Genomic DNA, 42504 nt, shown 5'->3' with positions numbered 1-42504 from the left:
TAGCTCGTCAGCAGGGTTTTGACATCACTGTTAGTGGTTGGCAGTATGGCTAATTGAGAATGGTGCAAGATCTCAGTAAAAACGGACTAACTAGGTTAACGCTCAAACAGGGAACTCCAAGAACTCCCGGCAGCAACCACCCTCATGTAGAGCTAAAAAATGCTAAAGGCAGTAGAATCGATCTACAAGGAAAGCTCGTTAACAGAAAAAGTCCAGCTAATCATACTCCTATTGATTGGGACATTTAACAATGGAACGCTTAAACTACTGGCAGTTTCCGGGATTTGAAAATATTTATCTAGAGGATAGCTATGTACTTAGCATTAATGCTAAAACATCTATACAAATCCTCTTGGAAGCTGTCCTCACTGAAAATCACTCTCTCTACACTCAGCCCTTACCAGGGGAACAGTATTGTTATCGGCGGATGACCGTCAATTTTCCCCACCCTCAAACCTACGATTTGGTTCTGAACAACATCAGCCCAATTGCAGATCCAGATGGTGGAGTTGATTACGGGAACATAGACGAATTTTTTAGGGCGGAGGACAAATACTATTTAAGAGGGGAATGGGGAGAACTTACTATAGTTTCCGATCCACCCCTACTTTTTGATGAAAACTATTTAATTGTCAGAAACGGCGAGAATTTTATTCAAATTAATAAGGATAAAATCAGTCTTTGTGAATGGAAAAGGGAAAGGGAAGGAGTAATCAGCTTAGTTTACGAAAACGATTTTGGAAGTGATTTATGTGTTCAAATTGAGGCAGAGCAAGATCCCGAAGGCTTTGAAGCAGCTTTGGGGTATATGAACGAACTTGACACAGGTCATACAACTGATATTACAGGAGGAGGCGAACTGACATTTGACAAAATCAAGCAGTTTTATGCCCATAATTTTAATCAGGAAAATGTGCAAGCATTTTCTGTTAAGTTTCCTAGCTCAGCGGGCCATAAATATTCGATTTCGGCAATTACTTCCGACAATAAATTAGTGCAGGCTTTTGCATCTAGCCTAGAATAATTTAAAATTTGGATCTACTGCTAATCGTCGATCGCCCCATCTAAAATTAATCTAAAAAATTAAAAGGTGAAAAATTAATTTTTCACCTTTTAACTCTCGACTTCCAAATTACCCGCTACTGAACAAACTTCTTGAATGCCAGTGTCACGTTGTGGCCGCCAAATCCAAAAGAATTCGACAGCGCCACATCAACTTTTAGATCGCGACTTGTATGAGGAACATAGTCTAAATCGCACTCAGGATCGGGATTTTCCAAATTAATTGTCGGCGGGATTTTGTCATTGGCGATCGCCATTACCGTCGCCACCGCTTCAATTCCCCCAGAACCGCCCAAAAGATGACCGGTCATTGACTTGGTAGAACTAATTGCTACTTTGTAAGCATGGTCTCCCAAAGTCTTTTTAATCGCTTTCGTTTCCGTAGAATCGTTGGGAAGCGTGCTCGTGCCGTGAGCATTGATATAGCTCACCATATCCGGTGTCAAACCCCCATCTTTGAGCGCTAAAGCCATTGCTCGCGATGCACCTTCGCCCCCGGGTACTGGGGAAGTCATGTGATACGCATCGCAAGTTAAACCGTAGCCAACGATTTCTGCGTAAATCTTCGCGCCACGGGCCAGAGCGTATTCCATTTCTTCTAGAATCAGAATGCCAGCACCTTCGCCGATCACAAAACCATCACGATCGCGATCGAACGGACGAGAAGCATGAGTCGGGTCATCGTTGCGAGTCGAAAGCGCCCTCGCCGCAGCAAAACCCGCCACGGACAAAGGTGTCACCGCAGCTTCCGTACCACCGCAAATCATCGCTTGCGCGTAACCCCCTTGAACTAAGCGAAAGGCATCACCCACGGCATTTGACCCGGCAGCGCAGGCCGTCACGGGGCAAGAGTTCGGTCCTTTAGCACCCGTTTGAATCGCTGTCAGGCCCGCGGCCATATTCGCAATCATCATGGGAATCATAAACGGGCTGCATCGATCGGGGCCGCGATTCAGATAGATCTCTTGCTGGTCTTCCAAAACCTTCAGGCCGCCAATGCCAGTGCCAAGAATGACACCCACCTGTTCTGCGTTCAGGTCGTTAATCTCAAACTTTGCATCAGCAACAGCTTGTTTGCTGGCTGACACCCCAAATTGAGCAAAGCGATCCATCCGCTTTGCTTCCTTGCGCTCTAAATAGTCGTGTGGGTCGTAACCCTTCACCTCTGCGGCAAAGCGGCAGTCGTGTCGCGACGCGTCGAATAAGGTGATCGGGCCTATACCATTCTTCCCGGCAAGCAACCCGTCCCAATATTCGGACAAGGTATTGCCGATCGGTGTAATCGCGCCGAGACCCGTGATAACAACGCGCTTACGCTCTAAATTTGTCATGATTTCAGTTTCAAAAAATTAAACACCCAGAACGCAGAACAAAAGAGGAGTTTGCAGTTTTCTAACTTCTCTCCTCTTAGGGGAAAAGACAGGTATTTTATGCTTTTGGAGCTGTAAGTTTGCTGCTGATGAAATCTACAGAAGCTTGAACCGTAGTAATTCCTTCGGCTGCTTCGTCGGGAATTTCAATATCAAACTCTTCTTCCAAGGCCATGACCAGCTCTACTGTATCTAAGGAATCTGCTCCTAAATCGTTAGCAAAGTTGGCTTCGGGCTTAACTTCGCTCTTATCGACTTCCAGTTGCTCTGCCACAATTTTCTGGACTCTAGCAAAAATGTCGTCTTGGCTCATAACATCGTGTCCTCATTGGTTGCTGCGTATCTAATCTTATCCGAAAGGGGGATCGACAAGAGAAAGGCTGGCCGCTTTTCTAAGTGACACGGGCCAGCGACAATTGGAACACGGACGATCGCAGCAACTTTAGGACTAAAGCAAAAAAACCCCAATAGCCCAAAATCAATCATCTCGTTTAGCCACCTGATAACGTTGAGGAACCGGATTTATGGTCGATGGTGTGTCCGTCATCAACTCAAAATGCTTGAGAAAAGCTGACACTTGACTCCTAGCTAGGCGGTGATACGTTAATGATAAAGAGGGAAAACTAAGCAGGAAGCCTCCCGACTTCGATGGCTCAAGTTTCTTTTCCCGAACCTTGTGTCCCCAGCAGAAACAACTATGCCATCCCAAACTCTCAGATATGCTTACTTTCCCGGTTGCGTTGCCCAAGGGGCGGCCCGCGAACTTTACTTGTCTACAATGGCGCTAACTCAAGCGTTGGGGATTGAACTGGTGGAACTCAAAAAAGCTGCCTGCTGCGGTTCTGGCACTTTCAAAGAAGATTCGCAGTTACTCGAAGATACTGTCAACGCTCGCAATATTGCTTTGGCTGAGGAACTGAATCTGCCTTTGCTGACGCATTGCAGCACTTGTCAAGGGGTAATCGGTCATGTAGACGATCGCCTCAAGGATTGCCAAAAAACCGATCCAAACTACGTAGATAAAGTTAACGATTTACTAAAAAAACAAGGTTGTTCGCCTTATCAAGGCAGTACCGAGGTGAAACATCTGTTGTGGGCGATCGTTGCAGATTACGGGCTCGACGAGGTGCAGAAGCGAGTCACCCGCAAGCTTTCGGGTTTGAAGTGCGCGTCTTTTTACGGGTGCTATCTGCTGCGAGCTCAGGATAAGCTGCTTTACGATGACCCCCACCAACCCGAATCGATGGAAAATATATTTCGGGCGATCGGGGCAACTCCGGTTTATTATCGAGGCCGGACGCAGTGCTGCGGCTGGCCGTTGGCGAGTTATGCCACTAACCAATCTTTTCAGATGGCAGGCAAACATATTCAAGATGCTCTTGACAAGGGCGCTGATTGTATGGTAACTCCTTGTCCTCTCTGTCACTTGAACTTGGATTCGCGGCAGCCGGAGGTGGAAAAAGTAATCGGGCGCAAATTGGGTTTGCCCGTGCTGCATTTGTCGCAATTGGTGGCTTTGGCTTTGGGTGTGGAGCCAAAAAAACTAGGGCTCGATCGACATATCGTGTCAACTAAGCCCGTGTTAGAAAAATTAGGCTTTTAGTCGATCGATTTGCGCGGCTTTGTAGTAAAGACTTTACTCCTTTCTAATATCAAATCCCGTTAGAGCGGAATTATACCCGAGTGCTAGCGGGAAGCTCGATCGCGCTCATACACTCTTGAGTTGATAGAAGATACCGTCCACAATTTGTCGTTTTGTCCCCAGAGGTGGTCTAGTCTTCTTCTTGTGGGGCAGCAATCGCGCTGCGGAGTTATCACCCGTTGTCGGTGAAGTTACTCGACAATGCCATTTATTTCTGATCTTAGCTCGTCATCAGAGAGCCCAAATGGGTTCTTTAAGCTATTGACACCACCAAAAGATGAAGCGGTCTAACGACGGGGGCTTCAGCGAACGGCGTTGCACGGTGGCTACACCACTGATAACCGATGCCTCAGTTCCTTTGCCAGCCATTGTTAGACTGCGATCACTCTCTTCGCATTCCATAGCCCGGATCTACACTCCAAAGCAAGTGTGGTGGTTGGTAGGTTAATATGCAGACAACAGAAACAAAAGTTGTATACAATTACACAAAATAGTTTTTTAAGAGTTCCTAACTGCCTAGTTATGGATAAGGAATCAGCAATGAAACGAAACCCAGTAAATCTCACACGTTCGGTATTCCTATGGGCAATGCTAGGAATCATTTGTGGTTTGTTTGCTGCAAGTTATTGGATATTTTTGTCTTACATGATGGTTGGATTTGAATATTTTAGTGGACTTTCTCTACTAATCATCATGCCGCTTGCCGGCTTGCTCATCGGTTTGCTCATTCATTGGCTGGGAAATCCTGGCGAAATAGGGTTGATTATTGACAATATTCATCTCAATGGCGGGCGGTTACCAATGAACGAGAATCCTTCGATGATTCTGTCGTCGCTAATCAGTATTGCAAGTGGAGGCAGTGCTGGTCCAGAAGCACCAATGGTGCAAGTCACAGGTTCAATTGGTACGTGGTTAGCCGATCGCTTTCAATTGGGTGGAGAGGCACTACGAACTTTGAGTATTGCTGGCATGGCATCTGGTTTTACAGTTTTGTTCGGCGCTCCATTGGGTGGTACTTTTTTTGCTTTAGAAATCCTGCATCATCAGAATGTTGTGGAGTATTTTGAAGCAATATTGCCTGCGGTTGTGGCAAGTTGTGCAAGTTACACCATCTTTGTAGCAATTACCCAGCTAGGAATTGGTCCTACCTGGCATTTTCCTCAATACAATGTGGACAGCCTTTATGACTTTGGCGCAGCGATTGCTTATGGAATTGTAGGGGCGATTATGGGGTGGTTTTTTATCGCTGTATTTCGCACTGTTGGTCGCTTGTTTGATTCAATACCCAGCCCAATCTATGTGCGAACTACTTTAGCCGGGCTAGCACTTGGTGTGTTATCAGCTTTATTTCCGCTCACTCGTTTCTTTGGTGAACATCAAATTGAAAAAATTGTTGAGGGCAACTTTTCTTTGGGAGTTGTCTTAACTTTAGTTATTGCTAAAGTTTTTGCCATTAGTACGACCGTAAATGGAGGCTGGCGGGGGGGGATTATCATCCCACTGTTTTTTATAGGAGCCTGTTTAGGAAAGGCAATCGCTATCATTAGTCCCGCCTCCAACGAGACTTTGGCAATGATTTGTGTAATGGCTGCTCTGAATTCAACAGTTACTCGCACTCCAATTAGTACAACTCTGCTACTTGCCAAGTTGACAGGATTCAGCACTTTTACACCGATTCTCTTCGCTAGTCTTGTGGGTTTCTTTTTGGCTCCCCGATCTCCCTTCATTAGCTCACAGCGTAAAGTTGATTAACAAACGGCTAGAATTCCTCTAATAACTCCGTGTAGCGGTGAAAAATACGTGCATTTTGCGAGTATAGGCTCTAAAGGCTTCTGCCATTACAAATGCACCAATGGCATCAAACAACATCTAGCCGTTGATACCAGTCAGCTTGCCGTTTTTTATCCATTGCACAAAAGCCAGTGTGTCCGATGACTGTGGCTTGATTGAAATGTTGAGTCACAACCTCGATTATTTTCACACTCGGGCCCGTCAATATTCCGAAGATTACCATCCTGCAAGGGTAAGGGGTATCACCCGGATAAGATCATCGCAGTTTGGTCAAGAACTTTGAACCCACTCTCACCAATCCTACTGCTAAACTCAATTTGTATTTAATCAGGCTGATGCTCAAACGGTTGGCGAATGATACAGATCCCAAAAGGGTTCCATAAGACTCCCAGGGTGAATAACTGTGAAGTTTTGTCGCTTTTTCGCGAAGTGCTTCCAGGCACTGCGGTAGACTAACCTTTAATTCTCTGTGCAGGCTATAGCGGTGGCACCTCACCGTCAAATCTGTTAATTCGCAGAGGCAGCAAATTTTTAGTGACTCGTTGGGAGCCTTTATTCAATGTCTCATTCAGTCAAAATTTACGATACTTGCATCGGCTGCACTCAATGCGTCCGCGCTTGTCCGACTGACGTTTTGGAGATGGTGCCCTGGGATGGCTGCAAAGCAGCTCAGATTGCCTCCTCTCCCCGCACCGAAGACTGTGTAGGCTGCAAGCGGTGCGAAACTGCTTGCCCCACCGATTTTCTGAGCATCCGGGTTTACCTGGGAGCAGAAACCACTCGCAGTATGGGTCTAGCCTACTAAATATCGATCGACACGCCGATCGAAATTACGGGCACAAGAGAGGGGGCAATTTAATCGCCCCCTCTTTTTTGTAGCGGAATCGGCATTCGGGGGCCGGAAGAAGGTAAAAATGATAAAACTTAAGTTTTATTGCGATCGCTAAGCAGGAGTAGTACGTTAAATGTGCGGAATCGTTGGCTATATCGGCACGCAAGCAGCAAGCGAGATTTTGCTAGCAGGATTGGAGAAACTAGAATATCGGGGCTACGATTCAGCGGGTCTCGCTACCATCTCGGAAGGACAAATTACCTGCATCCGAGCCAAGGGCAAATTGCACAACCTCCGGGAAAAGCTAGCAGAGATAGACTCTCCGGCTCCCATCGGCATTGGACACACCCGCTGGGCAACTCACGGCAAGCCTGAAGAATATAACGCTCACCCTCACCTAGATAATAGCGGGCGAATTGCGGTAGTTCAAAATGGAATTGTCGAAAATTATCGCGAGTTGCGGAAAGAATTGAAAGCGAAGGGACATAAATTTGTTTCGGATACCGATACAGAAGTTATTCCTCATTTAATAGCTGAATTTTTGAAAGAAGCAAGAAGGGAGAAGGAAGAAGCAAAAGATAAAAAAACCGAGAAAATTGCTGATTTATCGTTTTTGGAAACTGTTTTAAAGGCGGTAAATAAATTAGAAGGAGCTTTTGCGATCGCCGTTATCTGTGCAGATTTTCCAGAGGAGATAATTGTCGCCAGACAGCAAGCTCCTTTGGTGATTGGCTTTGGTGCAGGCGAATTTTTCTGCGCTTCCGACACGCCAGCCTTAGTATCTCACACCCGCACTGTTTTGTCCTTGGAAAATGGCGAATTGGCAAGACTAACTTCGATGGGAGTGGAAGTTTACAGCTTTGCAGGAGAAAGGCTGAAAAAAAGCCCGCGCATCCTTGGTTGGAGTCCGGTTTTAGTCGAAAAGCAAGGCTTCAAACACTTCATGCACAAGGAGATTTACGAACAGCCAGCGGTAGTCCGAGCTTGTTTAGAGGCTTACTTAGACAGCGATTGGCAGCCAGGAAATCCGCGCTCTCCCATCAATCTCAACTTGCCGAAGGAACTTTGCGCCGATGTCGAACAAATTTCAATTCTCGCCTGCGGAACGAGCTGGCACGCCTCGCTAATTGGCAAATATTTGTTAGAACAATTAGCTAATATTCCCACTGCGGTGCAGTACGCTTCGGAGTACCGCTATGCACCGCCACCGCTGACAGCAAATACTTTAACTATCGGGGTAACTCAGTCGGGAGAAACGGCGGACACGCTGGCTGCTTTGGGGATGGAACAGCAGCGCCGCGCGGGTTTTACTGATAAATTCCGGGCGAGAATGTTAGGCATTACTAACAGGACTGAAAGTTCGATCGCCCACATGATGCCGCACGTGATCAATACCCACGCTGGTATAGAAATCGGCGTTGCTGCGACTAAAACTTTTGTCACTCAGTTGATGGCATTTTATTTCTTAGCTTTGGATTTGGCGCACCAGCGACAAACAATTAGCACGGAGAGATTGGCAGAAATTATTACTGGTTTGCGCCAGTTACCGACAGAAATTGAGAAGTTTTTGGAGATTCAAGAACAGTATGTCGAGGAATTGTCCCACCAGTTTACAGACACCCAAGATTTTATCTTTTTGGGGCGGGGAATTAACTTTCCAATTGCTTTGGAAGGGGCGCTGAAACTGAAGGAAATTAGCTACATTCACGCTGAAGGATATCCGGCGGGAGAGATGAAACACGGCCCGATCGCCCTTTTGGATGCTAAAGTGCCTGTAGTGGCGATCGCCATGCCCGGTAGCGTCTACGAAAAAGTGCTTTCCAACGCTCAGGAAGCGAAGGCGCGCGACGCCCGTTTAATTGGCGTAACGCCCAAGCAAGGTGTGGCGGAAGCCGATATTTTTGACCACATTTTGCCGGTGCCTTTGGTGGATGAATTGTTGTCACCGATTGTAACAGTGATTCCGCTGCAATTGTTGGCTTATCACATTGCGGCGCGTCGGGGTTTGGATGTGGATCAGCCACGCAATTTGGCGAAGTCGGTGACGGTAGAATAAAAGAATTCAGTTGGCAGTTGGCAGTTGACTGTTGACTGTTGACTGTTGACTGTTGACTGTTAGCAGTTGTTATTGGTTATTTGTGATCAATAACCTTCCAGGCTCTGCCTCCAATGCGCGATCGCCTATTCCCTCTCGCTGACTCCGCAAATTGCGGCTAACAGCAACCAGCTTGTAGTATTGAGTCGAAAATCAAACAGCGTCACATCTACAGTGTTAAAAAGCGTACAGGCGGCGAAGGCTAATAAATAACTGAAAAAAATTAGGCGATCGGTCGATCTTACCTCTTGACAAAATAGCTTATTTTTGCTAGTAATTATAGATTTTTGATTGATCGCTAAAGCATTTTCCGCTACCTCCTGTGTTGCTATTTGCTCGTGTTTGATATCCGCAGGAAAAAGCGGCCAATTCGCCAGCAGCAAAACACCCCTAGCCAAAACCCAACCAACTAAACCAAAAAACAAAAGCGTTGTGGGTATTCCCGTTTCCGCAGTCAACATCAGTATCAAACTGTGAGGATGACCGAGCCATTCTTGCATTTGAGCTTGATAGAGAGGTGTAAAATTTCGCAATCCCCAACCAGTCCAAGGACGCTGCTGAGTCATAGACCAAGCAAATTCCCACTGAGTTTTTCTCAAAGTAGCAGTCGGCCGATTTGGGAACATCTCGTCGGTGAGTCTAGCCCAAAAGAAAGCCGGAACAATTCTTCGTAAAGATTGCCGCAGTGGTTCCGGCCCAAAGGCCGACAAAAAAATTGTGCTAGCCACACTCAAAACCCCAGCTAATAATTTTTTATAACCCACATAAAATGCAAAAGCCCAAACTGCGACAACTGCCAGTCCCCAAGCATTGCGAGAATTAGTAAAAATCAAAGCAACAGCATTTCCGATCACTGCACAACTTAAAAATAGGAATCGGAAATTGGGAATCGGAAATTGCGAATCGGGAATCAGCGGTTCATTAATTGTTTCCTTTTTTCCTCTTTCCTCTTCCCTCAAAATCGAGCGGGTAAATCCGTTAAATCCCTTACCTGGAGCGTTCCCGAACCCTTCTCCCATCCACAGTCCTAGTGCTAAAATAAAAGCAATTGTCAGATAGCAAGCTAAAATATTAGCGTACATAAATACAGAAGCCATACGGCCGGGGGGATTGCCTTGGGGTGCAAGTACCCAGCCAAAAACAGGCTGCAATTGATCGATGCCGCTCCAGCCTAAAAATTGCTGTCCCAGGCCTAAAATTATCACTGGAATTGAACTAATTACAATCATCCAAGACAATTGCCGCAATTGAGACAAAGTTTGAATTAAACTGCTGAAAGCGGCAAACAATATAAAGAACGGCAAGAAATTGTACAACCCTATAAAAGCCTCAATGCGGTTGTGGGCAAAAACGGCTGTGATGACTAGCAGCGCGCTCAGAATTGCGAATCCTCGATTCAACGGGCGGCGACTAATTTGACGGAACTTTTGCTTACAAGTGCCGGCCAATCCCAGGAATAAACCTAAAGCTCCCAAAATCGGAATTAAGGGAAAAATCAGCATCCCTACTTGAGCGAAATTCCAAGGGATTTGCAGGCGGGGATCTGGATGTTTTTGGAGGCGAGACTTGAGATTTTCGGCTGTCTGTTTGGCAGCTAATTTCAACCGATTTTTGATATTCACCAACACTCCCAATCTCAAATCTAAAATCTACAATTTACAATCGTTAAGCTAGTTCCCAAACGCATTCCGATCGCGTCAGGCGTATTTGAGCTAAGGCAAAAATGGTCGGGATAATCCTACCGTAGTTCGTGGAGATTGATCGCCAACCTAAATCAGCAAAAAACCAAGTCCACATCACCGGGCCGAGCAACGAAAATACGCTCCGCGTCGCACCGTAACGAGCCGCACTCACCGCCATACCGCGCCGCGCCGTCTGAATTGCGACATAATTTTGAAACTGGGTTGCTGCGGTTGCCGTGCCTGCAAGCACTCCTTGTTTTGCCATTTGATAGGTGGCAAAATGCAGCGCAAATTGATTGGCCATTAGTTTGAGCAGCATTGGTTTTAAGATGGAACTAACAGCTAAAGCGCTGCCACCTTTGAACAGTAAACCCAGCGGGTCTTTTTCAGCAGAAATTGGCAGGGGTTCTGAGAGTTTGGACTCAACGATGGCTCGCTGTACGCGCAGTGTCAGCGCTTGCTGTTCATCTGCCGGTAAACGCTTCCACGCGCGGCCCATTAAGTGCAGAAATACTTCTGCCTCTAAGTCAGTGGTTGACAACTGTCTGGGATAAGGGATTTTGAGATAGCGACAAACTTGAATTAGTGCTTGTCTGTAAGTCACTTGTTCGGTTCGCCCTCTGAGTACCGTCAAACCGTCGGCTGCAAGATAGCGAAATCGCTGTTCTACAGCGTCGAGCCATGCTTGGCGATCGCGGCTTTGTACATCTATGGGTGCGGGGGTTTGCACGTAATCTAAAGGGTTAAACTTGCGGCTGAACAGAAGTTCTGTTAGTTGCTGCAATTCTTCTTCTGTTGTCAATTCGAGTGCTGCTCTGAGTTCGTCCAAAATTTTGCCCTCCCATATTCGATTTTAGATTTTAGATTTTAGATTTTAGATTGCTGCTGGTTGATAACCATTAGGATTTAGGATTTACCTACAGTGGCATTTTTTGATCTGGTCTTAATCATGGATTCGTGCTGTCCTTTATTCTACTACTTGGTGCAGGGCGATGGCCTCTGGTCCCGCAAGCTACGGGTCTTTTGAGTCATCGGTAAGGTACAAATTCAGCTCGCAGCCTTTAAGCTGATGTTTAGATTCACAAGGCTGACTGATTGATTATGTTCGATGTTGCGGTGATTGGTGCGGGTATGGCGGGGCTGAGTTGCGCTCAACGGTTGCGTCAAGCTGGTTATTCTGTGGGGGTTGTTGAGAAATCTCGCGGCGCGGGGGGACGTGTTGCTACCCGCCGCGTACAGGGTACTAGGGCCGATCACGGGGCGCGGTATCTGGAAGCGCAGGGGGATGCGGTGCAGGGGTTAATTGAGGTTTTGCTCGATCGGCACATCCTCAAACTCTGGACTGATACTGTCTGGGAATTTCGACAGGGAAAACTTTCTGCTATTCCTAGTTCTTGTTATGTCGCACCTGCTGGAATGAATGCTGTGGGTAAGTATCTGGCGGCGGGTTTAGAAATTTGGTACGGCCGCCGCGTACAAGCTATTTCTCGTACTGACAGTCAAATGTGGCAGCTTTCTCTGGAAGTTACCGACGACAATTTAGACATACCTCAAGAATTGATTGCTAAGGCTGTGGTTGTGGCAATTCCGGCTCCTCAAGCTTTAATATTTTTGAATTCGGAAATTGGTTTTAAACCTGATTTTCTTGAAAAATTGCGTTCTGTGGAGTACGACCCTTGTATTACCGTTATGGCTGGCTATTCTGCGACAAAACAGAAAGATTTAAGTAATCTAAATCCGCAGTGGAAATCTGTTTCTTTTCCAGATCATGCTGATTTAGGTTGGGTTGGTTTAGATAGTAGCAAGCGACTAGATCCGCAGCAGCCGGTGTTTGTGATTCACAGCAGCGCAAATTTTGCAGAACGCCATCTAGAATCAGTTGATTTGCCAACAGTCGGTCAAGAATTGCTCGATCGCACTTCTGAATATTTAATCCCTTGGCTGAAACAGCCGGAATGGTTGCAGGTTCACCGCTGGCGCTATGCTTTTTGTAGAAATCCTTTGGCTGTTTCTTGTTTGCCTGCTGGCGGGAATTTGCCGCTGGTTTGTGCGGGGGATTTGTGCGGCGAAGGTCAAATAGAAGGTGCTTTGCGATCGGGTTTGGCGGCGGCTAATTGGGTTAATTCCCAATTGGAGGATTTGCCCTTAGATGCAAGCCTAAATTGGTAATAGGGCTAAAATTAAGGTATCGATTTTGGCTCTAACGCTATGATTGCCATCCCGTCTGGGTTTAGCCCCCAAAATTACCTTGCCCTCGAAGGTGATAATACCGTTCTGCATGAATATCGGCGGCGTTTGGTGTACGCGATGGCGGGAGGTAGCGATGACCACAGCCGTGTCTGTATTAATTTTATAACTGCGATTAACCTTCACCTGCGCGATATAGTTATGAAAAATCTATCTAATGACTTACAAAAAAAGGGAAAAATGGTGTAAATGGCAAATTTTCCACATGGTTATTTTTGGGCTGTTTCCTGATGTTGTAACTCTTGTTCTTGCATTTGCAATAACTCGGGAACGGTTACGAAAATGTACCCTTCTTTTCTCAATCGAGCAATAACATCAGGCAAAACTTTTACAGTTCTCGATCGATTGCCACCGCCGTCGTGCATCAACACAATCCCGCCGGAATTTGCCTGCCTCATCACGTTGTCCATCAAAGATTCCGTAAGACTGCGCCAATCAAAAGAATCAGCAGACCACATCACAACCGCATAATTTTTCTTTTGAGCGTAAGCTGCCAATCCATTGTTTAAAATGCCTCCTGGCGGGCGGAACATCGATGTTTGGATGCCGGTCAACTGCTCAATTAAGGATGAAGTGCGATCGATCTCGCGAGCTGCACCGTCTTCGTTATACTTAATGTATTCGTGGCTCCAAGTGTGGTTGCCGATCGCGTGACCGGCTTGTGCGACCTGTTTGCCAATTTCGGGATAAGTTTGCAGGTATTTTCCTACCCAGAAAAATGTAGCCTTAATATTGTTTTCCTTGAGAATATCTAGGATTTGTGTAGTTGTTGTCGGCCAGGGGCCGTCGTCAAATGTCAGGGCGATCGCCTTGTGCTGGGAGTCGAGTTTTGCCTCACGAATAGTTGTACCTTGAAACTGCGACGGTACCCCTGATTGAAAGCGAATTTCTTGCAATTGGGCTAGAGCCTGTTCGGAAAGCTCAACTCGATGGGCGATCGCCTGCGAGAACTGATTAATATTGGATATTGGCTGTTCTTCTTGGGAGTGGGATACGGCCAAGACTTGCGCCTGAATCGGTGCCAATGGCTGATTTGCCCGCAAGTTCATCGGCAACGTCACACCCAGCAAAAAACTTCCTGTGGCGGCGATAAAAGCAACGATTAATGTTTTTCGCCTCATCAACAGCCGTTTCAATTTTGTCACGTCATTCTCTCCTTCACACTTTGCACAGTTAATTTTAGATTTTATGTTGATATCAAGTTAATCCACTTAAGAGGATAATCTTAAATTGGACTACCCGTAAAAATGCTACTGGACATAACTCAGCGCGGGGAAGTCCCTCCGGATAAAAAAAATTAAGATTTGTGCGCCAGAAATCCCCTAACCCATGAAAATGCCGGATGGTTGAACTTTTTCCCCAGCCAGGCGGACGGCGCTCAAATCGGATTAATGGCACGATATTCTTAGGGACTCAGCCCGGATCGACCCGCGTCCCTACCTGACACTGCAAGATGTGAGTTTAACCTGAGATGTTGCAATATTCTCAATAAGCTTTTTATGAATAGGCCGGAAAGCCTGTTCCAAAAGAAAATTTACTATTTGTGGAACAGGCATCTTGCCGATTCTTGAGAATGGTGAAACATCTCAGGTTTAACCAGATTTGATATGAGGGGCGATCGCCCGCCCGCCACTCCTAAAATTAACTTTTAGGGCCGATTCTCTCTTTGTACAAGCCGACAATTTGATCGATAACTTCGGCAACAGTCAGATTGTCTGTTTGAATTTCCACAGCATCGGCCGCTTTACGCAAAGGTGCAACCTCGCGGGTGCTGTCCTTTTCGTCCCGCAGGGCGATGTCTTGTTCCAATTGGGCCAAGCTAATATTAGCCCGATCGGTATCTTTAAGTTCTAACAGCCGCCTGCGCGATCGCTCTTGTACCGAAGCTGTCAAAAAAATCTTTAGTTCCGCATCGGGAAACACGTTAGTGCCGATATCGCGGCCTTCTGCTATAATTCCGCCTTTTGTGCCGCAGCGCCGCTGTTCCTCCACCAGAAACTGGCGCACGGCAGGAATCGCCGCCATTTCCGAGACGCGGGATGTCACTTCCAAACTGCGAATTGCCTCGGTTACGTCTTCGCCGTTGATCTTCAGCATTAAAGATGCGGGATCGAGGTTGTATTCCAAATAACTGGAACTGATTAATTCGGCGATCGCGCATTCGTCGGAAATCGGCGTGGCTGTTTTCAATGCCAGCCAAGTCAGCGCCCGATACATCGCGCCGGTATCCAGATAAAACAAGTTCAAAGCCGTTGCTGCTTGGCGAGTGACGGTAGATTTGCCTGCTCCCGCCGGTCCGTCGATCGCCACAATTGGCCGGCGATTCCTGAGAATTATATTGTCAATCAACCTAGTAGAGCCAACTCTGGCTGCTACGGCTAAAAGTCCCGCTGTTTCCACAACCTGCAAGGGCGTCAAAGTGTCGGGATCGACGAGTTCGGCGTATTCGAGCTTTACTGTGGGCTCTCCTGCGACTGCTGCGTGGGCAGCAGCGAGTGCGGCCGCTGCGGTGCGATCCCCTGAAGCAAACGTTTTCGAGGCTTGTTGCAGGGCGCGGTAGAGTACGGAGGCTTGCTGTTTTTGCTCTGTCGTTAAATACTGATTGCGAGAACTCATTGCCAGTCCCGACTCTTCGCGGACGATCTGACAAGCGACAATCTCTACAGGCAAGTTAAAATCAAAGACCAGTTTCCGAATAATTGCTAGCTGCTGGGCGTCTTTTTGACCGAAATAAGCTTTTGTCGGCTGCACCAAACTCAAAAGTTTAGTAACAATTCCCGCGACGCCTTGAAAATGACCGGGCCTTGCTTTGCCGCACAAAACCGATGTCATCGCCGGTGGCGGCACTACTTGAGTTAAGGATGAAAGGTGAATCTCTATCTGTTTTTGGGCGGTTTGCTCTGTTTCTGTGGGCTCGACCGCTTGGTTGCCGAACATTTCCGTTGCTGAGGGAGCAAATATGGCATCAACCCCAGCTTGTTCGCACAACAGCCGATCTTGCTCGACATTCCGAGGATAATCTTGAAAATCTTCTGTTGGCCCAAATTGCAGCGGGTTGACAAAAATGCTGACCAGGGCGATCGCATTTTCTTGTCTTGCCCGCTGGATCAAGCTCAGATGTCCTGCGTGCAAAGCTCCCATCGTCGGCACCAAACCGACTGTCAAATGAGGTGCAGTAGACTTTTGTGAATTTAAGTAGCAGCGAAGTGCTGCAATGGTAGTAAACAGGCGCACCGGTAGAATCTCCTGAAGGCATTCTGCAGAAGGCAGAATTTGTGTGTCGGAATTTGTTCGACTTGACATCTTCCACCATCCTCCCTTAACAGGCTTTCGGGCCTCTTCCACAAAGAATGGTGGAAGATGTCAGTTTTATTCTACTTTCTGCTTTCTCAAGTTCGGATAACTTTTGTATTCTGCCTTACAGTACCGTTCAGCGTTCAACTGTTGTTTGCTGCGGCGGTTCGATCACTTCGATTTCGACTCTCGCAACGCCACTACCCATCATTCCCAGTACGCTGGCGGCGCCGGCGGACAAGTCAATAAGCCGATCGCCCACATAGGGGCCGCGGTCATTAATGCGGACGACTACGGTGCGGCCGTTGTCGAGATTTCTCACCATGACTTTAGTTCCGAATGGCAAATTGCGGTGGGCTGCGGTCAAATCATTTTGGTTGAAACGCTCGCCGCTGGCGCTGAGGTTGCCGTCAAATCCCGGGCCGTACCAGGAAGCCCAGCCGCTGAGGCGCAATTGAACTGGGCCCAGAGACAGCAAGGGGGGTTCTGGTTGGGGTTGGCCTGCGACTTCTTCCAGGGGTGGGGCGTTGCCCAGAAGCCGGCGGAGGCGATTGGTTGCTTGCAGGGCGTCTCGGCTAAAGTCGCTGGTGGTGTCGGGGAGGATGGTTTCGGCGTTGATGTTTACCAAGTCCTCGCCGTTTGCCTGGATAATGTAGCGATCGCCTTTTTCCCACTTAACGGTAATGCTGTTGGGATCGATGTTGTTGCGGGCTAGCTGATTGAGTCTTGCTGCTAAGGTTGATGCCCGCCAAACTGGATCAAGTTCTTGGTTGCTGGATTTGCTGGCAATATTTCCGACTTTGGGATTTTCTCTGGCGCCCGCTACTTTGGACGGACTGCTAGCACCGGCTTGGCTGTTGCCAGTTTCTCCCATTTTCGTGTTTGTTTCCGGATTGGCGTTCAGAAAGGTGATGACTGGAATGTTTCGCACGTAGACTGTCGCTGCTTGTCGCCCGCCTAAGTCGTGGGGCTGAATTTTGGCGATCGAGTCTCGGGCAATTTCAGCTCTGGCTTGATACTGATACTGTCCGACTTTTTGCGCTTCGACCCGACTTGCGTTTAACTGCCGGGACGGTTGGGTGGCAATTACTTGCTCGGAAACCGGAGAGTTTTGGTTGTCGGCACCTGTTGCTTGTGCGTGACAAGAGGATGCCGTTCCTACCACAGGAACTAACAGGACAGCGAGTAGACCACCAACAAATTTTTCCTTCATACGTCCATTTTTGTGAATAGCCATTGCCAACCGAGATTGGAGGATTGGCCATTTGGCGGCGGGCGTCAAGGATTTCTCTCTTGCCCTTCGCCATTCCCCCGTGAGTCACAGCAAAGTATCCGGGTGCGTTTTTGCTTTAATGTTTCCCCCCCAAAAAAAATTGGCGGAAACTTCCCTGACATTTGACAACTCGTACTCGATCCGCAATTTGTGTTTTGTTCACGAACTGCAACAGACTACCACAAACTTTTGCGGTTGGGGATCGCTGCGATCGCGCTTTTCACCAAATTTTCCTCAAATTTTGTCAAAACCCTCTATCATAAAATCCTTTAGTTCCAGTGCTTACAGCCGTTTCAGTTATTCCCGAAAAATTTACAAAAATTTACAAAAATTTAGTGTATTTTGTGGGCTGCCGAATGGCTAGTGTGAAAAAAGCTGTTTGTCAACTGTTATGGGAATAAACTAAAAACTGGAAATCGATTTGGCGGACTTATGGATTATCGAGAAGCAGGTGTGGATGTTGAGGCGGGCAGAGCTTTTGTCTCGCGCATCGGGAGTATGGTCAAGAGCACGCACCGATCGGGAGTTTTGGGCGGATTCGGCGGGTTTAGCGGGTTTTTCAGCGTTCCGGAGGGTTTAAAAGAGCCGATTATGGTTTCGGGTACTGACGGCGTTGGGACTAAGTTGAAATTGGCCCACAATCTCGATCGGCACGACACGGTAGGTATCGACTTGGTGGCGATGTGCGTCAACGACGTGCTGACATCCGGGGCCGAACCCCTCTTTTTTCTTGATTATTTAGCGACGGGAAAGTTAAATCCCGAACAATTAGCTGCGGTGGTGGCCGGGATAGCTGACGGTTGCAAGCAAGCGGGCTGTGCTTTGTTGGGCGGGGAAACGGCAGAAATGCCCGGTTTTTACCAAGCGGGAGAGTACGATTTAGCTGGTTTTTGCGTGGGAATTGTCGAAAAGAGCAAATTGTTGGACGGTTCGAGGGTGCAGGTGGGAGATGTGGCTGTGGGGCTGGCAAGTTCCGGCGTGCACAGCAACGGTTTTAGTTTGGTGAGAAAAATTGCGGGCGATCGGGGTTTTGACTGGAATTCCCAACCCGAAAAGTTAGGCGGCAAAAGTTTAGGAGAAGTGCTGCTAACTCCGACTAAAATTTATGTTAAACCAGTCCTCGAAGCAATTAAAAGCGGTTTAGATATTCACGGCATGGCTCACATTACGGGCGGCGGTTTGTCGGAAAATTTGCCCCGGTGTTTGGGAGTTAATCAATCTGTAAAAATTGATAGCAATAGCTGGCCAAATTTGCCCATTTTTCAGTGGATTGCTGAAGCGGGCCAAGTTGCCACAGCCGATATGTTCAATACTTTTAATATGGGGATTGGGTTTGTGCTTTTGCTCGATCGCACAGAAGTCGATCGGGCTATTACATGGTTTGAATCTCAGGGAATGGGTGCGTTCGCGATCGGGGAAGTGATTGAGGGGAAAGGAGAATTGAGCATGGATAATGGGTAATTAGTAGGAAGCAATCGCAGGGTGTGAAGATTGCTTCGCTTTGTGCAATAACAGACAATATCAATCTACATTCATCATCAATCTGCGTACATCTGCGGTTAAATTTATACTTTTGAAAGTAACCGCAGAGGACACAGAGGAAGAAAGACAAAAATAAATTCACAACTGCTGACTCGTTGCTACAATTTTAAATGAAATTTAAATAAGCTATTATGCCTTTAAATACGGTATAATTCCCAATTTTTTCCGTCACCACTGAGTGCAAAAGTAGCCGCTCAAAAGTATCTGAATCCAAAACAACTAGAGCAACTGCAATCAGCATTAAAATAGCAAGAAAAAGGAGATATTAGAGGAAAATTATGATTATGTTATTGCTAAATCACGGAAATAATCAAGCTAAAATTGCTGATTTTTTGGGTTGCATCGTAAATAAGGTGTTTCATTGGTGCATTCAGGGATATCCAGAGAATCTAGACACGTAACCAACTTGATGATTTTGAGGACTGAATTCCTGACTTATTAATAGGCTGCCATTAGACTTTTTGCAAAAATAGATAATATCTGCGTTCATCTGCGGTTAAAAACAGAAAATCCATAAATCTTGCAAAAAGTCTAACCACCAATCTTATTTAGTCTTGTCCAAATTACGCGACTCCAACCAAATAGGAATTGCAATCCAAGCAACTGCTAACAGCAAAGCAAATACCGCAAATTGAGCTGCCCAAGCTACCAATTTCTCTAAAGACACAACTTGTCCCAAGAAGTAGGATAAACTCACCATTACCGATGCCCAGCTTGCAGCACCCAGAACATTGAACAGCGAAAATTTCCAAAAAGGCATTTCTGCAATACCCGCTAGGGGGCTAGCAAAAATTCGCAGCAATGCGATAAAACGGCCCAAAAATACGGCTTTAGCTGCATTTTTGCTAAACTGTTCTTTTAAGTCAAACAGTTGTTCTTCTCGAAAGCGGAAAAATTGTCCCAGCTTCAGCAGCAGTGGCCAGCCACCGTACCTGCCGATCGCATAACCAAGGTTTCCGCCCACAGTCGCACCACCGATCGCACTGCCGAGTACAAACCAGTAATTCAGCTCCCCGCTGCCAGCTAAAAACCCGCCAGCAATCGTAATAGTCTCGCCGGGAAGAGGAACTCCCAGATTTTCCAGCAAAATTCCCAGAAATACTGCCCAGTAGCCGTAATCACGCGCAAACTGCTGAATAGTCTCTAACGATAAAAACTCAAAAGACATTCGATACTGCCTTCGTAAACTTTTGCAAAGCTCAATACATTTATATATTGGCTCGATTCAGCCAATAGTGCAATCTTTCGGTGTGATGAAGAACACACTGTTGTCGCGATCGCTGGCTAAACTAAAAATTAAGCTTTCAGGCATACTAGATGAATAGAGAATTGTTGCGGTTGCCTTCCGCGCGATCGCTAGCCACTTTCCTACTAAATTTATCACAACGGCTCTCCCCACCGATTCCCACAAGGGCGATCGCCCATCCTAAAACATACGCTGAAATCCCCTGACTCTCTCAAGAGAGTCAGCAACTAAACTAACTTGTTCATACTTTACGATCGTAGGATAACTGCTATGGAATTTCCCAACTTCAACCCACCCATCGTCCTTCAACCTCACAACTGCCTCGACTCCCAAGCCGGCAGCCTCCTCCAGCAACAGCTAGCCGAGATTGTGCCCGATCGCCACAAACTCTGGGTAATAGACATGGCCGCCGTAGATTTCATCGACAGTTCCGGGATCTGCGCCTTAGTCGGCGGACTCAACGCCGCCCGCCACCGTGGATGCCGCCTCGTCATCTGCAACCTCTCAGCCACAGTCAAGCTAATTTTTGAAATTACTCAACTCGACCAACTCTTTGAAATCTTCGAGAGTTTCGAGCAAGTTATCTCCACTGAAACTCCGGCTTTAGTTGCTTGATTAAAATGAGATCCCGAGTTTAAATCTCAAGTTTCCCAGAGACTTCAAGCAACCGCAGAGCTAATTTCTATATCATAAATAGGTTTATTTGTCAAACAATACCAATGACAAACAAATAAATCCGGTACTTGAACGCCGACAGAAGCGATCGCAGGTGCAGCCGGAAAAGGCCAAAGTCGATCGAAACAAATCCTTTCCCCTAAAAACCCGAACTGCATCAAATAAGTCGCCGGCGGCGCATTTAAAAGATTCAGCAAGCGGTAAGCCAACTCATACAACTGCTGTCGCCAAACATCCGACAAATGCACCGGTTGAGAGTAACTCAACTCGCCAGACAGCTTGTCCGGTTCCCCAGCGATCACCTCAGCATACAGTGGCCCCTTTGCCGTCAACACCACAGGCAGCCAAAAATTGCCACCGCCGACGGGAAAAAGCAACTCCTGGGACACTCGATCGCGCGCCACCGAAACATTGCTACAAAATCGAAACACTTCTTGAGCCGGAAAAGCCACATTTTCTGGCACATTCAGCGTCAAAGGACAAAATATAGCCCCACCCGGAGCGATCGTGCCAGAATTGAGTTCAGAAACCCCACAGATATTGACTTCAGTTAAAGGATGAGATTGAGCGATCGCCGCCTTGAGACTTGCGGCCGGATCATTCTCACCACCCGCCACAATCAAAACCTTAGACATTGCCAAAGCTCGGCATTTGAATTCCCCGATCATCCTCAGCATCGACACTCGGCAGATCCAGGCCCTTAGCTTTGCGGTTCCGCACAGCCAGACGGTAAGTTACGCTTTGCAACTCTGTGTGCAACTGGCGGTTTTCCTTTTGCAGTTGCTCCAACTTTTCCTTAATCGGCTCGATGCGCTCGGCAAACTTCTGGCGGTAAACCCCTGGTAATTCCTGAACCACCTGTTCTAGCATCCGAGAGCGATCGGTCAATTCTTGCACCGACTGCCGCAGTTGGTAAACCTCAGCATCCCGCTCTGCGATTTGTTCCTGATAAAAACCCACCTGTTCCTCAACAGCTTGTAGTTGTTCCCGCATCGCCTGCATTTGAGCTTGGTGGCGATCGGAAACTTCCGGGGCCGGCACAAAACTAGAATTGCCCTTCACCAGTCTGAAAAGTTCTTGAGACAACTGCTGCACCAATTGGTCGCGCATTTGCAGCTCTTCGGTGAGACGAGAGACCTCTGATTGCAATTCTTTGGAGCTTACAAGTTTAGTTTGATTCACGATGACTCTCAGCTTTTGTTATATAATGTGTTTCTCTTTAAAAATATCTTTCCCTTACCGCAGAGGCAAGAGGCACTTCAAAAGTTTTGAACCCATTAGGCTAAATCGAGTCAGTGACCCGAGGTCAAGCGTAAACCTCAGTCTAACTCAAATCAGGCATCCACGTCACCACCTAAGTTTCTTGCCATAGACACAGGTAAAATCCTAGGTTTTTTGTCAATAAACCAGGTTTCTTAGCTTTTTTTGAGAATAGTGCAAGATATCATGTGTAACCAATCACAGCCGAAAGCACTTTGCCAGCTTCGTCCACGGTGCTGCCAAAACAGATAATGCCGTCCTCGTGACCTGCCATCGCCAGAATTTGGCGCTGTGCCAAATTCTCCTCCTCAAAAAGTCTAAACATTTCTAAGGCCATCTGGGGAGTGCCGTAAGGTATTTCTTTTCTAGTAGTAGGAATATTAAACAGCAGTTGCTGCCATAGTTTAGGATTGTGGACATGAATTATTGCGCCCATATCCTTTCTGTGAAGGTAAAGGGCGGCGTGAGTCAGGGACTCCGACGAAGCTTGTACGGGACCCCTGCAGCCGAGGAAATTTTGTTCTAAGTTAAATTCGGTAACAGTACAGTAGGATTCTGGCCCGAGAACCCTTAAGTGTGCAGTTTGGGTTCCCGAAATCACGAATTGGCAAGAATTGCCTAGTCTGACGCTGACGTTGCCAAACCCTATGCCATTTTCGTAGACGCCAATTAATCCCCACGCGTGGAGCCGATCGCGCCAGTCCATCAAATCTGCTATGTTCCGGGCAGGTACAGGGTCTGCTTTTTCCCAGTCACAGCGGTACTTAACGACTCCTTCATCCATCGATTTTTCTGTCCGAGCTTACAGAACAGACATGGCCCAAGCTGAGACTTAATCGAAGTTGTCAAACAGCTTTTTTTGCTTGCTGCCTTATGTCTCGGTGCATAAGTGCCTTAACTAATCTACATTCCAGTGTCGCCGTAATTAGCGATCGACATTAGCAAAAAGTAAGCTACGAAAGTAGAACCAATTATTCCAAAAATCATGGTTTAGCCTCTAGGTGATTACAAAAGTTCAATATGAAAACGTACACTTTCCTTAGGGGAGTTTGACTCCGGGCTCTTGCCCGCTCTCAAGTTTCTGATGTGAAACTACATAACCTCCCTGAATCGGTTATTGCTCTATACTACAGCATTTCTACTGAGTTGAGCTCTACCTTAACAAATATTTAAGGACAAAGTACCCCTTAATTCGGTAACTCCGGTAAAAAGCAACCGTACATTTACTTATTTTTTTTTGATTATAGATAATTTAAGTCAGAAGCAAGCGGAACACAAAAAAAATATTTTTTAGCCAGTCTGGGACGAACTGGCACAATCTTCGGGTGCTCTACGTTAGTCCAGACCTCTGTCGAGCGAGGAATTTTTAGCTCCGGGGCATCTTACAACCTAAGAAACCGGGCTGAGCGTAATATCATGTCGGGTAAAATCACCGCAACGCCAGCTCGCGTCGGCGGGTTTACCAAAATCTGTAGTAGTAGTATAAGTTATAGAACCCGTGAACCCGGGCCTACCTAGAGGGGGATAGTCGATCAACCGAACCTGATATAAGTCCTATTAAGAAAAAAACAAGCCGATCGAGCAGTCAGGGCCCATCGGCTAAATTTTTTTGTGCAGCGCGATCGCTCGCAGCCCTTTAAATGTGGAAGTGATACAAGATACTGCCGTCGTCTTTAATTTCGCAATTGGCATTAAAAACTTCAGCTTGTTGGTTCAAAAAACGTTGAGCCACATCCGGCGACAGCCGCGTTTCCATCGCAAACCGCACCAGAGTTATTTCGCCGCGACCTTCTTTGATCAGTCGGTACAAAGCACTTTGGAGCCTTTCGCTCTCTTCTCGCTGAAAAGCTGCTTTGTACCTCCAATCCGCCACTGAAGGAATCAAACCGCGACTGACCAAAATCGCCAACAGCAAGCCAATTCCCAAAATCAGAGGCACTGTCGGATCGCTCGTGGGGGTCGCCACAATTTGTGGCACTGTAGCGGCGGCCAAACTGCTAACCATTTCTTTTTCCGAAGCTTGCGTATCCGCCATTGCAAGCTGAGTTTTGTTGTAAAAGTCTTGCTGAAGCTTCATTTGCTGCAACAGGCGAGCGCGTTCTCTTTCATATTGGTCGAGTTTTTGCTGAGCTTGTTTCAGGTCTTGAGTGACTTGTGCCAAGCGTTGATTGAGCGACTGATTGACTGATTGCCACCGATATCTGTTAATCAGGCGGCTTTTTTCCACCATGCCCTTCATCAACATATCCACCGTTTGGATAGCTTGCTCCTGATCGAGCGAGCGATACCCAACAACAATCTCTAGGGGTTGTTCCGGCTTAGAAATCTTGACACTAGCATTTTGTCGAACTTGCTGAGGCGACAGCTTAACTGCATCTGCCACTGCTTTGACAACATTATCTGCCAGCAGAACCTCTGGGGTGAGTTGCTCTCCCTGCTTGAGAATTGTCGTGCCCGTACTCGAAAATTTGACTGGCGGATTATTAGAAGAGAGAGTGCCTTGAGCCAGGAATCCGGGGGGCGGGGCGAGGCGGTAGGCCAGGGCGCCTGAAATACCCATAATTACAGCAAAACTGCCTAAGGCAATCCATCTGTATTGATGTGCTGAAGATCTAAAACGTAAATTTCCCATTTTGATAGTCAAGTCATAACATTCGCTTGCCGCAGCTCATGCCAAACCCAAGAGCCATCGTTTCTTTCTGGTTAGTCAAATTGACTGCTGAAAATTTTCTCAGCTTCTACCTAAAAGCTATTAGCTTTTGAGAGTTGTCAATATTCATGATCCGAAAAAACCGATCGCGCTTTTATTTGATCCGAGCTATAACTTCAGTTTTTGTCCTTAATAATTAATCTGTAACAAGGCTTCTGGAAGTCTACTGGCATCAGACTAGCACTCTGGCGTGCGATCGCCTCGCCTCCCCGTGTTTGTTGACATTCAAAACAGTCTCCTTTTCACCCTTGGCAATTCTCCAATTATCTTACGTCTTGGCGTCTTGCGGACGCGGTTGAAGAATAAAAAAAACCTTAAATACTCGACCTAAAAACTTAACAAGCAAGAATTATACCATGCAGTTAAGAGTTTGCTGCGTATTAAAAAAAATTGTGGAGCTGGTTTCGCCCCCAGATCCACATATTCACATAACAATTATGGTTCGATCGGTTGATGGTTCGATCGAACTCGCCTAGGCGAATGTTCAGAAGCCGATCGGCAAAATAAGACCCTCGCGTGCCATGACAGCCTTCGGAAAAGCAATTTGCACGTCTTCGGCGATGCGATCGAGAAAATCGTCTGTGTGAGCCGGATCGTGGTGAAAAATCACCACTCGTTTCACCCGGGCCTCTTTAGCCATTCTCACCGCTTCCTGCCAAGTCGAGTGTCCCCAACCCACCTTCGGAGACTTGGGGTTGTGATATTCCTCGTCTGTGTACATCGCATCGTAAATCAGCACATCAGCGTCGAGGGCTAAATTGTAGACATTCTCATCTAGCCGATCGGGAAAATGTTCAGTATCCGAACAATAAACAACAGATCGTCCCTGCCAAGTCACCCTATATCCCATAGCAGTATTGGGGTGATTCAGAGAACCCGTCCTAATCTCAATATCGTCCAGCATCATCGTCTGGTTGTGATTGAGTTCGTAGAAATTCAAATCTGCCTGCAAACCCATCAGCGGCACCGGCGAATTCGAGTGGAGTACCCGTTCGACGAAGTGCCTTTTCATGCAATCTCCATCCGGCGGAGTCGCCCCGTAAATATCAAAGCTATTGCCGCGGATGAAAGCTGGGGCGAACAGCGGGAAACCTTGAATGTGATCCCAGTGATAGTGGGTAAAAAACATATAAGCTTGCACGGGCATTTCTTGCACCAACTGGTCTCCCAGCATCCGCAAGCCTGTTCCGCCGTCAAAAATCAAGCGTTTGCCAGCGACTCGCATTTCCAAACAAGAAGTATTGCCGCCGTAGCGAACAGTTTCCTGTCCGGGTGTCGGAACACTGCCCCGCACGCCCCAAAACTGTACTACAAAATCATCTATACCTTTTATTGATTCGGAGGGTTGAGGGCAATCAAGGGGAGTTGCCGCTACAGAGGACAAGCTGATTTCCATTTTAAAATTCAGGCTTTAAGGTTCCACATTGTCCGTGATGGCGCAGTAGATGGTCGCACAACACTAAAGCTACCATCGCTTCCACCATTGGCACAGCTCTTGGCAACACGCAAGGGTCGTGCCGTCCCTTGGCAGCCAGCAGCGTTTCTTCGCCCTCTCGGGTAACGGTGCGCTGCTGCTGGCGAATTGTTGCAGTTGGCTTGAATGCCGCCCGCAAAATGATATTTTCGCCGTTAGCAATCCCACCCTGAATTCCGCCAGAGCGATTCGTCACTGTACGAATTACACCCTTATCATCAGTATAGTATTCATCATTATGTTCGCTGCCCTTGAGCAGAGTCCCGGCAAACCCGGAACCAATTTCAAAGCCTTTGCTGGCGGGCAAGGACATGATGGCTTTGGCCAAGTCGGCTTCGAGTTTGTCGAATACGGGCATTCCTAGGCCTTTGGGTACGTTGCGGGCGACGCATTCGACTACACCGCCGATCGAATCTCCACTGTCGCGAACTTTTTCGATCAGTTCAATCATTCTTTCGGCACATTCGGCATCTGGACAGCGGACGATGTTGCTTTCTACTTGTTCTAAGGTAACAGTGTCCGGGTCGGCGACACATTCTAAGTCTTTGATGCGTTTGACGTAGCCGACTATTTCGACTCCTGCTGCTTGTTTGAGAATCTTTTTAGCGATCGCCCCTGCTGCTACTCTACCTATTGTCTCCCTCGCGGACGATCGACCTCCGCCTTGCCAGTTACGAATTCCGTACTTGGCATCGTAGGTAGCGTCAGCGTGAGAAGGGCGGTAAGTTGTCGCCATTTCGCCGTAATCTTGGGGGCGAGTATCTTGATTGCGGACTAAAATTGCGATCGGCGTTCCCAAAGTTTTGCCTTCAAACACCCCGGAGAGAATTTCGCAGGTATCTGCTTCTTTGCGAGGTGTCGTAATTTTGCTTTGGCCGGGGCGGCGGCGATCGAGTTCGGCTTGAATTTCCGATGCGTCGATCGATACCAGGGGCGGGCAACCGTCAATTACTACTCCCACACCGCCGCCGTGAGATTCTCCAAATGTCGAGATCCGAAATAAATGCCCAAAGGTATTGCCCATTATGCTTTTCCCTGAAACTTAATAATTTTTAGCTTAAATGGAATAGAGATTTACTGTATTTCTGAAAAATATACCATTGACCAGTAGGCCACAGGCGATCGCCCCGCAGCATCACTCCCTTCCCACCCCTAGAAGAATATCTACCAGGGAGAGAGGGAGAGACAGAGAATAGGAGATATCTGGAAACACACTTAAATTTATCCGTGTATCCGTGTCCGAATCCGTGTTGTGTCTTCCTTCTTCTTTAGTCTTCGTGTTCTTCAAAAGGATCTCTCAATTCCTTAGAGGGAGGGCCGAAAGCGGTGTAGATCGAGAAACCGGTGATTGCCACCAGACACATACCGAGAGAAATGCCGAGAACTGCTGCAGGTTCCATATTTTTGATCGATTATGAGTGATCCACTCTATAATATTACAAAAAATAACAATCCGTCTGAAAGTCTAGTGATTTTAGGCGCTCTACGGTATGGCAGCCAACCCCCATTCCCCGTTGTCCGAGTCCCGTTCCCGCATTTCTGAGAAATTGCGATCGCAATTAGCGGTAGAAATATGTCAAACTTTTCTGTAGAGATTCATTGCAGGTGACTTATGGCACAACGGACTTGGTTAGGAGATATACTCAAACCCCTTAACTCAGAATACGGCAAGGTAGCCCCCGGCTGGGGAACCACGCTATTGATGAGCGTGTTCATTGGACTGTTTTTCGTGTTCTTGTTGATTATTTTGCAAATCTACAACTCTTCTCTGATTCTGGAGAGTGTGGATATGGATTGGTCGAGCCTAGGCCGCTAAAAATTGATCACAAAACAGTAAGGCTAAAAGTAAAAATTGAGGGTAGAGGAGAAAGGGCAAAAGTTAAGTTGCCCCATTTTCCCTTACCCTTTCAAGTTGCGCGCTCCCTGATTAAACAGTAACTAATTAAATAGATTGCAGGAGAAAAACCATGAATATTTTTGGCATTGGTTTGCCGGAAATGGCAGTTATTTTTACGATCGCCCTATTGGTATTTGGCCCGAAAAAATTACCCGAAATCGGCCGGAGTATGGGGAAGGCAATTCGGGGCTTTCAAGATGCTTCGCGGGATTTTGAGTCGGAGTTCACACGGGAAGCCAAGCAGTTAGAAGAAGCAGTAGCAACTAGCAAACCGGAAACTGAAAAACTCGCAGCGGCTACTCCCAAGGAAGATAGCAAAGACAGTTAAATGAACAACACTCAGAAGTCGGAAACACCAGCGGAGTTAGTGATTCCCCAGCTAATAGTTGGGTTGGGAAATCCCGAACCTAAATACGAGCGCACCCGACACAACATAGGCTTTAATGCTGTCGATGCCTTGGCTAAATCTTGGCAGATTTCGCTGTCGGAAAATCGCAAATTTCAAGGCATATTTGGCGAGGGAAACCGGCCGCGGGGACAGAAAATCCGTTTGCTGAAACCGCTTACTTACATGAATCTATCCGGTCAAGCGATTCGGGCGGCGACGGATTGGTACAAAATACCGGCGGAGTCGGTATTAATAGTATACGATGATATGGATTTGCCGATCGGGAAATTGAGAATGCGGCTTGCCGGTTCAGCCGGCGGACACAACGGCATGAAATCGACAATTTCTCATTTGGGCACAGACAAATTTCCCCGCTTGCGGATTGGCATTGGAAAACCTCAAAACGATGCTGCTAAAAATGAGAAAGATACGATTTCCTTCGTGTTAGGAAAGTTTTCCTCAGAGGAAAGTCAGTTAGTAGAAAAAGTGCTTAAACTGGTTGTAGAAGCTGTGGAACTAAGTCTGCACCAAGGAGTAGAAAAAGCCATGAGCCTTTACAATAGTCGCACAATTGCAGAAACAAACGCGGAAACAAAAAGGTGAGTTCGAGACGTTTGCCTGAAACAACTGCATATGTCCGGGTTACTGGCCAATCTTGGCAAAAAGGCACGATTGAGGGTGAAGTGACTGCCGGCAATTTTGAGTGGCAGTTTCAGTGGCGTTTCACGTCAGAAAAAACACTGATACTTGAGCCTTCTCAGGGTAGGGCATTGATTCAGGAACCGCTGCACCGCTTTCTGGAAAAATGGGATTATCAATTAGAACCAGGTGGGGATTATTCGTTTACGGTTCGGGCTCAGTTTTAATATTGATATTTATTTGGCAATAACTCTTGACACTTTATGCTAAATCTAGCATAATAGAAGTGTAGTCGTAAACAACAGGAATCCGTCAATGAGAAAAAAATTATTCATAAAATACTGGAAACATGAGAAACCTCTCACTCAAAACTATTGTATGGATCGGAAGTTCTCTGAACGATCTTAAAGAATTTCCTGAAGATGTACATGACATCATGGGCTATGCTCTGTATCTAGCACAAACAGGAGAAAAACACCAATCTGCTAGACCTCTCAAAGGGTTTGGAGGTGCAAAAGTTTTAGAAATTACCGATGACTATGATGGGGATACCTATCGAGCAGTTTACACGGTAAAGTTTGGAGATACAGTATATGTTTTGCACGCTTTTCAGAAAAAGTCTAAAAAAGGAATTGCTACACCACAACAAGATATTAAGTTAATCGAAGAAAGGCTAAAACGAGCTCAAGAGCATTACGAAGAGTTCAAGAGTAAGTAACACTGGAATCAGTAGTGATAAGATGTGCTTATATTTCTAAATAAGGTGGAAATAGACGGCTTCTTATCACTACTTTTTCAGGAATAACTAAGACCAGGTAAAAAAGGGGGAAATCATGAGTAAGGAGATGGATATTCAAGTTAGTAGTGGGAATATATTTGCTGATTTGGGTATGCCTAATTCTGATGAAATGCTGATGAAGGCTGAATTGGTACGCCAGATAACTGAGATCGTTAGTCAAAAGAAACTAAATCAAGTTCAAGCAGCAGAAGTATTAGGAATTGACCAGCCAAAGGTGTCAGCGTTGATGAGAGGAAAGCTAACAGGTTTTTCAACAGAAAGGTTGTTTCGATTTTTAAATGCGTTAGGGTGCGATGTGCAAATTGTGGTGAAGCAAAAGCTCGAATCGCCCGCTACCGCAGGAATTAGTGTTGTTAGCATCTGATATCTGAACAGTCACTTTTTTCTATAATTCACCTTATTTGCATTCACTTTTATAAATCGGCGGTTTGTCAGCAAATCAGGTGGCGTCGCTTCTCGGTAAGCCCCGCAATAATACATTGTCAAAACAGCTTTGTAAGCCCACTGATAAGAAAGTACATCGGTAAAAGCAGTGGGCAGGGTTTCAACCTGATTCTGCACGCAAGCAGGGAGAATTTGTTCTGGGGTTGCCTGCTGCTGAGTTTTAAAATCATAGTAATGGGAAGGGAAAAGGGAATCGGGAAGGCAAACTTTCTCTAGTAGGAGGTCCCGATTCCAGTGATTCTTTAATTAAAGCAGGTGGCGTCCCTTCTCGGTAAGCCCCGCAATAATACATTGTCAAAACAGCTTTGTAAGCCCAGTGATTGGAAGGTACATCGGTAAAAGGATTTGGCAGGGTTTCAACCTGATTCTGGATGCAAGCATTAAGAACTTGTTCTCGCGTTTTCTGCACTTGAACTAAAGAATTATTTGGCTTGACTTGTGCGGTATTTTGTGCGTTTGCCGGAGCTAACAAACCTGTGTAAATTAACAGTGCAGCAGTGCCAAAGATGTTGAGTTTCATAAGTTTATAAATTTCTGAATTAGTTGGGTGGTAGTGAGGAATTTAGTCCTCAAAGTTGTGGCAAATAAGGACTCTTCGTCCTTACTCGAAACCTTTGGAATGTTCAGACATTTTTCGCATTCCCAAGGCCAAGACACTCAAAAACAACAGCCCGATCGCCCCAGCTAGCGGATTGCCGTTAACTCCTGTCACCCAGTCGGGTACAGATCCCGAATATCGCACTAACTGCCCGATGTTAATGATGTAATATCCCCAGACTAAACCTGCATGAAGCCCGATCGACAAACCGAGGCGATTTTGGCGCGATCTTTTTCCCCAAACCAGAATCAAACCCAGCAACAACAACCCCGGAAACTGCGGCCAACTCCGCAGCATTGCTGCGACAGGTTTGATAAAATGAGATAGGGCAAACACCAAGCTATTCGCCCACAGAGATATTTTATAATTGTAATCCCGCTGCAACTCGTCCAGCAACCAACCACGGAATACCAACTCCTCTGCAAAACCAACTCCAAGGGCGCTTAACAGCCCTTCTGCGAGGATTCTAGGCAAATTATCAGAATTTTGCCATGCGACTAAGCCGAAGAGCCCTTGCACCGCAAATAAGCTGAAAGTAAGCAAAAGCCCGATCGCCAATCCGATTAAAAGCTCAAAACCGTTTTTTCGCGTATTGATTAAACCGTAACTTTTGAGTAATTGGGTTTGTCCGTAAACCTGTTTTCCCCAGCGCGGTACTAGGCACAGAAACTCAGTAAATAACAATCCCATTGTCAGAATAGTGGCTAGGTTGCTATCTTTAACTAAGAGATAAATTGGTGCGGCTAGCGGCAGCCAAATTGCTAGCAAAATTAATAGGAAAATTATCACACGTAAAGGAAATGGATAACTGGCTATTATTTTGAGGCGGTTAATCATTGTTGTAAATTAAACAGGTTTTACATGATATCTGTAGGGACACAGCATTTCTGTGTCCCCACCCGGATTATAAACACACCATTGCCGTACCCCTAATGTACAAAGCAGACGGAAAAAGCTAGAATGGCATCATATCGGTTGAAACTTTAAGTGAAGCAAAGCTATAACATCAGGTAACAATGACTGAAGCCTCGGATTTTTCAAATGTCGATCGCGAATTAGATGACACAATTTTAAGCTTCGCAGACATTCAGGCAGAACTCAACCTGCGCCACGCTAAAGATGCTCTGCGAGATATAGTAGAAAATCTCGACTTGACAGTTCAAGAGCGAACTGGACTGGAACCGGAAATTGGCGGGTTGGAGAAAATGCTCGACAAGCTAGAGCGCGCTTGCGTGCAAATAGCTGTGTTTGGGATGGTGGGAAGGGGAAAATCTTCGGTTTTGAACGCGCTGCTAGGTCAAAATGTGTTTGAAACTGGCCCGACTCACGGGGTGACTCGCACGACGACTATCGGCCAGTGGGATGTCGGAGAGGGAATTGATGAGAATTTGCCCGATGGCTTACGCCCCGCTACGCTACGACTTTCGCCAGTTATTTACCGTTTGTCGCAAGTTGAATTAATCGACACTCCGGGAATAGATGAAGTTGACGGCGAAACTCGCGAACTTTTAGCCCGCCGCGTTGCTAAACAAGCAGATTTGATTTTGTTTGTGGTGGCTGGCGACATTACAAAGGTCGAATACGCAGCACTTTCGCAGTTGCGGGAAGCCGGAAAACCGATGTTATTAGTGTTTAATAAAATTGACCAGTATCCTGATGCAGACAGGCTGGCAATTTATCATAAAATTCGAGACGACCGCGTGAGAGAATTGTTGTCTCCCGATGAAATTGTGATGGCGGCGGCTTCGCCTTTGACGGCGAGGGCGGTGCGCCGTCCCGACGGAAGTATGGGCGTGCAAATGACTCGCAGTTTGCCACAAGTGCAAGATTTAAAATTAAAGATTTTGGAGATTTTAGACCGAGAAGGCAAATCTTTGGTCGCGCTGAATACGATGCTCTGTGCAGGGGATATTAACGAGCAGTTGGTGCAGCGAAAAATGGAGATTCGAGATGAGGCGGCTAATCGAATTATCTGGAACGCGGTAATGACTAAAGCTGTGGCGATCGCACTTAATCCAATTACTGTAATTGATATCCTCAGCGGTGCGGTAATTGATGTGGTGATGATCTTAACTTTATCTAAAGTTTACGGCATTGCGATGACGGAAGCGGGCGCGGTGGAATTGCTGCAAAAGATTGCGATTAGTATGGGGGGAATTACTGCGGGCGAATTGTTGGCTAATTTTGGTTTGAGCTCGTTGAAAGGATTGTTGGGTTTGGCGACGCCAGCGACGGGGGGTTTGGCTTTAGGGCCTTATTTGTCTGTGGCTGTGACGCAAGCTGCGATCGCGGGGGTTTCTTCCTACGGAATCGGTCAAGTTACTAAGGCTTATTTGGCTAATGGTGCTTCTTGGGGAGATGATGGGCCAAAAGCTGTTGTGAGCAAGATTTTGTCTTCTTTGGATGAGGATTCTATTTTAAATCGGATTAAGGGGGAGTTGCGGGCTAAGTTGGATTTGGGAAGTGTGGAAAAACAGAAATCTTAGCGATCGGCTGTTTTACGTTGACCCAGCAATCCTGGCGCAGCCCTACCGCAATCCGGCAGGGGTTTAAACCCCTACCTCAAAGCTAAATTTGTGTGAAGACAATTTAACAAATTATTAGGATAACAACCTGTTACCAATTACCAATTATTACTGTATCTTACTAACTCATGACTTAGGAAATTGGCAGAGGTTGGGCGATTGCGGTAAATAAGGTGTGCTGTGCACACCCTACTCTAATTCCGTGAAGGCGGACTTTGTTTGTGTAGCCGCCAATTCGATTCGGCGGGTTAAGATCGAATTTTTAATCCGAATTCGCTTCGGCGGGTTAATATCAAGTTTTCAACCCTAATTCGCTCCTATTTATGACCTCTATTTTTCTCCGACCAAATGCGGGTTGGTAGACCCCAAACATAGACAAATCCTTCTGCCGCTTTGTGATCGAATTCGTCCTCTGCGCCGTAGGTTGCTAAGTCGAAACTGTACAGAGAATTGTCAGATTTGCGGCCAACAATTGTCGCATTTCCTTTGAAGAGTTTGAGCCGCACGGTTCCAGTTACTCGCTTTTGCGTGTCCTGAATAAATGCGTCTAAAGCAGTTTTCAAAGGATTGTACCAAAGACCGTTGTAAATCATTTGGCTGTAGGTTTCTTCGATGCCGCGCTTGTACCGCGTTACATCTGCTGTCAGCGTTAAACTTTCTAAGTCTCGGTGCGCCTGCATCAAAACTAAAATCGCTGGTGTTTCGTAAATTTCCCGCGATTTAATCCCGACCAAGCGGTTTTCAATCATGTCAATCCGGCCGACTCCGTGGTTTCCAACTATTTCGTTGAGTTGGGAAATTAGGGCGACTGGTGATAAATCTTTGCCGTTCAAACTGACAGGATTTCCGCAATTGAAACCGATTTCTAGGTACTCGGGTGTGTCGGGAGTTTGCTCGATCGCCTTTGTCATCAAATACACCTCTTCCGGCGGTTCCGCCCACGGATCTTCGAGGATTCCGGCTTCAATTGCCATTCCCAATAAGTTGCGATCGATACTGTAAGGGGAAGACTTTTTCACGGGGGATGGAATGCCACATTTCTCGCCGTATGCGATCGTTTCCTCGCGGCTCATTTTCCACTCCCGCGCTGGTGCTAAAATCTTAATCTTGGGGTTGAGCGCGCCGATCGACACATCGAACCGTACCTGATCGTTTCCTTTACCTGTGCAACCGTGGGCGATCGCATCTGCACCGTATTTTTCCGCAGCTTCTACTAACAATTTAGCAATCAGCGGGCGAGCCAGCGCCGTCGAAAGGGGATAACGGTTTTCGTAAAGTGCGTTAGCTTGAATCGCTGGAAACGCATAGTCTTTGACAAATTCTTCGGTAGCATCAATAACTAAAGATTCCGAAGCACCGGATGCTAAAGCTTTTTTGCGGATCGGTTCTAATTCGTCTCCCTGTCCCAAATCCGCAGCCAGAGTAATTACCTCTTCCACACCCCACTCGTTTTTGAGGTAAGGAATGCAGACGGAGGTATCGACTCCGCCGGAATATGCTAGCACAACTTTTTTAGCGCGACTCATTGCTATTTACATCCTGAATTTAACTGACATCTTGCACCATTTACTATAATCCCGCTCCGGGGCGGGCTAGAAGAGCCCAACCCACAAGAAAATTTAATTTGTGTGGAACAGGCCAGAAAGGCTGTTTCTGAGAATGGTGCAAGATATCCGATTTAACCGACTTTTCATTATGCACCTAATTGAGATCGATTCTTGTCAGAAATAGTACAGATTTATATATTCTTTTTTTGCTAAACTTGGCTATTTGGCGGGGGAGTTGCTGCGAAAAATCTGCTACCGTGGGATACGGTAACTGTGGCAATGGGGAAAAACCGTGTTTTTTAGTGTTGTGATTCCGACGTATAATCGTAAACCGATTTTGGCAAAATGTCTACTGGCTTTGGAAAATCAGCAGTTCGGTGAGATTGTCAGAGAGTATGAAGTAATTGTCGTGGACGACGGCTCGACGGACGGGACGCTGGAGTGGTTGGTGGCAAATGCTGACTTGTTGCCTCATGTGCGATCGATCGCCCAATGTCACCAAGGCCCCGCCGCTGCCCGGAATTTGGGCGTTGAAGATGCTAAGGGCGATACGATTATTTTTATTGACAGCGATTTGGTGGTAACAGAGCATTTTTTGCAAGCACACGCAGATGCTTTGCTACAGGGTTACAAAGATACGGATGCGGTTTTTACTTACGGGAGTGTGATTAATACTTGCAATTTCGAGAATCCTACTTCGGAACCTTACAAAATAACGGATTTTTCGGCTGCTTATTTTGCTACAGGAAATGTGGCGATCGCGCGCCACTGGCTGCTGGCTGCTGGACTCTTTGACACTCGCTTTCAACTCTACGGATGGGAAGATTTAGAATTGGGTGTCAGGTTGAAAGAATTAGGTTTAAAACTGATTAAATGTCCGGCTGCTGTCGGCTATCACTGGCATCCACCTTTTAGTTTAGAGCAAATTCCGGGCATGATTGACCGAGAAATTCAACGCGGGAGAATGGGAGTTTTGTTTTATCAAAAACACCCAAGTTGGGAAGTGCGGATGATGATTCAAATGACTGTTTTGCACCAAATACTGTGGGGATTTTTATCATTGGGCGGAATACTGAACGAGCGGACGATGACTCCTTTTTTGCAATGGTTGATTAACCAAGGTAAGCCGCAGTTAGCTTTAGAAATCGCTCGGATTTTTCTGAATTGGTATAACGTGAAAGCCGTGTACGCCGCTTGTGGGGAATTGCAGGCCGAGACAAAGACACCATAAATCTGCCGCCGGAGGGTGCCAATAAAATATAAGATATTGTAGGAGTGTTTCAGAACCCATTGGTGTCAACTTAAGCTCAAATGTAGTAACGGTATACTGTTTTACACTTATGCCTAAATTCTCCTAGCCTGGCTTAAGAAAGGGGGCTTAGCGGACTCAAGACTTGGATACAAACTAGAGAAACAAAGGATTTTAGTCTTAAGTTGACACCACCGATCAGGGGGTGTTTTAATTGTCATTTCGACTAAGGATATTTGCTTAGAAAACACAATAGCGAGCCACCAGGTAAAGGCAGGCGAAATCGGTTTCTAGACATTGTAAAAATTTTACCTTTAATCAAAGTTGCTTGCTGAGCCTGTGATTTGAGGAATCTCGGCTGTTTTCTTGATGGGCTGCGATAATTAGATTTCCACACATTTTCCCACTCTTCTTATTTTTGATATAATTACAGATAATTTAGGAGTGTGCTATCAACCCAAGAGGGGTGCTGGTTTACCTGAAATTGTTAGCTACAAATGGTTAATGACTTAAAAATATTCCCACATAAAAAATTTGAATAATTTGAGGGTCTGCTGTGAATACAACTGACGACAAAAATCCAAGACGAGAAACAATTCGACTTCCAAACACTGCTTTACAAGAAAATATTTTAATGGTAGACGACAATCCAGAAAGCTTGCGGCTTTTATCCCGGATTTTGTCTAAGCGGGGATATAAAGTGCGGCCGACACGAGATGGCAAATTGGCTCTCAACTTTGCTCTATCCAGTCCACCGGATTTGATTTTGCTGGACATCATGATGCCCGGTATGGATGGCTATCAAGTCTGCAAACAGCTAAAAGCGTCTCCGAAAACGAAAGATATTCCTGTGATATTTATCAGCTCTTTAAATGAAGTTTTTGATAAAGTCAAAGCTTTTTCGCTGGGGGCGGTAGACTACATTACTAAACCGTTTGAAATAGAAGAAGTCGTGGCTCGCGTCGAAAATCAACTGCTGCTCAGTCGGCTTTCTAAGGAACTTTTAGCAAAAAATGCGCTGCTAGAAGCTGAAATAGAAGAACGCAAGCGGATCGAAGCACAACTACGAGAAAGCCAGCACTGGCTGTCGGCAGTAATTAAAACGAATCCTAATCTATTGTACGTTTACGATTTGATAGAAGAGAGAAGTCTCTACGTCAACCGCGAAATTTATAGCGATATTGGCTACACGTTTGAAGAAATACAGGAGATGGCAGCTACATTTATTCCTAAGTTAATACACCCTGACGATATCCCTGCATTCTCAGAACAAAGAAAAAAAATTGAGACAGCAAAAGATGGCGAAAGCTTTGATTTTGAATACCGGATACAGCACAAGAATGGTGAATATCGGTGGTTTTGCAGTCGGGAGAGCGTTTTTGCCAGAACAGCGCAGGGCAAACCTTGGAAAATTTTGGGAACTGCTGCTGAAATTAGCGATCGCAAACAAGCAGAACTCGAACTTAAAACAGCTTTAGCTGCTTTGGAGCGGCAAATTAAGCAAAGATTTCTCTTAGAAACAATTACTCTCGAAATACGCTACAGCTTAAATCAAGATCAAGTTTTTCAAACAGCAACGGCTCAAATAGGTCGCATTTTTAATGCCGATTGCTGCTTGATTCATACCTACACAGAACACCCAGTTCCACGAATTTTTAATGTCGCTGAGTACAGAAAAGCCGCCTCAAAATCGCTTTTAGATTTAGAAATTCCCGTACAGGGCAATCCTCACGTTCAGTTTTTATTGTCCCAAGAGCAAGCTGTAGTTTCTGACGATGTTTTTTCCGAACCCCTGCTAGAAAACGTCAGAGATTTGTGCGGTCAAATAGGTTTGAAGTCGATGATATCCATCCGCACTTCCTACCAGGGAAAAGCCAACGGAATGATATGCTTGCACCAGTACGATTCCCCGCGTAACTGGACACAAGATGAGATCAGATTATTGAAAGCTGTGGCAGCACAAATGGGAATTGCGATCGCTCAAGCCAATCTTCTCGAACAAGATAAACAACAGCGACTTAAACTTCAACAGAGCGAAGCTAGTCTAGCAGCAGCCCAGAAAATTGCCCATATCGGCAGTTGGGAATTTGATTTAGTCACCAATAAAATTACTTGGTCAGAAGAAGTATTCCGCATTTTTGGTCTTGACTCAAGTGCAACTGAACCGACATCTGCCCAACTTGTACAAATGTGTCATCCCGACGACAGAGACTTGTTCCAACAAACTGTCACCCTCACTATCTCACAAGGCATTTCCTACAAAAGAGAGTTCCGATTTTTTCATCCTAGCGGTCATATCATATACGTGGAAGGAAGGGGAGAAGCTGTTTTTAACGAAACTGGGGAAGTAATCAAACTGTTGGGAACCGTAATGGATATTAGCGATCGCAAACAAGCAGAAGCAGCTTTGCGGCTTAGCGAACTGCGAGAACGGGAAAAAGCGCAACAGTTAGAACAAACTCTGGAATACTTAAAAAATGCTCAATCCCAGCTCATTCAATCCGAAAAAATGTCAAGTATCGGGCAAATGGTAGCGGGAGTTGCCCACGAAATTAATAACCCTGTCAACTTCATCTACGGCAATATTATTCCTGCGGCAAAGTATGCTCGCGATTTGCTAAAAGTGATCGATCTCTACCAGCAACACTATCCAGAACCAGTTCCCGAAATAGCTCAAGAATTGGAGGAAATCGAGGTAGATTTTATCGCTGACGATTTTCCGAAAGTCATGGCTTCAATGCAAGAAGGTGCTAACCGAATTAAGCAGATAGTGCTGTCTTTGCGAAACTTTTCGAGACTCGATGAAACAGCTCGCAAAGTAATAGACATTCATGAAGGGATAGAGAGCACTTTGGTGATTTTGCAGCACCGATTACAGTCACAGCAACAACGTCGGGAAATTGAACTTATTAAAAATTACGGCACACTGCCAAAAGTCGAGTGTTATCCGGCTCAATTAAACCAGGTATTTATGAATTTGTTGTTGAATGCGATCGACGCTGTGGAAGAGTCATCAGCAAGCTGTACTTGCAAAATTAACCAAATTCGCATTGTTACTGAAGTCAGCAACGAAAATCAAGTGTGTGTGCGGATTTTTGACAACGGGCCCGGTATCCGTCCCGAAGTTCAGTCAAGGATGTTTGACCCATTTTTTACTACCAAACCGATCGGCAGCGGCACTGGTTTGGGGTTATCGATTAGTTACCAAATTGTTAAAGACACCCACGGCGGTAAGCTGGAGTGTCATTCAGAAGTTGGCCGGGGAACAGAATTTGCGATCAAACTGCCGATTTCGCAAAAGTTGAAAGTTAAAAGTTAGGATAAGCGGTTAAATCATGGGCGGTAAATTAACCATAATTTTTGTAGTGGCTGGTTCACCAACCATCTATAAATATAAGCCAGAGAAGAGCCTAAACCCTCCCCTACTGTAAGACTGGGGGCAATTCAACGGAACTCGTATTAATCGTCTATCAGAACCTATTTTAGAGTGCGTCATAACCTGACATTTTCACCAGTATTTCCTGCGAACGGTCTGTCATTTAGTGTAATCTCATCTTAAAGATGATATAATAAAGAGTTAGCCTTTTGAGGCTCCAGGCGTTGCGCTGTTAAAATTAGTAGTGAATATTACAGTTGCTATTATACAAACTCTGTCAACATACGTCTGCTGTAGCGTCTACCACATTTTAACTGAATTATGACTGACTCAATTCGCTTCCTCATGTGTGCTCCTGACCACTACGATGTGGATTACGTGATTAATCCGTGGATGGAGGGCAACGTACACAAATCATCGCGCGATCGCGCCGTCGAACAGTGGGAAAAACTTTACCACGTCCTCAAAGACAACGCCGTTGTAGACCTCGTACCGCCCGCAAAAGGCTGGCCGGATATGGTTTTCACCGCCAACGCAGGCTTACTTTTAGGCAATACTTTCGTCCTCAGCCGTTTCTATCACAAAGAACGCCAAGGCGAAGAACCCTATTTCAAAGCATGGTTTGAAAGCAAAGGTTTCACCGTGCACGAACTCCCGAAAGACTTGCCGTTTGAGGGCGCTGGCGATGCTTTGCTCGATCGCGAAGGACGCTGGTTGTGGGCCGGATACGGCTTCCGTTCCGAACTCGACTCGCACCCGTTACTAGCAAAATGGCTCAACATTGAAGTGCTTTCGCTGCGTTTAGTGGACGAACGTTTCTATCACCTAGACACCTGTTTTTGTCCCTTGACAGGCGGCTATTTGCTCTACTATCCAGCAGCATTTGACTCCTACTCCAACCGCTTAATTGAAATGCGAGTTGCGCCGGAAAAACGCATTGCCATTGAAGAAGCCGATGCCGCAAATTTTGCCTGCAATGCCGTCAATATTGACAAAGTTGTGGTAATGAACAAGGTTAGCGAAGCCTTGAAAACGCGCATTACTCAGGCCGGTTTTCAAGTAATTGAAACGCCGATGACCGAATTTCTGAAAGCGGGCGGCGCCTGTAAGTGTTTGACGCTGCGGGTAACGGAACCGGTGCAAGAAGATCGATCGGCAAACGTGATGGTAGAAAGCCGCACCCTTCGCATGGAAGGTCACTTGCTCGATGCTGGTTTAATCAGCCGCGCTTTAGACTTAATTATCGAAAACGGCGGCAGTTTCCAAGTCCTCAATTTCAATTTAGGAGAGCAGCGGCAAAGCACATCCAGTGCGGACGTTAAAGTTTCGGCTCCTTCCCACGATGTGATGGAAGAAATCATGGGACTGCTGATTGATTTGGGTGCCGTCCCCCCGCCGCAAGAGATTTGCGACGCTATTTTAGAACCGGTAGTGCAAGATGGCGTCGGCCCGGACGACTTTTATGTGAGTACGATTTATCCCACCGAAGTGCGGGTAAATAACCAGTGGGTGAAGGTACAAAATCAGCGGATGGATGGAGCAGTAGCTATTACAGAAACGGCAGAAGGCCCAGTGGCTAAATGCAAATTATTGCGCGATTTAAAAGTAGGAGAAAAAGTCGTTGTTGATGTGGTCGGCATCCGCACCATCCGCAAAACAGAATCGCGGGAACAGCGCAATTCTCAAGAATTTAGCTTTATGTCCGGCAGCGTTTCTAGCGAGCGCCGCGTAGAATTGGTGGTGGAACAAGTAGCCTGGGAATTGCGCCAAATTCGCGATCGAGGTGGCAAAGTTGTAGTTACCGCAGGGCCTGTTGTCATTCACACTGGGGGTGGCGAACATTTAGCGCATTTGATTCGCGAAGGTTACGTGCAAGCCTTGTTGGGCGGAAATGCGATCGCAGTTCACGACATGGAACAATCGAATATGGGAACCTCTTTAGGGGTTGATATGAAACGCGGTGTAGCTGTGCGCGGCGGACACCGGCATCACTTGAAAATAATTAACACTGTACGGCGTTACGGGAGTATTGCAAAAGCTGTTGAAGCAGGCCTGGTTACTAACGGTGTGATGTATGAGTGCGTAAAGAACAATATACCGTTTTCTCTTGCCGGTTCGATCCGCGATGATGGCCCACTTCCCGACACGCAAATGGATTTAGTTAAGGCTCAAGAAGAATATACTGAGCTGTTACGCGGTGCAGATATGGTGTTAATGCTGTCGTCTATGCTGCACTCAATTGGTGTGGGAAATATGACGCCGGCTGGTGTGAAGATGGTCTGTGTGGACATTAATCCGGCGGTGGTGACGAAATTGAGTGATCGGGGGTCGATCGAATCTACTGGTGTTGTTACCGATGTGGGATTGTTCCTGAGTTTGTTGGTGAATCAATTGGATAAATTGACTAGCCGCCATCATGTAACTCAATCTGTTTAGATTTAGCTAGTAGACATCTCCCATAATTGTTGAACAGGCATCCTGCCTGTTCCAGACAGGCAATTCTTGCGATGTTTAGTAGGGTGCGTCAGATTTGAGATTTTCAAGTTGTACGGAAAGCATATTTCTGACGCACCGTTTGGCGAGGTGCGTCAGTTTTGAGATTGTTGATTTGCATCGGAAATAATCTTACCTGACGCACCCTACATTAACTAGCGAAACTTTAGCTTTGGCAATCCAGATCGTATCGAGGATTACTTCAGAGTCGTACTCGTGAAAAATAAGCCGTTTTAAACCAGAGATAAATTCCGGTGAATTTAGCGTATTTTGCCATTCTAAGCTGTTGCACATTTAAACTGTGATACACGCATTGCCCTTATTTTTGATTTTACGACCCCACTTAATTATTAA

General features: G+C 46.3%; 39 protein-coding genes. 19 read left to right on the top strand and 20 right to left on the bottom strand.

Annotated features, from left to right (window positions below):
* Nucleotides 1–250: 250 nt before the first annotated feature.
* Nucleotides 251–1024 (top strand): hypothetical protein, encoded by a 774-nt coding sequence (locus tag QT996_RS20925; protein WP_333048673.1) that lies wholly within the window; start codon nucleotides 251–253, stop codon nucleotides 1022–1024.
* A gap of 115 nt (nucleotides 1025–1139) precedes the next feature.
* Here the strand turns inward: QT996_RS20925 and fabF are convergent, their stop codons facing one another.
* Together fabF and acpP are read right to left on the bottom strand one after the other, a co-directional pair.
* Nucleotides 1140–2393 carry a beta-ketoacyl-ACP synthase II gene (fabF, locus tag QT996_RS20920; RefSeq protein ID WP_333048672.1) on the bottom strand — a complete coding sequence of 418 codons (1254 nt, stop codon included), beginning with the start codon at nucleotides 2391–2393 and terminating at the stop codon, nucleotides 1140–1142.
* 97 nt (nucleotides 2394–2490) lie between these two features.
* Nucleotides 2491–2745 (bottom strand): acyl carrier protein, encoded by a 255-nt coding sequence (acpP, locus tag QT996_RS20915; RefSeq protein ID WP_333048671.1) that lies wholly within the window; start codon nucleotides 2743–2745, stop codon nucleotides 2491–2493.
* A 384-nt stretch (nucleotides 2746–3129) separates the two neighbouring features.
* Between acpP and QT996_RS20910 the strand changes: the two genes are divergently transcribed.
* A complete protein-coding gene (locus tag QT996_RS20910) occupies nucleotides 3130–4035 on the top strand; it encodes a CoB--CoM heterodisulfide reductase iron-sulfur subunit B family protein (RefSeq protein ID WP_333048670.1) in 906 nt (301 codons plus the stop codon).
* 579 nt (nucleotides 4036–4614) lie between these two features.
* A complete protein-coding gene (locus QT996_RS20905) occupies nucleotides 4615–5826 on the top strand; it encodes a chloride channel protein (protein WP_333048669.1) in 1212 nt (403 codons plus the stop codon).
* Nucleotides 5827–5932: 106 nt separating this feature from the next.
* Here QT996_RS20905 and QT996_RS20900 read toward each other — a convergent pair whose 3' ends face one another.
* A complete protein-coding gene (locus tag QT996_RS20900; RefSeq protein ID WP_333048668.1) occupies nucleotides 5933–6055 on the bottom strand; it encodes a hypothetical protein in 123 nt (40 codons plus the stop codon).
* Nucleotides 6056–6424: 369 nt separating this feature from the next.
* Here QT996_RS20900 and psaC point away from each other — a divergent pair, with 369 nt between their 5' ends.
* Together psaC and glmS are read left to right on the top strand one after the other, a co-directional pair.
* Nucleotides 6425–6670, top strand: coding sequence for a photosystem I iron-sulfur center protein PsaC (psaC, locus tag QT996_RS20895; RefSeq protein ID WP_015175986.1), 246 nt, complete (start codon nucleotides 6425–6427; stop codon nucleotides 6668–6670).
* Between the two features lie 160 nt (nucleotides 6671–6830).
* Nucleotides 6831–8753 carry a glutamine--fructose-6-phosphate transaminase (isomerizing) gene (gene glmS / locus QT996_RS20890; RefSeq protein ID WP_333048667.1) on the top strand — a complete coding sequence of 641 codons (1923 nt, stop codon included), beginning with the start codon at nucleotides 6831–6833 and terminating at the stop codon, nucleotides 8751–8753.
* A 125-nt stretch (nucleotides 8754–8878) separates the two neighbouring features.
* Here the strand turns inward: glmS and QT996_RS20885 are convergent, their stop codons facing one another.
* Entirely contained in the window at nucleotides 8879–10414 is a 1536-nt protein-coding gene (locus QT996_RS20885) for an O-antigen ligase family protein (RefSeq protein WP_333048666.1), read from the bottom strand.
* Between the two features lie 43 nt (nucleotides 10415–10457).
* The gene (locus QT996_RS20880) at nucleotides 10458–11303 is read right to left on the bottom strand and encodes a YaaW family protein (protein WP_333048665.1); all 846 of its coding nucleotides are present in this window, start codon (nucleotides 11301–11303) and stop codon (nucleotides 10458–10460) included.
* A gap of 272 nt (nucleotides 11304–11575) precedes the next feature.
* On the opposite strand from QT996_RS20880, the gene QT996_RS20875 reads away from it, so the two are divergent.
* Complete coding sequence (locus QT996_RS20875) at nucleotides 11576–12643, top strand: FAD-dependent oxidoreductase (RefSeq protein WP_333048664.1); 1068 nt, start codon at nucleotides 11576–11578, stop codon at nucleotides 12641–12643.
* Between the two features lie 39 nt (nucleotides 12644–12682).
* Nucleotides 12683–12910, top strand: coding sequence for a hypothetical protein (locus QT996_RS20870; RefSeq protein WP_333048663.1), 228 nt, complete (start codon nucleotides 12683–12685; stop codon nucleotides 12908–12910).
* A 20-nt stretch (nucleotides 12911–12930) separates the two neighbouring features.
* Here the strand turns inward: QT996_RS20870 and QT996_RS20865 are convergent, their stop codons facing one another.
* From QT996_RS20865 to QT996_RS20855, 3 genes are all read right to left on the bottom strand, one after another.
* A complete protein-coding gene (locus tag QT996_RS20865; RefSeq protein WP_333048662.1) occupies nucleotides 12931–13866 on the bottom strand; it encodes a polysaccharide deacetylase family protein in 936 nt (311 codons plus the stop codon).
* A 496-nt stretch (nucleotides 13867–14362) separates the two neighbouring features.
* Nucleotides 14363–15955 carry a bifunctional pantoate--beta-alanine ligase/(d)CMP kinase gene (locus tag QT996_RS20860; RefSeq protein ID WP_333048674.1) on the bottom strand — a complete coding sequence of 531 codons (1593 nt, stop codon included), beginning with the start codon at nucleotides 15953–15955 and terminating at the stop codon, nucleotides 14363–14365.
* Nucleotides 15956–16151: 196 nt separating this feature from the next.
* Nucleotides 16152–17228, bottom strand: a complete 1077-nt coding sequence (locus QT996_RS20855; RefSeq protein ID WP_333048661.1) for a septal ring lytic transglycosylase RlpA family protein — start codon at nucleotides 17226–17228, stop codon at nucleotides 16152–16154.
* Nucleotides 17229–17720: 492 nt separating this feature from the next.
* Between QT996_RS20855 and purM the strand changes: the two genes are divergently transcribed.
* Complete coding sequence (gene purM, locus QT996_RS20850; protein ID WP_333048660.1) at nucleotides 17721–18749, top strand: phosphoribosylformylglycinamidine cyclo-ligase; 1029 nt, start codon at nucleotides 17721–17723, stop codon at nucleotides 18747–18749.
* A 625-nt stretch (nucleotides 18750–19374) separates the two neighbouring features.
* Here the strand turns inward: purM and QT996_RS20845 are convergent.
* Together QT996_RS20845 and QT996_RS20840 are read right to left on the bottom strand one after the other, a co-directional pair.
* Nucleotides 19375–19998 (bottom strand): DedA family protein, encoded by a 624-nt coding sequence (locus QT996_RS20845; protein WP_333048659.1) that lies wholly within the window; start codon nucleotides 19996–19998, stop codon nucleotides 19375–19377.
* A 57-nt stretch (nucleotides 19999–20055) separates the two neighbouring features.
* Complete coding sequence (locus tag QT996_RS20840) at nucleotides 20056–20214, bottom strand: hypothetical protein (protein ID WP_333048658.1); 159 nt, start codon at nucleotides 20212–20214, stop codon at nucleotides 20056–20058.
* A gap of 132 nt (nucleotides 20215–20346) precedes the next feature.
* Between QT996_RS20840 and QT996_RS20835 the strand changes: the two genes are divergently transcribed.
* On the top strand, nucleotides 20347–20691 hold the full coding sequence (locus QT996_RS20835) for an STAS domain-containing protein (protein WP_333048657.1): 345 nt from the start codon (nucleotides 20347–20349) through the stop codon (nucleotides 20689–20691).
* Nucleotides 20692–20735: 44 nt separating this feature from the next.
* Here QT996_RS20835 and QT996_RS20830 read toward each other — a convergent pair whose 3' ends face one another.
* From QT996_RS20830 to psbN, 7 genes are all read right to left on the bottom strand, one after another.
* Nucleotides 20736–21386, bottom strand: a complete 651-nt coding sequence (locus QT996_RS20830; RefSeq protein ID WP_333048656.1) for a hypothetical protein — start codon at nucleotides 21384–21386, stop codon at nucleotides 20736–20738.
* Entirely contained in the window at nucleotides 21379–21933 is a 555-nt protein-coding gene (locus QT996_RS20825; RefSeq protein WP_333048655.1) for an Npun_F5560 family protein, read from the bottom strand. Before QT996_RS20825 ends, QT996_RS20830 begins: the two co-directional genes overlap by 8 nt.
* Before the next feature lie 262 nt (nucleotides 21934–22195).
* Nucleotides 22196–22795 (bottom strand): class II aldolase/adducin family protein, encoded by a 600-nt coding sequence (locus QT996_RS20820; RefSeq protein ID WP_333048654.1) that lies wholly within the window; start codon nucleotides 22793–22795, stop codon nucleotides 22196–22198.
* An 852-nt stretch (nucleotides 22796–23647) separates the two neighbouring features.
* On the bottom strand, nucleotides 23648–24571 hold the full coding sequence (locus QT996_RS20815; protein ID WP_333048653.1) for a hypothetical protein: 924 nt from the start codon (nucleotides 24569–24571) through the stop codon (nucleotides 23648–23650).
* A gap of 634 nt (nucleotides 24572–25205) precedes the next feature.
* Nucleotides 25206–26117, bottom strand: a complete 912-nt coding sequence (locus tag QT996_RS20810) for an MBL fold metallo-hydrolase (protein ID WP_333048652.1) — start codon at nucleotides 26115–26117, stop codon at nucleotides 25206–25208.
* Between the two features lies 1 nt (nucleotide 26118).
* Nucleotides 26119–27219 carry a chorismate synthase gene (aroC, locus tag QT996_RS20805; RefSeq protein WP_190659307.1) on the bottom strand — a complete coding sequence of 367 codons (1101 nt, stop codon included), beginning with the start codon at nucleotides 27217–27219 and terminating at the stop codon, nucleotides 26119–26121.
* Nucleotides 27220–27463: 244 nt separating this feature from the next.
* Nucleotides 27464–27595 (bottom strand): photosystem II reaction center protein PsbN, encoded by a 132-nt coding sequence (gene psbN, locus QT996_RS20800; protein ID WP_332958587.1) that lies wholly within the window; start codon nucleotides 27593–27595, stop codon nucleotides 27464–27466.
* A 212-nt stretch (nucleotides 27596–27807) separates the two neighbouring features.
* Between psbN and psbH the strand changes: the two genes are divergently transcribed.
* The 6 genes from psbH to QT996_RS20770 all read left to right on the top strand — a co-directional run bounded on the left by psbH (nucleotide 27808) and on the right by QT996_RS20770 (nucleotide 30282).
* Nucleotides 27808–28011 (top strand): photosystem II reaction center phosphoprotein PsbH, encoded by a 204-nt coding sequence (psbH, locus tag QT996_RS20795; protein ID WP_015176007.1) that lies wholly within the window; start codon nucleotides 27808–27810, stop codon nucleotides 28009–28011.
* A gap of 151 nt (nucleotides 28012–28162) precedes the next feature.
* Complete coding sequence (locus QT996_RS20790; protein ID WP_333048651.1) at nucleotides 28163–28420, top strand: TatA/E family twin arginine-targeting protein translocase; 258 nt, start codon at nucleotides 28163–28165, stop codon at nucleotides 28418–28420.
* A complete protein-coding gene (gene pth, locus QT996_RS20785) occupies nucleotides 28421–29083 on the top strand; it encodes an aminoacyl-tRNA hydrolase (protein WP_333048650.1) in 663 nt (220 codons plus the stop codon).
* Nucleotides 29080–29346 carry a DUF3146 family protein gene (locus QT996_RS20780; RefSeq protein ID WP_006633689.1) on the top strand — a complete coding sequence of 89 codons (267 nt, stop codon included), beginning with the start codon at nucleotides 29080–29082 and terminating at the stop codon, nucleotides 29344–29346. Before pth ends, QT996_RS20780 begins: the two co-directional genes overlap by 4 nt.
* A gap of 122 nt (nucleotides 29347–29468) precedes the next feature.
* Entirely contained in the window at nucleotides 29469–29837 is a 369-nt protein-coding gene (locus QT996_RS20775) for a type II toxin-antitoxin system RelE/ParE family toxin (RefSeq protein WP_333048649.1), read from the top strand.
* A gap of 127 nt (nucleotides 29838–29964) precedes the next feature.
* Nucleotides 29965–30282 (top strand): helix-turn-helix transcriptional regulator, encoded by a 318-nt coding sequence (locus tag QT996_RS20770; RefSeq protein WP_333048648.1) that lies wholly within the window; start codon nucleotides 29965–29967, stop codon nucleotides 30280–30282.
* A 246-nt stretch (nucleotides 30283–30528) separates the two neighbouring features.
* Here QT996_RS20770 and QT996_RS20765 read toward each other — a convergent pair whose 3' ends face one another.
* Nucleotides 30529–30882, bottom strand: coding sequence for an S-layer protein (locus QT996_RS20765; RefSeq protein WP_333048647.1), 354 nt, complete (start codon nucleotides 30880–30882; stop codon nucleotides 30529–30531).
* Between the two features lie 81 nt (nucleotides 30883–30963).
* The gene (locus QT996_RS20760; protein ID WP_333048646.1) at nucleotides 30964–31797 is read right to left on the bottom strand and encodes a CPBP family intramembrane glutamic endopeptidase; all 834 of its coding nucleotides are present in this window, start codon (nucleotides 31795–31797) and stop codon (nucleotides 30964–30966) included.
* Nucleotides 31798–31976: 179 nt separating this feature from the next.
* On the opposite strand from QT996_RS20760, the gene QT996_RS20755 reads away from it, so the two are divergent.
* Complete coding sequence (locus QT996_RS20755) at nucleotides 31977–33446, top strand: GTP-binding protein (protein WP_333048645.1); 1470 nt, start codon at nucleotides 31977–31979, stop codon at nucleotides 33444–33446.
* Between the two features lie 356 nt (nucleotides 33447–33802).
* On the opposite strand, the gene QT996_RS20750 is transcribed toward QT996_RS20755, so the two are convergent.
* Nucleotides 33803–35011 (bottom strand): argininosuccinate synthase, encoded by a 1209-nt coding sequence (locus tag QT996_RS20750; RefSeq protein ID WP_333048644.1) that lies wholly within the window; start codon nucleotides 35009–35011, stop codon nucleotides 33803–33805.
* Between the two features lie 313 nt (nucleotides 35012–35324).
* On the opposite strand from QT996_RS20750, the gene QT996_RS20745 reads away from it, so the two are divergent.
* The 3 genes from QT996_RS20745 (at nucleotide 35325) to argZ (ending at nucleotide 42093) form a co-directional block, all read left to right on the top strand.
* Entirely contained in the window at nucleotides 35325–36263 is a 939-nt protein-coding gene (locus QT996_RS20745; protein ID WP_333048643.1) for a glycosyltransferase, read from the top strand.
* A gap of 574 nt (nucleotides 36264–36837) precedes the next feature.
* A complete protein-coding gene (locus QT996_RS20740; protein WP_333048642.1) occupies nucleotides 36838–39600 on the top strand; it encodes a PAS domain-containing protein in 2763 nt (920 codons plus the stop codon).
* A 378-nt stretch (nucleotides 39601–39978) separates the two neighbouring features.
* Entirely contained in the window at nucleotides 39979–42093 is a 2115-nt protein-coding gene (argZ, locus tag QT996_RS20735) for a bifunctional arginine dihydrolase/ornithine cyclodeaminase (RefSeq protein ID WP_333048641.1), read from the top strand.
* The last annotated feature ends 411 nt before the right edge of the window (nucleotides 42094–42504 follow it).

The organism is Microcoleus sp. S13C4 (genome assembly GCF_036700865.1).
Lineage (GTDB): Bacteria > Cyanobacteriota > Cyanobacteriia > Cyanobacteriales > Microcoleaceae > Microcoleus.
Note: the sequence above shows the minus strand (reverse complement) of the source record. Positions and strands in the feature narration are given on the sequence as shown.

Excerpts from the sequence above, each read along its gene's own strand:
- QT996_RS20925 (WP_333048673.1), top strand. The coding sequence starts at position 251 with ATGGAACGCTTAAACTACTGGCAGTTTCCGGGATTTGAAAATATTTAT.
- fabF (WP_333048672.1), bottom strand. The coding sequence starts at position 2,393 with ATGACAAATTTAGAGCGTAAGCGCGTTGTTATCACGGGTCTCGGCGCG.
- acpP (WP_333048671.1), bottom strand. The coding sequence starts at position 2,745 with ATGAGCCAAGACGACATTTTTGCTAGAGTCCAGAAAATTGTGGCAGAG.
- QT996_RS20910 (WP_333048670.1), top strand. The coding sequence starts at position 3,130 with ATGCCATCCCAAACTCTCAGATATGCTTACTTTCCCGGTTGCGTTGCC.
- QT996_RS20905 (WP_333048669.1), top strand. The coding sequence starts at position 4,615 with ATGAAACGAAACCCAGTAAATCTCACACGTTCGGTATTCCTATGGGCA.
- psaC (WP_015175986.1), top strand. The coding sequence starts at position 6,425 with ATGTCTCATTCAGTCAAAATTTACGATACTTGCATCGGCTGCACTCAA.
- glmS (WP_333048667.1), top strand. The coding sequence starts at position 6,831 with ATGTGCGGAATCGTTGGCTATATCGGCACGCAAGCAGCAAGCGAGATT.
- QT996_RS20875 (WP_333048664.1), top strand. The coding sequence starts at position 11,576 with ATGTTCGATGTTGCGGTGATTGGTGCGGGTATGGCGGGGCTGAGTTGC.
- QT996_RS20870 (WP_333048663.1), top strand. The coding sequence starts at position 12,683 with ATGATTGCCATCCCGTCTGGGTTTAGCCCCCAAAATTACCTTGCCCTC.
- QT996_RS20855 (WP_333048661.1), bottom strand. The coding sequence starts at position 17,228 with ATGAAGGAAAAATTTGTTGGTGGTCTACTCGCTGTCCTGTTAGTTCCT.
- purM (WP_333048660.1), top strand. The coding sequence starts at position 17,721 with ATGGATTATCGAGAAGCAGGTGTGGATGTTGAGGCGGGCAGAGCTTTT.
- QT996_RS20845 (WP_333048659.1), bottom strand. The coding sequence starts at position 19,998 with ATGTCTTTTGAGTTTTTATCGTTAGAGACTATTCAGCAGTTTGCGCGT.
- QT996_RS20835 (WP_333048657.1), top strand. The coding sequence starts at position 20,347 with ATGGAATTTCCCAACTTCAACCCACCCATCGTCCTTCAACCTCACAAC.
- QT996_RS20830 (WP_333048656.1), bottom strand. The coding sequence starts at position 21,386 with ATGTCTAAGGTTTTGATTGTGGCGGGTGGTGAGAATGATCCGGCCGCA.
- QT996_RS20820 (WP_333048654.1), bottom strand. The coding sequence starts at position 22,795 with ATGGATGAAGGAGTCGTTAAGTACCGCTGTGACTGGGAAAAAGCAGAC.
- QT996_RS20815 (WP_333048653.1), bottom strand. The coding sequence starts at position 24,571 with ATGGGTATTTCAGGCGCCCTGGCCTACCGCCTCGCCCCGCCCCCCGGA.
- QT996_RS20810 (WP_333048652.1), bottom strand. The coding sequence starts at position 26,117 with ATGGAAATCAGCTTGTCCTCTGTAGCGGCAACTCCCCTTGATTGCCCT.
- aroC (WP_190659307.1), bottom strand. The coding sequence starts at position 27,219 with ATGGGCAATACCTTTGGGCATTTATTTCGGATCTCGACATTTGGAGAA.
- psbN (WP_332958587.1), bottom strand. The coding sequence starts at position 27,595 with ATGGAACCTGCAGCAGTTCTCGGCATTTCTCTCGGTATGTGTCTGGTG.
- psbH (WP_015176007.1), top strand. The coding sequence starts at position 27,808 with ATGGCACAACGGACTTGGTTAGGAGATATACTCAAACCCCTTAACTCA.
- QT996_RS20790 (WP_333048651.1), top strand. The coding sequence starts at position 28,163 with ATGAATATTTTTGGCATTGGTTTGCCGGAAATGGCAGTTATTTTTACG.
- pth (WP_333048650.1), top strand. The coding sequence starts at position 28,421 with ATGAACAACACTCAGAAGTCGGAAACACCAGCGGAGTTAGTGATTCCC.
- QT996_RS20775 (WP_333048649.1), top strand. The coding sequence starts at position 29,469 with ATGAGAAACCTCTCACTCAAAACTATTGTATGGATCGGAAGTTCTCTG.
- QT996_RS20770 (WP_333048648.1), top strand. The coding sequence starts at position 29,965 with ATGGATATTCAAGTTAGTAGTGGGAATATATTTGCTGATTTGGGTATG.
- QT996_RS20765 (WP_333048647.1), bottom strand. The coding sequence starts at position 30,882 with ATGAAACTCAACATCTTTGGCACTGCTGCACTGTTAATTTACACAGGT.
- QT996_RS20760 (WP_333048646.1), bottom strand. The coding sequence starts at position 31,797 with ATGATTAACCGCCTCAAAATAATAGCCAGTTATCCATTTCCTTTACGT.
- QT996_RS20755 (WP_333048645.1), top strand. The coding sequence starts at position 31,977 with ATGACTGAAGCCTCGGATTTTTCAAATGTCGATCGCGAATTAGATGAC.
- QT996_RS20750 (WP_333048644.1), bottom strand. The coding sequence starts at position 35,011 with ATGAGTCGCGCTAAAAAAGTTGTGCTAGCATATTCCGGCGGAGTCGAT.
- argZ (WP_333048641.1), top strand. The coding sequence starts at position 39,979 with ATGACTGACTCAATTCGCTTCCTCATGTGTGCTCCTGACCACTACGAT.